The 57,671-nt window shown below is 67.3% G+C and carries 45 protein-coding genes and 1 pseudogene (1 of these 46 running past the window's edge); 25 read left to right on the top strand and 21 right to left on the bottom strand.

Annotation, left to right across the window (positions count from 1 at the left end):
* Positions 1-156, bottom strand: partial view of an Rv2240c family protein gene (locus tag AU197_RS17870; protein WP_064404478.1) — the start only. Its footprint begins 345 nt before the window's first position; only the first 156 of its 501 coding nucleotides appear in the window; its start codon is at positions 154-156; the stop codon falls past the left edge of the window.
* Between the two features lie 250 nt (positions 157-406).
* Between AU197_RS17870 and aceE the strand changes: the two genes are divergently transcribed.
* The 7 genes from aceE (at position 407) to AU197_RS17835 (ending at position 9,954) form a co-directional block, all read left to right on the top strand.
* On the top strand, positions 407-3,196 hold the full coding sequence (gene aceE / locus AU197_RS17865) for a pyruvate dehydrogenase (acetyl-transferring), homodimeric type (RefSeq protein WP_064404476.1): 2,790 nt from the start codon (positions 407-409) through the stop codon (positions 3,194-3,196).
* Positions 3,197-3,240: 44 nt separating this feature from the next.
* Complete coding sequence (locus tag AU197_RS17860) at positions 3,241-4,530, top strand: PucR family transcriptional regulator (RefSeq protein WP_064404028.1); 1,290 nt, start codon at positions 3,241-3,243, stop codon at positions 4,528-4,530.
* 139 nt (positions 4,531-4,669) lie between these two features.
* Complete coding sequence (locus AU197_RS17855) at positions 4,670-5,581, top strand: ACP S-malonyltransferase (protein ID WP_156434479.1); 912 nt, start codon at positions 4,670-4,672, stop codon at positions 5,579-5,581.
* 77 nt (positions 5,582-5,658) lie between these two features.
* Entirely contained in the window at positions 5,659-5,961 is a 303-nt protein-coding gene (gene acpM / locus AU197_RS17850; RefSeq protein WP_064394089.1) for a meromycolate extension acyl carrier protein AcpM, read from the top strand.
* Positions 5,958-7,208: a 3-oxoacyl-ACP synthase KasA gene (gene kasA / locus AU197_RS17845; protein WP_064404026.1), complete on the top strand. Its 1,251-nt coding sequence runs from the start codon at positions 5,958-5,960 to the stop codon at positions 7,206-7,208. The genes acpM and kasA overlap by 4 nt, the downstream gene beginning before the upstream one ends.
* 23 nt (positions 7,209-7,231) lie before the next feature.
* A complete protein-coding gene (gene kasB / locus AU197_RS17840; protein WP_064404025.1) occupies positions 7,232-8,494 on the top strand; it encodes a 3-oxoacyl-ACP synthase KasB in 1,263 nt (420 codons plus the stop codon).
* A 35-nt stretch (positions 8,495-8,529) separates the two neighbouring features.
* Positions 8,530-9,954 (top strand): acyl-CoA carboxylase subunit beta, encoded by a 1,425-nt coding sequence (locus AU197_RS17835; RefSeq protein WP_064404024.1) that lies wholly within the window; start codon positions 8,530-8,532, stop codon positions 9,952-9,954.
* 116 nt (positions 9,955-10,070) lie between these two features.
* Here AU197_RS17835 and AU197_RS17830 read toward each other — a convergent pair whose 3' ends face one another.
* The gene (locus tag AU197_RS17830; protein ID WP_064404023.1) at positions 10,071-11,615 is read right to left on the bottom strand and encodes a glycerol-3-phosphate dehydrogenase/oxidase; all 1,545 of its coding nucleotides are present in this window, start codon (positions 11,613-11,615) and stop codon (positions 10,071-10,073) included.
* On the bottom strand, positions 11,612-12,190 hold the full coding sequence (locus AU197_RS17825; RefSeq protein WP_064404022.1) for a TetR/AcrR family transcriptional regulator: 579 nt from the start codon (positions 12,188-12,190) through the stop codon (positions 11,612-11,614). The genes AU197_RS17830 and AU197_RS17825 overlap by 4 nt, the downstream gene beginning before the upstream one ends.
* Positions 12,191-12,249: 59 nt before the next feature.
* Between AU197_RS17825 and AU197_RS17820 the strand changes: the two genes are divergently transcribed.
* Entirely contained in the window at positions 12,250-13,830 is a 1,581-nt protein-coding gene (locus tag AU197_RS17820; RefSeq protein WP_197415595.1) for an FAD-binding oxidoreductase, read from the top strand.
* Positions 13,827-14,744, top strand: coding sequence for a diacylglycerol kinase (locus tag AU197_RS17815; RefSeq protein WP_064404020.1), 918 nt, complete (start codon positions 13,827-13,829; stop codon positions 14,742-14,744). Before AU197_RS17820 ends, AU197_RS17815 begins: the two co-directional genes overlap by 4 nt.
* Positions 14,745-14,842: 98 nt before the next feature.
* Here AU197_RS17815 and AU197_RS17810 read toward each other — a convergent pair whose 3' ends face one another.
* The 4 genes from AU197_RS17810 to AU197_RS17795 form a co-directional block, all read right to left on the bottom strand.
* Positions 14,843-15,355, bottom strand: coding sequence for a DUF3145 domain-containing protein (locus tag AU197_RS17810; RefSeq protein ID WP_064404474.1), 513 nt, complete (start codon positions 15,353-15,355; stop codon positions 14,843-14,845).
* 109 nt (positions 15,356-15,464) lie between these two features.
* Positions 15,465-16,289, bottom strand: coding sequence for a serine hydrolase domain-containing protein (locus AU197_RS17805; protein ID WP_064404019.1), 825 nt, complete (start codon positions 16,287-16,289; stop codon positions 15,465-15,467).
* Positions 16,290-16,299: 10 nt separating this feature from the next.
* Positions 16,300-17,376: a class I SAM-dependent methyltransferase gene (locus AU197_RS17800; RefSeq protein ID WP_064404018.1), complete on the bottom strand. Its 1,077-nt coding sequence runs from the start codon at positions 17,374-17,376 to the stop codon at positions 16,300-16,302.
* 72 nt (positions 17,377-17,448) lie between these two features.
* Positions 17,449-18,228: a dioxygenase family protein gene (locus AU197_RS17795; protein ID WP_064404017.1), complete on the bottom strand. Its 780-nt coding sequence runs from the start codon at positions 18,226-18,228 to the stop codon at positions 17,449-17,451.
* 36 nt (positions 18,229-18,264) lie between these two features.
* Here AU197_RS17795 and AU197_RS17790 point away from each other — a divergent pair, with 36 nt between their 5' ends.
* Together AU197_RS17790 and AU197_RS17785 are read left to right on the top strand one after the other, a co-directional pair.
* A complete protein-coding gene (locus AU197_RS17790) occupies positions 18,265-19,353 on the top strand; it encodes an S-(hydroxymethyl)mycothiol dehydrogenase (protein WP_064404016.1) in 1,089 nt (362 codons plus the stop codon).
* On the top strand, positions 19,350-19,979 hold the full coding sequence (locus tag AU197_RS17785) for an MBL fold metallo-hydrolase (RefSeq protein WP_064404015.1): 630 nt from the start codon (positions 19,350-19,352) through the stop codon (positions 19,977-19,979). The genes AU197_RS17790 and AU197_RS17785 overlap by 4 nt, the downstream gene beginning before the upstream one ends.
* Positions 19,980-20,001: 22 nt before the next feature.
* On the opposite strand, the gene AU197_RS17780 is transcribed toward AU197_RS17785, so the two are convergent.
* The gene (locus AU197_RS17780) at positions 20,002-20,745 is read right to left on the bottom strand and encodes an SHOCT domain-containing protein (RefSeq protein WP_064404014.1); all 744 of its coding nucleotides are present in this window, start codon (positions 20,743-20,745) and stop codon (positions 20,002-20,004) included.
* Positions 20,746-20,881: 136 nt separating this feature from the next.
* Here AU197_RS17780 and AU197_RS17775 point away from each other — a divergent pair, with 136 nt between their 5' ends.
* Positions 20,882-21,970 carry a class I SAM-dependent methyltransferase gene (locus AU197_RS17775; RefSeq protein WP_064404013.1) on the top strand — a complete coding sequence of 363 codons (1,089 nt, stop codon included), beginning with the start codon at positions 20,882-20,884 and terminating at the stop codon, positions 21,968-21,970.
* Positions 21,971-21,974: 4 nt separating this feature from the next.
* On the opposite strand, the gene AU197_RS17770 is transcribed toward AU197_RS17775, so the two are convergent.
* From AU197_RS17770 to AU197_RS17750, 5 genes are all read right to left on the bottom strand, one after another.
* Positions 21,975-22,937, bottom strand: a complete 963-nt coding sequence (locus AU197_RS17770; RefSeq protein WP_064404012.1) for a GlxA family transcriptional regulator — start codon at positions 22,935-22,937, stop codon at positions 21,975-21,977.
* A gap of 66 nt (positions 22,938-23,003) precedes the next feature.
* Positions 23,004-24,782, bottom strand: coding sequence for an Hsp70 family protein (locus AU197_RS17765; protein WP_064404011.1), 1,779 nt, complete (start codon positions 24,780-24,782; stop codon positions 23,004-23,006).
* On the bottom strand, positions 24,782-25,810 hold the full coding sequence (locus AU197_RS17760) for an NAD(P)H-dependent amine dehydrogenase family protein (protein ID WP_064404473.1): 1,029 nt from the start codon (positions 25,808-25,810) through the stop codon (positions 24,782-24,784). The genes AU197_RS17765 and AU197_RS17760 overlap by 1 nt, the downstream gene beginning before the upstream one ends.
* A gap of 134 nt (positions 25,811-25,944) precedes the next feature.
* Entirely contained in the window at positions 25,945-27,036 is a 1,092-nt protein-coding gene (locus AU197_RS17755; RefSeq protein ID WP_231745052.1) for a glycoside hydrolase family 183 protein, read from the bottom strand.
* 42 nt (positions 27,037-27,078) lie between these two features.
* A complete protein-coding gene (locus AU197_RS17750; protein WP_064404010.1) occupies positions 27,079-27,624 on the bottom strand; it encodes a hypothetical protein in 546 nt (181 codons plus the stop codon).
* A 151-nt stretch (positions 27,625-27,775) separates the two neighbouring features.
* Between AU197_RS17750 and AU197_RS17745 the strand changes: the two genes are divergently transcribed.
* The 5 genes from AU197_RS17745 to AU197_RS17725 are packed head-to-tail and all read left to right on the top strand — an operon-like array spanning position 27,776 to position 33,523.
* On the top strand, positions 27,776-29,296 hold the full coding sequence (locus AU197_RS17745) for an ABC transporter substrate-binding protein (RefSeq protein WP_064404009.1): 1,521 nt from the start codon (positions 27,776-27,778) through the stop codon (positions 29,294-29,296).
* Positions 29,293-30,261: an ABC transporter permease gene (locus AU197_RS17740; protein ID WP_064404008.1), complete on the top strand. Its 969-nt coding sequence runs from the start codon at positions 29,293-29,295 to the stop codon at positions 30,259-30,261. The genes AU197_RS17745 and AU197_RS17740 overlap by 4 nt, the downstream gene beginning before the upstream one ends.
* Positions 30,258-31,148, top strand: coding sequence for an ABC transporter permease (locus AU197_RS17735; RefSeq protein WP_064404007.1), 891 nt, complete (start codon positions 30,258-30,260; stop codon positions 31,146-31,148). The genes AU197_RS17740 and AU197_RS17735 overlap by 4 nt, the downstream gene beginning before the upstream one ends.
* Positions 31,145-32,758: a dipeptide ABC transporter ATP-binding protein gene (locus tag AU197_RS17730; protein ID WP_064404006.1), complete on the top strand. Its 1,614-nt coding sequence runs from the start codon at positions 31,145-31,147 to the stop codon at positions 32,756-32,758. Before AU197_RS17735 ends, AU197_RS17730 begins: the two co-directional genes overlap by 4 nt.
* A 24-nt stretch (positions 32,759-32,782) precedes the next feature.
* The gene (locus tag AU197_RS17725; RefSeq protein ID WP_064404470.1) at positions 32,783-33,523 is read left to right on the top strand and encodes an SDR family NAD(P)-dependent oxidoreductase; all 741 of its coding nucleotides are present in this window, start codon (positions 32,783-32,785) and stop codon (positions 33,521-33,523) included.
* A gap of 4 nt (positions 33,524-33,527) precedes the next feature.
* Here AU197_RS17725 and AU197_RS17720 read toward each other — a convergent pair whose 3' ends face one another.
* From AU197_RS17720 to AU197_RS17710, 3 genes are all read right to left on the bottom strand, one after another.
* Positions 33,528-35,171, bottom strand: a complete 1,644-nt coding sequence (locus AU197_RS17720) for a DUF7800 domain-containing protein (protein WP_064404005.1) — start codon at positions 35,169-35,171, stop codon at positions 33,528-33,530.
* Positions 35,172-35,242: 71 nt separating this feature from the next.
* Entirely contained in the window at positions 35,243-36,913 is a 1,671-nt protein-coding gene (locus AU197_RS17715; RefSeq protein ID WP_064404004.1) for a hypothetical protein, read from the bottom strand.
* A 227-nt stretch (positions 36,914-37,140) separates the two neighbouring features.
* Positions 37,141-38,463 carry a glycosyltransferase gene (locus tag AU197_RS17710; protein ID WP_064404003.1) on the bottom strand — a complete coding sequence of 441 codons (1,323 nt, stop codon included), beginning with the start codon at positions 38,461-38,463 and terminating at the stop codon, positions 37,141-37,143.
* A 137-nt stretch (positions 38,464-38,600) separates the two neighbouring features.
* On the opposite strand from AU197_RS17710, the gene AU197_RS17705 reads away from it, so the two are divergent.
* Positions 38,601-39,173 carry a TetR/AcrR family transcriptional regulator gene (locus AU197_RS17705; protein ID WP_064404002.1) on the top strand — a complete coding sequence of 191 codons (573 nt, stop codon included), beginning with the start codon at positions 38,601-38,603 and terminating at the stop codon, positions 39,171-39,173.
* A 3-nt stretch (positions 39,174-39,176) separates the two neighbouring features.
* Here the strand turns inward: AU197_RS17705 and AU197_RS17700 are convergent, their stop codons facing one another.
* Both AU197_RS17700 and AU197_RS17695 read right to left on the bottom strand, forming a co-directional pair.
* Complete coding sequence (locus tag AU197_RS17700; RefSeq protein ID WP_059163799.1) at positions 39,177-39,365, bottom strand: hypothetical protein; 189 nt, start codon at positions 39,363-39,365, stop codon at positions 39,177-39,179.
* 27 nt (positions 39,366-39,392) lie between these two features.
* Entirely contained in the window at positions 39,393-40,673 is a 1,281-nt protein-coding gene (locus AU197_RS17695) for an acyl-CoA dehydrogenase family protein (protein ID WP_064404001.1), read from the bottom strand.
* Between the two features lie 132 nt (positions 40,674-40,805).
* Here AU197_RS17695 and AU197_RS17690 point away from each other — a divergent pair, with 132 nt between their 5' ends.
* The 3 genes and pseudogenes from AU197_RS17690 (at position 40,806) to AU197_RS26670 (ending at position 42,802) form a co-directional block, all read left to right on the top strand.
* Positions 40,806-41,105: a DUF732 domain-containing protein gene (locus AU197_RS17690; RefSeq protein WP_064404000.1), complete on the top strand. Its 300-nt coding sequence runs from the start codon at positions 40,806-40,808 to the stop codon at positions 41,103-41,105.
* Between the two features lie 38 nt (positions 41,106-41,143).
* Positions 41,144-42,070, top strand: a pseudogene (locus AU197_RS26675) (lytic transglycosylase domain-containing protein); the annotation flags it as partial.
* A 27-nt stretch (positions 42,071-42,097) separates the two neighbouring features.
* On the top strand, positions 42,098-42,802 hold the full coding sequence (locus AU197_RS26670) for a DUF1460 domain-containing protein (RefSeq protein ID WP_502687890.1): 705 nt from the start codon (positions 42,098-42,100) through the stop codon (positions 42,800-42,802).
* 19 nt (positions 42,803-42,821) lie between these two features.
* On the opposite strand, the gene AU197_RS17680 is transcribed toward AU197_RS26670, so the two are convergent.
* The gene (locus AU197_RS17680) at positions 42,822-43,598 is read right to left on the bottom strand and encodes a class I SAM-dependent methyltransferase (protein ID WP_156434466.1); all 777 of its coding nucleotides are present in this window, start codon (positions 43,596-43,598) and stop codon (positions 42,822-42,824) included.
* 376 nt (positions 43,599-43,974) lie between these two features.
* On the opposite strand from AU197_RS17680, the gene AU197_RS17675 reads away from it, so the two are divergent.
* From AU197_RS17675 to AU197_RS17660, 4 genes are read left to right on the top strand one after another with little or no spacing between them, the layout of a single operon-like run.
* Positions 43,975-45,342 carry an argininosuccinate synthase-related protein gene (locus AU197_RS17675; protein ID WP_082696745.1) on the top strand — a complete coding sequence of 456 codons (1,368 nt, stop codon included), beginning with the start codon at positions 43,975-43,977 and terminating at the stop codon, positions 45,340-45,342.
* Positions 45,343-45,344: 2 nt separating this feature from the next.
* Complete coding sequence (nthA, locus tag AU197_RS17670) at positions 45,345-45,983, top strand: nitrile hydratase subunit alpha (RefSeq protein WP_064403997.1); 639 nt, start codon at positions 45,345-45,347, stop codon at positions 45,981-45,983.
* The gene (nthB, locus tag AU197_RS17665) at positions 45,976-46,638 is read left to right on the top strand and encodes a nitrile hydratase subunit beta (protein ID WP_064403996.1); all 663 of its coding nucleotides are present in this window, start codon (positions 45,976-45,978) and stop codon (positions 46,636-46,638) included. Before nthA ends, nthB begins: the two co-directional genes overlap by 8 nt.
* Complete coding sequence (locus AU197_RS17660; protein ID WP_082696729.1) at positions 46,635-47,048, top strand: nitrile hydratase accessory protein; 414 nt, start codon at positions 46,635-46,637, stop codon at positions 47,046-47,048. Before nthB ends, AU197_RS17660 begins: the two co-directional genes overlap by 4 nt.
* Here the strand turns inward: AU197_RS17660 and AU197_RS17655 are convergent.
* Both AU197_RS17655 and AU197_RS17650 read right to left on the bottom strand, forming a co-directional pair.
* Positions 47,012-47,923 (bottom strand): SAM-dependent methyltransferase, encoded by a 912-nt coding sequence (locus AU197_RS17655; RefSeq protein ID WP_064403995.1) that lies wholly within the window; start codon positions 47,921-47,923, stop codon positions 47,012-47,014. The two genes, AU197_RS17660 and AU197_RS17655, sit on opposite strands and share 37 nt — an antisense overlap.
* Before the next feature lie 15 nt (positions 47,924-47,938).
* Positions 47,939-57,671: non-ribosomal peptide synthetase (locus tag AU197_RS17650; protein WP_156434465.1), on the bottom strand; the 9,733-nt coding region annotated here is incomplete at its 5' end.

Raw genomic sequence — 57,671 nt, 5'->3', positions numbered from 1 at the left:
CTTGGTGATCGAGGCCTGACGTTCTGACTCCCTGGCGCTGGAACTGGCCGCCGACTCCGCCAGGGAGACCGACACCGACGCCCGGTACACCGGCGCCTCGGCCGCGTCCACCTGTGCCGAACCCTCGGTGACGCTGCTGCAACCGACGATGACCATGGCGGCGGCGGCCGCGAGGCCGACCACGAGTGCGCCGATCCGCAGCGGTTTCTGCACCAGCGCACCGATCACCACGGCTGCAGACGTTACCGGTTCGGTCCCGCGATCGCCGGTTCATTCCAGTCGGCGACCCCACCGGTGCGTGTGGGGCAGGATGGGAGAAGGATGGAACCCGTCGCTCACGGTTCGAGCGCAGAAAACATCTGCGCGACGGGCGTGGGCATCCGAACCGCCGACCAAGGAGCGGAAGTTGACCACCGAGTTCGCGCGCCAGGACCTGGCCCAAAACTCCACCACCGCAGCCGAACACGACCGGGTCAGGGTGATTCGGGAAGGCGTCGCGTCGTATCTGCCCGACATCGATCCCGAAGAGACCGGCGAATGGCTGGAATCGTTCGATCAGCTGCTCGAGCAGGCCGGCCCGGCGCGGGCGCGGTACCTGATGCTGCGTCTCCTCGAACGCGCCGGCGAACAGCGCGTGGCCATCCCGTCGTTGACGTCGACCGATTACGTCAACACGATCCCCACCGAGCTGGAGCCGTGGTTCCCCGGCGACGAGGACGTCGAGCGCCGCTACCGGACCTGGATCCGGTGGAACGCCGCGATCATGGTGCATCGCGCGCAACGCCCGGGAGTCGGTGTGGGCGGCCATATTTCGACGTACGCGTCGTCAGCCGCACTCTACGAGGTCGGTTTCAACCACTTCTTCCGCGGCAAGTCGCATCCGGGCGGCGGCGACCATGTGTTCATCCAGGGGCACGCGTCGCCGGGTATCTACGCCCGCGCGTACCTGGAAGGTCGCCTGTCGGCCGACCAACTCGACGGCTTCCGTCAGGAGCACAGCCACCCCGGTGGCGGGCTGCCGTCCTACCCGCATCCGCGGCTGATGCCCGACTTCTGGGAGTTCCCGACGGTCTCCATGGGCCTCGGCCCGATGAACGCCATCTACCAGGCCCGGTTCAACCACTACCTGCACGACCGCGAGATCAAGGACACCTCCGATCAACACGTGTGGGCGTTCCTCGGCGACGGCGAGATGGACGAACCCGAAAGCCGCGGCCTGGCGCACGTCGCCGCACTCGAAGGCCTGGACAACCTGACTTTCGTGGTCAACTGCAACTTGCAGCGCCTCGACGGGCCGGTGCGCGGCAACGGCAAGATCATCCAGGAACTCGAGTCGTTCTTCCGCGGAGCGGGCTGGAACGTCATCAAGGTGGTGTGGGGCCGCGAATGGGATGCGCTGTTGCACGCCGACCGCGACGGCGCGCTGGTCAACCTGATGAACAGCACGCCCGACGGGGACTACCAGACGTACAAGGCCAACGACGGCGCCTACGTGCGCGACCACTTCTTCGGCCGCGATCCCCGCACCAAGGCGCTCGTCGAGAAGATGTCGGACTCCGAGATCTGGAATCTCAAACGCGGCGGCCACGACTATCGCAAGGTCTACGCCGCCTACCGTGCCGCCATGGAGCACAAGGGCCAGCCGACGGTCATCCTGGCCAAGACCATCAAGGGTTACTCGTTGGGCGCGCACTTTCAGGGCCGCAACGCCACCCATCAGATGAAAAAGCTTGCGCTGGAAGACCTCAAGTACTTCCGCGATGCCCAGCGCATCCCGATCAGCGACGAGCAACTCGAAGAGAACCCCTACCTTCCGCCGTACTACCACCCCGGCCCGGAAGCGCCCGAGATCCGCTACATGATCGATCGCAGGCGCGCGCTCGGCGGGTTCCTGCCCGAACGTCGCACCAAGACCAAGGCGCTCACCTTGCCCGGCCGCGACACCTACAAGGCGCTCAAGAAGGGTTCCGGCAAGCAGGAGGTGGCCACGACTATGGCCACGGTCCGGACATTCAAGGAACTGTTGCGCGACAAGGAGATTGGTTGGCGCATCGTGCCGATCATCCCCGACGAGGCACGCACCTTCGGCATGGACTCGTGGTTCCCCAACCTCAAGATCTACAACCGCAACGGCCAGCTGTACACCTCGGTCGACGCCGAACTGATGTTGGCCTACAAGGAATCCGAGGTCGGCCAGATCCTGCACGAGGGCATCAACGAGGCCGGGTCCTCGGCCAGTTTCATCGCCGCGGGCACGTCCTATTCGACGCACAACGTGCCGATGATCCCCGTCTACATCTTCTATTCGATGTTCGGGTTCCAGCGCACCGGCGACAACCTGTGGGCCGCCGCCGACCAGATGACGCGCGGCTTCCTCCTCGGCGCCACGGCGGGGCGCACCACGCTGGTGGGCGAGGGCCTACAGCACGCCGACGGGCATTCGCTGTTGTTGGCCGCGTCCAACCCCGCGGTCGTCGCCTACGACCCGGCGTTCGCTTACGAAATCGCCTACATCGTCGAGAGCGGCCTGAGCCGGATGTACGGCGAGAATCCCGAGAACGTCTACTTCTACATGACGATCTACAACGAGCCTTACGTCCAGCCGCCCGAGCCGGAGGGCGTCGACGTCGAGGGCCTGTTGCGCGGCGTCTACCGCTACCGGCCCGCACCCCAGAAGCGGTCCAACGCGGCGCAGATCCTGGTGTCGGGTGTGGCCATGCCGTCGGCTCTCAAGGCCGCCGAGATGCTCGCCGAGGAATGGGATGTCGCGGCCGATGTGTGGTCGGTGACCAGCTGGGGTGAGCTCAACCGCGATGGCGTCGAGATCGAGAAGCAGCGACTGCGCCATCCGGACCAGCCGGCCGGCACCCCGTACGTCACCAAGGCGCTGGCCGATGCCGCAGGCCCGGTCATCGCGGTGTCGGACTGGATGCGCGCGGTTCCCGAGCAGATCCGGGCATGGGTCCCCGGTACGTACATCACGTTGGGCACCGACGGGTTCGGGTTCTCCGACACGCGTCCCGCCGCGCGGCGCTACTACAACACCGACGCCGAGTCGATCGCGGTCGCCGTGCTGGAGGGTCTGGCCCGCGACGGCAACATCGACCAGTCCGTCGCGGTCGAGGCGGCGAAGCGCTACGAGATCGACGATGTGCTGGCGGCGCCGGAGCAGACCTCGGACCCCGGAGTGGCGTAGCCCACTTGGAGGTTTCCTCCATAAGGGTGGCGTAGCCTTTAGAGGTGCCTGACAACCGGTTCGTGCCACCGAAGTCGACGGTCGAGGTTCTCGAAGCCGTTCCCGACTCGGTGCTGCGCCGGTTGCAGCAGTATTCGGGCCGGGTGGCCACCGAAGCGGTACGCGCATTGGAGGAACGCCTGCCGTTCTTCGCCGAACTCGAGGCATCGCAGCGTTCCAGCGTCCAGCTCGTCGTGCAGACCGCGGTGGTCAACTTCGTCGAGTGGATGCGCGACCCGCAGAGCAACGTCAGCTACACCGCGCAGGCCTTCGAGGTGGTGCCACAAGATCTGCGGCGGCGCATCGCGCTGCGCCAGTCGGTGGAGATGGTGCGTGTCACCATGGAGTTCTTCGAAGAAGTGGTGCCGCTACTGGCCCGCTCCGAGGAGCAGCTCGCGGCGTTGACCGCGGGCATCCTGCGCTACAGCCGCGACCTCGCGTTCGCCGCGGCCAGCGCCTACGCCGACCAGGCCGAGGCGCGCGGCGCGTGGGACACCCGGATGGAGGCCAATGTCGTCGACGCGGTGGTGCGCGGTGACGTCGGCCCGGAGCTGCAGTCCCAGGCCGCCGCCCTGAACTGGGACGCCACCGCCCCCGCCACCGTCATCGTCGGGCTGCCGCAGCCCGACCGGATCGATCTGGCCAGTGACGACGTCCACGACGTGGTGCGGCGCAACGGCCGGGCCGCGCTGACCGACGTGCACGGCACGTGGCTCGTTGCGATCGTGTCGGGTGCGCTCTCCCCGACCGACAGGTTCCTCGCCGACTTGATGTCGGTGTTCGCCGAGGGCCCCGTCGTCGTCGGACCCACGGCCACCACGCTGGCGAGCGCTCACCGCAGCGCGACCGAGGCCATCGCGGGCATGAACGCGGTTGCCGGCTGGTCGGGTGCGCCGCGACCGGTGGCGGCGCGCGAACTGCTCCCGGAGCGCGCCCTGCTGGGCGACGTATCGGCGATCGCGGCGTTGGAGACCGAGGTGATGAGGCCGCTGGCCGACGCGGGGCCGGCGCTGACGGAGACCCTCGATGCCTACCTGGACTCCGGTGGGGCCATCGAGGCCTGCGCCCGCAGATTGTTCGTTCATCCAAATACCGTCCGGTACCGCCTGAGACGAATCGCCGACTTCACCGGGCGCGATCCCACGCTTCCACGCGACGCGTACGTGCTGCGGGTGGCCGTCACCGTGGGCCGGCTGGGCCGTCAGCCATACCAGACGAGCACAGCAAACATGATCAACGTGGCGCGTCCGGCGCTGCGACCAGCAGCTGTTGCCCCGCGGCCGGACGGCACATAGATCGCGGGCAGATTTCGGTAGCGTCGCATCACAGGCGATTTTGTGGGGTCTCTACAAAAACATAAGACGAGGTTCATAATCTCTTACACCGCGCAAACCCGTCTTCACAGTGTTTTCTTAATTCGTGCCTCATAAAACTGTGCTCGCACTCCTGGCGCCCGGACAGGGCTCCCAGACGCCCGGCATGCTCGCCGCATGGCTGGAGCTGCCCGGCGCCGCCGAGCGGCTCGCCGGATGGTCCGAGATCAGCGGGCTGGACTTGGCTCAGCTGGGCACCACCGCGTCGGCAGAGGAGATCACCGACACCGCGGTGACCCAGCCGCTCGTCGTGGCGGCCACGCTGCTGGCTCATGAGGAACTGACCCGGCGCGGATTGATCGCCGACAAGAAGACCGTGGTGGCTGGCCACTCCGTGGGTGAGATCGCGGCCTACGCCATCGCCGGGGTCATCTCCGCCGACGATGCGATCAAGCTGGCGGCCACCCGCGGCGCCGAGATGGCCAAGGCATGCGCGGTCGAGCCCACGGGAATGGCCGCCGTGCTCGGCGGCGAGGAAGCCGACGTGCTGGCCCGCCTCGAGGCGCTCGACCTGATTCCGGCCAACCGCAACGCGGCGGGACAGATCGTCGCCGCCGGCGCGATCGCCGCACTGGACAAGCTGGTCGAGGACCCGCCGGAGAAGGCGCGGGTGCGCAAACTGGCCACCGCCGGCGCCTTCCACACCCACTACATGGCCTCGGCCCTCGACGGGTACGCCGCCGCCGCCGACGGTGTAACGAGCGCCGAACCGGACACGACGCTACTGTCGAACGCGGACGGCCAGCCGGTGGATTCGGCTGCCGATGCCATGAGCAAGCTGGTGGCGCAGATGACGCGCCCGGTCCGCTGGGACCTGTGCACCGAGACGATGCGCCGGTCGGATGTGACCGCGATCGTCGAGTTCCCGCCCGCCGGGACGCTCGCGGGTATCGCGAAAAGAGAACTTCGGGGGGTGCCGACGCACGCCGTCAAGTCCCCCGCTGACCTGGACGGGCTCGCCGAACTCCCATAGGCAGGCGCGCGCCAGACACAACCACATAACGATCGTCATTTCCCATCAAGTAACACCACCGAATAGAAGGAGCCACCGTGCCCGCCAGTCAGGATGAAATCATCACCGGTCTCGCCGAGATCATCGAAGAGGTCACCGGCATCGAGCCTTCCGAGGTCACCCCGGAGAAGAGCTTCGTCGACGACCTGGACATCGACTCGCTGTCGATGGTCGAGATCGCCGTGCAGACCGAGGACAAGTACGGCGTGAAGATCCCCGACGAGGACCTCGCCGGTCTTCGCACCGTCGGTGACGTCGTCACCTACATCCAGAAGCTCGAGGAAGAGAACCCCGAAGCGGCCGCGGCCATCCGCGCGCAGATCGAAGCCGATCGGGCATGAGTAGACCTTCCACTGCTAACGGCGGTTTCCCCAACGTCGTCGTGACCGCCGTCACGGCGACCACGTCGGTCGCGGCGGACATCGAGAGCACGTGGAAGGGGCTGCTCGCCGGCGAAAGCGGCATCCGCGTCCTCGAGGACGAGTTCGTCACCAAGTGGGACCTTCCGGTCCGCATCGGTGGACACCTCGTCGACGCGATCGACGACCACATGACGCGACTGGACATGCGACGGATGTCGTATGTCCAGCGCATGGCCAAGTACCTGTCTGGCCAGCTCTGGGAGACCGCGGGCACGCCCGAGGTCGATCCGGATCGCTTCACCGTGGTCGTCGGCACCGGTCTGGGTGGCGGCGAGAAGATCGTCGAGACCTATGACGCGATGAACGAGGGCGGCCCCCGCAAGGTGTCGCCGCTCGCGGTGCAGATGATCATGCCGAACGGTGCGGCCGCGGTGATCGGTCTGCAGCTGGGCGCGAGGGCCGGGGTCATCACCCCGGTCTCGGCCTGCTCATCGGGTTCGGAGGCCATCGCCCACGGCTGGCGTCAGATCGTCATGGGTGACGCCGACATCGCGGTCGTCGGCGGCGTCGAAGGCGGAATCGAAGCGCTGCCGATCGCGGCGTTCTCGATGATGCGCGCGATGTCGACCAACAACGAGGATCCCGAGGGCGCCTCGCGGCCGTTCGACAAGAACCGCGACGGGTTCGTCTTCGGTGAGGCCGGCGCGCTCATGGTCATCGAGACCGAGGAGCACGCCAAGGCCCGCGGCGCCAAGCCGCTGGCCCGCCTCATGGGTGCCGGCATCACCTCGGACGCCTTCCACATGGTGGCGCCTGCGTCCGATGGTCTTCGTGCCGGCCAGGCGATGAAGCGTGCGATGGAGACCGCGGGCCTCGAGCCCAAGGACATCCAGCACGTCAACGCCCACGCCACCGCCACATCCATCGGTGACGTCGCCGAGGCGAACGCGATCCGGTCGGCCGGGGTGGAGCATGCGGCGGTCTACGCGCCGAAGTCGGCGCTCGGCCACTCCATCGGAGCGGTCGGCGCGCTGGAATCGGCTCTGACCGTGCTCTCGCTGCGTGACGGCGTCATCCCGCCGACACTGAACTATGAGACGCCCGATCCTGAGATCGATCTCGATGTGGTTGCAGGCGAGCCTCGTTATGGCGACTACCAGTACGCCATCAACAACTCGTTCGGCTTCGGCGGACACAATGTCGCCTTGGCCTTCGGTCGCTACTGAGTAGAAGGAATATTCGGGCAGGAATGGCAGGGTCAGCCGCACTATCCACGGGGGACGGTTTCCCCAACGTCGTCGTCACGGGTATCGCCATGACGACTGCCCTGGCCACCAGCGCGGACGACACCTGGAAGAAACTGCTGGACGGCCAGAGTGGAATCCGCAGGCTCGAGGATCCCTTCGTCGAGGAGTATGACCTGCCGGTTCGCATCGGCGGTCATCTCCTCGAGGATTTCGACCACGAGTTGAACCGGGTGGAACTGCGTCGGCTGTCGTACCTGCAGAAGATGTCGACGGTTCTGAGCCGGCGGGTCTGGGAGAACGCGGGCACACCCGAGGTGGACCCCAAACGGCTGATGGTGTCGATCGGCACCGGCATGGGCTCCACCGAGGAGTTGGTGTTCAGCTACGACAACATGCGCGCCAAGGGTCTGAAGGCGGTTTCACCGCTGGCCGTGCAGATGTACATGCCCAATGCCGCTGCCGCCGCAGTGGGATTGGAGCGCAAGGCCCGCGCCGGGGTGGTCACTCCGGTGTCGGCCTGCGCATCGGGCTCGGAGGGCATCGCACACGCCTGGCGCAACATCGTGCTCGGCGAGGCCGACGTCGCGATCTGCGGCGGGGTGGAGACCAAGATCGAGGCGGTGCCGATCGCCGGCTTCGCCCAGATGCGAATCGTCTTGTCCACCACCAACGATGACCCTGCCGGCGCATGCCGCCCGTTCGACAAGGACCGTAACGGGTTCGTGTTCGGCGAGGGGGGTGCGCTGATGGTCATCGAGACCGAAGAGCACGCCAAGGCCCGCGGCGCCAACATCCTGGCCCGCATCATGGGGGCCAGCATCACCTCGGACGGCTACCACATCGTGGCGCCGGACCCGAACGGCGAGCAGGCCGGTCACGCGATGACGCGCGCCATCCAACTCGCCGGGCTGCAGCCCACAGACATCGATCACGTCAACGCGCATGCCACCGGCACCAGCGTCGGAGACGTGGCCGAGGGCAAGGCGATCAACAACGCGATGGGCGGCCACAAGCCTGCGGTGTACGCACCCAAGGCGGCGCTCGGCCACTCGGTCGGCGCGGTCGGTGCCGTGGAGTCCATCTTGACCGTTATGGCGTTGCGCGAGGGCATCATTCCGCCGACGTTGAACCTGCGAAACCTCGATCCGGAGATTGATCTGGACGTGGTCGCCGGTGAACCGCGGTCGGGCAATTACCAGTACGCGATCAACAACTCGTTCGGATTCGGTGGGCACAACGTCGCGCTCGCTTTCGGGAAGTACTGACACTCCCCGGAATCCAGCGCAATAGGAGGTATTGAATGACGACCATGGCGCCCGAGACAGTCGGCGAATCGCTCGACCCTCGCGACCCGCTGCTGCGTCTGAGCACCTTCTTCGACGACGGCAGTGTCGAACTGCTGCACGAGCGCGACCGTTCGGGTGTGCTCGCCGCCGCCGGAACCGTCAACGGAGTGCGCACCATCGCGTTCTGCACCGACGGCACCGTCATGGGTGGGGCCATGGGCGTTGAGGGTTGTGCCCATATCGTCGACGCCTACGACCAGGCCATCGAGGAGCAGAGCCCGATCGTGGGCATCTGGCACTCCGGTGGTGCCCGCCTCGCCGAGGGCGTCAAGGCGTTGCACGCGGTCGGGCTGGTCTTCGAGGCGATGATCCGGGCGTCCGGTTACGTCCCGCAGATCTCGGTTGTCGTCGGCTTCGCCGCGGGCGGTGCGGCCTACGGCCCCGCCCTGACCGACGTGATCGTGATGGCGCCGGAGAGCCGGGTGTTCGTCACCGGACCCGACGTGGTGCGCAGCGTCACCGGCGAGGACGTCGACATGGCGAGCCTCGGCGGCCCGGACACCCACCACAAGAAGTCCGGCGTGTGCCACATCGTCGCCGACGACGAACTCGATGCCTACGAGCGCGGCCGCCGGCTGGTCGGATTGTTCTGCCAGCAGGGCCATTTCGATCGCGCGAAGGCCGAAGCGGGCGACACCGACCTGCACGCGCTGCTGCCGGAGTCGGCGCGACGCGCATACGACGTGCACCCGCTCGTGGAGGCGTTGCTGGACGAGGGTGTGCCCTTCGAAGAATTCCAGGGCAAGTGGGCGCCGTCGATCGTCATCGGCCTGGGCCGGTTGTCGGGCCGCTCGGTCGGCGTGATCGCCAACAACCCCCTGCGCCTCGGCGGCTGCCTGAACTCCGAAAGCGCGGAGAAGGCAGCGCGATTCGTGCGCCTGTGTGACGCGTTCGGAATTCCGATCATCAACGTCGTCGACGTGCCCGGCTACCTGCCCGGCGTGGATCAGGAGTGGGGCGGCGTCGTGCGCCGCGGGGCCAAGCTGCTGCACGCGTTCGGCGAGTGCTCGGTGCCGCGGGTCACGCTGGTGACGCGAAAGATCTACGGCGGCGCCTACATCGCGATGAACTCGCGCTCGCTGGGTGCGACGAAGGTCTACGCGTGGCCGGACGCCGAGGTCGCGGTCATGGGCGCCAAGGCCGCGGTCGGCATCCTGCACAAGAAGAAGTTGGCTGCGGTGGAGGATCCCGCCGAGCGTGAGGCCCTGCACGAGGAATTGGCAGTGGAGCACGAGAAGATCGCGGGCGGAGTCGATTCCGCGATCGACATCGGGGTCGTCGACGAGAAGATCGACCCGGCGCACACCCGCAGCAAGTTGACGCAGGCGCTGGCGGAGGCACCGGCGCGTCGCGGCCGGCACAAGAACATCCCGCTGTAACCCCAGCGATACCCCTCGGCGCCGCTCCGACCCCTCGGCGCCGAGACGGACGCTTTGGCGGTCACGCGCGCGTGGAATTGACCATTTCGTCGGTCTCGGTGAAAGCGGTGCGGGCGCTACCGTTCGCGCGCTGACGCCACGAACTCGTCGGCCACCGCCACCACCCGCTCGCGGTCGGCCTCGACCAGCCCTATGCGGGTGCGGCGGTCGACGATGTCGTCGGCCGTCAGCGCGCCCTCATGGGTCACCGCGTACTCGAATTCGGCCCGGATGACGTCGATCCCCTCGGCGACCGGGTCGGTGGGCCGCTCGCACGCGGCGGTCGCGATGACGTTCGGCGCCTCGGTGCCGAAACGGGCCACCAGTGAACCCGGCATCTCCGTCGGATGACGCAGTGTGGCAACCGGATTCGACGGCGCACCGACAAGCGGCAGGTTGCGGGTGCAGCAGTCGGTCGCGCTCAGCCCACGCAACTGGATCGCCCGGTCGAGCACATCTTCGGCCATGAAGCGGTATTCGGTCAGCTTGCCGCCGATGACACTGATGACGCCCGAGGGCGACTCGACCACCGCGTGCTCGCGCGAGACGTCGGCGGTGCGGCCCGCACCGGTGTCGATCAACGGGCGCAGACCCGCGTAGGCACCGATCACATCCGACGGGCTCAACGCGACATCCAGGGCGGTGTTCACCGTGTCGAGCAGGAACGAGACCTCCTCGGGCGCGGGTTCGGGCACGTCGGGCACCGGGCCTGGAGCGTCCTCGTCGGTCAGCCCGAGATACACCCGGCCCAACTGCTCGGGCATCGCGAACACGAAGCGGTTGATCTCGCCGGGTATCGGGATGGTCAGAGCCGCAGTCGGATTGCCGAAGGCCGCCGCGTCGAACACCAGATGCGTTCCGCGGCTGGGCCGCAGCTTGATCGAGGAATCCACCTCACCCGCCCAGACCCCGGAGGCGTTGATCACCGCGCGCGGGGCGACGTCGAACGACTCGCCGGTGAGCTGGTCGGTCAACCGCACCGAGGTGCCGGTGGCGTGCGACGCCGCCACCTGCGTCAGCACCCGGGCACCGTGTTGGGCCGCCGTCCGCGCCACCGCGGTGACCAGGCGGGCATCGTCGATCAACTGCCCGTCGTACGCCAGAAATGCCCCGTCGAGACCGTCGCGCCGCACGGTGGGCGCCAGTTCGACGGCCCGGCGCGCGTCGACCCGCCGCGATCGGGGCAGCACCGATGCCGGCGTGCCCGCCAACTTGCGCAGCCCGTCACCGGCGGCGAAGCCGAAACGCACCAACGCCCGCGACGCCGAGCTCATCGACGGAAGCAGCGGCACCAGCTGCGGCATCGCCGTGACCAGGTGAGGGGCGTTGCGGGTCATCAGGATTCCGCGTTCGACAGCGCTGCGCCGGGCGATTCCGATGTTGCCCGTCGCGAGGTACCGCAGCCCGCCGTGAACCAGCTTGGAACTCCACCGACTGGTGCCGAACGCGAGATCGTGCTTCTCCACGAGTGCGACGCGCAGACCGCGGGTGGCCGCGTCCAGCGCGATGCCCGTTCCGGTGATGCCGCCGCCGATGACGACGACGTCGAGGCGCTCGCCGTCGGCCAGGGCCGCCAGTTCGGCGCTGCGGCGCGCGGAGTTCAGAGCCGTCGGGCCGGTCACGGTGCCAGGTACCCGTCGAGGGCGTGCGCCAACTCGGTGTCGAGCGCATCGGTGTCCAAGAGCTTCTCGACCATCTGCGCGGACTGGATCGCCGACTGCGTGATGAGCAGGCACATCGCGGCCAGCTGACGCGGATCACCGGCGCGTACGCTTCCGTCGTCCTGGGCGACCTTGATCGCGTGGGTCAACGCGTCGATGAGGATCATCTGGCTGGTGCCGAGCCGGTTGGCGATGTAGACCATCGCGAATTCGGGTGCGTCCTGCAGCACCGACATGATGATCTCGTCGTTCCGCAGGTGCCGGGCCACCTCCAGGACCCGCTGCACCAGCGCTTTGCGGTCGGAACCGGTGTCGGGCACTTTGTCCAGCACACCCGCGATGCGCTCGGTCATCAGCGCCGCGAGCACCCCGTTCGTGTCGGACCACCTGCGATAGATGGTGGGCCGGCTCATGCGCGCGCGCCGGGCGATGTCGGTCAGCGTGACCCGCTTGACCCCGACCGCGAGCACGCAGGCCGCCGCGGCGTCGATGATGCGGGCCTCGACTGTCGACTCATCGTTACGGATTGACGACATGTGTAATACTGTAACGCATGACGCGTCCGGATGCTCACTCGACCGCTCTCCTGCCCCCGATGAAGTGGAACGCCTGGGGTGACCCCGCCGAGGCCAAACCGCTCTCCGACGGCATCCGGACACTGCTCGAACAGGCCCTCGGCGTGGCCGCATCCAGCAGCGAAGAGCTCGAATCCCAACAGGTGCGACTGCGGCCGTCGGCGCTGACCGACGACGATCGCGCCGCCCTGATCGGCATCGTCGGCCGCGATTTCTGCCGCGTCGACGATCAGGGGCGCCTGCTGCGGGCCGGCGGCAAGTCGACGCTCGACCTGCTGCGCCGCCGCGATCCCGATGAGCAGGACGCACCGGATGCGGTGGTACTGCCCGGCACCGAAGAGGAGATCACCGCGATCATGCAGCTGTGCGGTGAGCGCCGCATCGCGGTCGTCCCGTTCGGCGGCGGCACCAGCGTCGTCGGCGGCCTGGACCCTATCCGCGGCGACTTCCGCGCGGTGATCTCGCTGGACCTGCGCCGCTTCGACCAACTGCACTTCCTCGACGAGGTCTCCGGCGAAGCCGAACTCGGCGCGGGAGTGACCGGACCCGACGCCGAACGCCTGCTGGGTGAGCGCGGTTTCTCGCTTGGCCACTTCCCGCAGAGCTTCCAGTTCGCCACGATCGGCGGCTTCGCCGCGACGCGGTCCTCGGGGCAGGGGTCGGCGGGCTACGGCCGGTTCAACGACATGGTGCGCGGCCTGCGGGCCGTCACGCCGGTCGGCGTGCTGGACCTCGGCCGCGCGCCGGAGTCGGCGGCGGGACCGGATCTGCGCCAGCTGCTGATCGGATCGGAGGGCGTGCTCGGCGTCATCACGCGCGTGCGGGTGCGAGTGCATCCCGTCCCGACGGCCACCCGCTATGAGGCGTGGTCGTTCCCCGACTTCGCCGCAGGCGCCGACGCCCTGCGCGCCGTCGTGCAGACCGGCACCGGCCCGACGGTGATCCGGCTGTCGGACGAGGCCGAAACCGGAGTGAACCTCGCGACCACCGAGAGCATCGGCGAAAAGCAGATCACCGGAGGTTGCCTGGCCATCACGGTGTTCGAAGGCACCGAAGCGCACGTCGCCAGCAGACATTCCGAGACGCGCGCGGTGCTCGAGGCCGCAGGCGGCACCTCCCTGGGTGAAGAACCCGCACGCGCATGGGAGCACGGCCGGTTCGGGGCGCCCTATCTGCGTGACTCACTGCTGTCCGCGGGGGCGCTGTGCGAAACGCTGGAGACGGCGACGAACTGGTCGAATGTACCTGCGCTCAAAGCGGCCGTCACCGAGGCGCTGACGAACGCGCTGACCGAAACCGGCACGCCATCGCTGGTGCTGTGCCACATTTCGCATGTGTATCCCACCGGCGCATCGCTGTACTTCACGGTCGTCGCCGGCCAGCGGGGCAACCCGATCGAGCAGTGGCGCAAGGCCAAAGCCGCGGCGTCGGAGGCGATGATGCGCACCGGGGCCACCATCACCCATCACCACGCCGTCGGCGCCGACCACCGGCCGTGGATGCGTGACGAGATCGGCGACCTCGGCGTCGCGATCCTGCGCGCCGTCAAGGACACGCTCGACCCGGCGGGAATCCTCAACCCGGGCAAGCTGATCCCATGACGATCGACGGCCGCGTCACGATGCTGACGAACCCCGCCTCGGGGCACGGCAGCGCTCCACATGCGGCCGAACGCGCTGTCGCACAATTTCATCGGCGCGGAATGGACGTCGTCGCGATCGCCGGTACCGACGCCGAGCACGCGCGCAAACTCGTCGAAGGCGCGCTCGAACGCGGGATGGACGCACTCGTCGTCGCGGGCGGCGACGGCATCATTTCCCTTGCGCTGCAGGTACTTGCGCAGACCGACATCCCCCTGGGCATCATCCCGGCCGGCACCGGCAACGACCACGCCCGCGAATTCAAGATCCCCACCCGCGATCCCGAAGCCGCCGCCGACATCGTCGTCGACGGACTGAGCGACGGAATCGCCCAGACCATCGACCTCGGACGGATCCGCGGCGCCGACGGCACCGACAAATGGTTCGGCACCGTGATGGCCGCGGGTTTCGACTCGCTGGTGACCGATCGGACCAACCGGATGCGCTGGCCCCACGGCCGCATGCGCTACAACCTCGCGATGGTCGCCGAGCTGTCGAAGTTGCGACTGCTGCCGTTCCGGTTGTCGTTCGACGGCGACGAGGTGACGACGGAGTTGACGCTGGCGGCGTTCGGTAACACCCGCAGCTACGGCGGCGGCATGCGGATCTGCCCCGACGCCGACCCGACCGACGGTCTGCTCGACGTGACGATGGTGGCCTCGGCGTCGCGCACCCGGCTGATCCGGTTGTTTCCCACCGTGTTCAAGGGCACCCACGTCGATCTCGACGAGGTCCGCACCGCACGAGCCACGACCATCACCGTCGACTCTCCCGGTATCAACGCCTACGCCGACGGCGAGTACATCTGCCCGCTCCCGGTCGAGGTGTCCGCGGTCCCCGGCGCGCTGCGAATCCTGACGCCGCGCCGAGCGTGAAACCAGTTCGGCTACCCGACTCCCGATTTAATGTCGTCGGCTACCCGACTCCCGACCTGATGTCGTCGGCTACCCGACTCCCGATTTAATGTCGTCGGCTACCCGACTCCGCGGCTCAGCCAGCTCACCTCCGCGCCCGCTCCGCCATCGCGGTACGGCTCCAGCGCTTCGTCCCAGGCCGTGCCCAGCACCGAGTCCAGTTCGGCGGCCAGCGTGTCCGCGCCGGCCGCCATCATCGCGCGCAACCGCATCTCACCGACGATCACATCGCCGTTGGCGCTCATCGATCCGCTCCACAACCCGAGTTGGGGCGTGTGGCACCAGCGGTGGCCGTCGACGCCGGGGCTGGGATCCTCGGTCACCTCGAAGCGCAGGACCGACCACGACCGCAGCGCACTGGCCAACGCCGCACCCGTCCCGACCGGACCGACCCAATTGGTGACCGCGCGCAGCTGTCCTGGCATGGCCGGCTGCGGGGTCCACTTGAGGTTCGCCCTCGCCTGAAGGGTCGACGACAACGCCCACTCGACATGCGGGCACACCGCAGCGGGTGACGCGTGGATGTAGACCACGCCCGTCGTCGCTTCGGCGAACTGGTTCGACGCACGCATTTGCCACTCCTTCGGCTCCACGAGGGACGTCTTCCCCAAGCGGCCTCTTGGAACCGAAATTACAGCTGTGTCGTGCGTGTCTATTGTGCCTTGTGAGGCGCCTGTTGCGCTAGTCTGCGCCGAATTCTCTCAGGACTTCGTCAGATAACGCCCGCCACGGCTTGTACGCCCACTCGCCGAAATTACGGTCGGTGAGCACGACGAGGGCCAGATCGGCGTCCGGATCGACCCACAAAAACGTCCCTGACTGGCCGAAATGCCCGAACGTGCGCTCGGAGTTCGTCTCACCCGTCCAGTGCGGCGACTTGCCGCCGCGGATCTCGAAACCCAACCCCCAGTCGTTGGGTCGCTGCACCCCGAACCCCGGCAGCACCCCGTCCAGGCCGGGAAACTGCACCGAGATGGCCTCGCCATGCAGCTGCTCGGACACCGTGGCCGGCCGCAGCAGGTCGGCGGCGAACGCCGCCAGGTCGGCCACCGTCGACGTCGCGCCGTACCCCGCAGCCGCGGCACCGCCGTCGAGCACGCTGTCTGCCATGCCCAGCGGTTCGAACACCGCCTCGGTCAGATAGCGATCGAACTCGATGCCCGTCGCCTTTTCGAGCGTCTCGGCCAGCACCCCGAACCCGTAGTTCGAGTAGACGCGCCGCTTCCCCGGCTCGGCCATCGTCTCCGACGAGCGCATCGAGTAACCCGACGCATGCGCCAGCAGGTGACGCACGGTCGCCCCGGGCGGGCCCGCTTCGGTGTCGAGCTCGACGGCGCCCTCCTCGACACCGACCTGCACCGCGCGTGCGGCCAGCGGCTTGGTCACCGACGCCAGTTCGAATCGTCGCCGCTGGTCGCCGTGGTCGGCCAGGACCCCGGAGGGCCCGACGACCGCGGCCGCGGCGTTGGGCACCGGCCAGTCGCCCATCTGATCCAGCGCGCTCATCGCGCCGAGCCTACTTGCGCGCGATGTAGTAGTTGTTGATCGGATCGGTCTCGACCTCGCGTACCTGGACGTCGCTGAAGCCGGCGTCGGCGAGCATCGAGGCGGCGAGCTGATGGCCCCAGCAGGTGCCCAGGCCCGCGCCGTTCAGGCCGAGCGACACCGTCATGCAGTGCATCGTCGAGACCGTGTAGAGATACGTGGCCAGCGGCGCGCCGACGTTGTCCTCCAGCCTGCTCGAGGCCTTGACGTCGACCATGAGCAGGCAGCCGCCCGGCCTGAGCGCGCGATAGATGTTCGCCAGCACGGCGGCCGGGTCGGCCTGATCGTGGATGGCGTCGAAAACCGTTATCACATCGTAACTTTCAGGCATGTCGAGCTTCGCAACATCGGCGGCGACGAAGGTGGCGTTGGTCAGTCCCAACCGGGCCGCCTCGGCGCGTCCCACGCCGAGACCTTCGTCGCTGAAGTCGATTCCGGTGAACCGGCTGGCCGGGAACGCCTGGGCCATCACGTTGATCGCGTGCCCGCTGCCGCAACCGATGTCGGCGACGTCGGCCCCTTCGCGCAACCGCTGCGGAACTCCGTCGGCCAACGGCAGGATGACGTCGACGAGCGCGGCGTCGAACACCTCCCCACTCTGCTCGGCCATCACGGTGTGGAACCGCGGGTACTCGCTGTAGGACAACCCTCCGCCGGATTTGAAGCAGCCGATGATCTTCTGCTCGACCTCGCCCAGCAGCGAGATGAACTGCGCCAACCGCGCCAGGTTGTCCGGGCCCGCAGCCCGGGTGAGCACCGCGGCCCGCTGCGGCGGAAGCACGTACGTGCCCACCGCGGGGTCGTACTCGACCACCCCCGCCGTGACCACACCGCCCAACCACTCCCGCACGTAGCGTTCGTTGAGTCCCGCGGCACTGGCGATCTGGGCGCTGGTGGCCGGCGCCGAATCGGCCATGGTGTCCCACAGCCCGGTCTGGTGGCCGATCGACGACAGCAGGGCCAGGCTGGCGTTGTCGATCGCGGACATCATTCGCGCGGCGAACTCCTCGGTGGTGTCCGCGGCTGGTCTGGGCTCGATATCGGTCATCGCGGGTTCCCTTCCGGCGTACTGAGCTCTTGTCCATTGCACAACGGAGTCCGCCGCCGGGCGGTTCAACGGCTAAATCAGTTCGATCGACCTCTTGGCCAGACCCATCCAGTAGCCGTCGATCACCTGCCGCGCCTGCTGCGCGGGATCGCGGGAGGCGCCGAGCGCGACGAACAGCGGCGACCAGTGCTCGATGGTGGGATGTGCATACGGCATGCCCGGCGCCCGATGACGGAAGTCGATTAGGGCGTCGACGTCGCCGGCGGCGAACATCTCGGCCGCCCACATGTCGAAGTCCGTCGACCAGTCCGGCGGCTCCGCGCCCGGTGACGGGTCGTCGAGGAACGGCAAACCGTGCGTCGTGAAGCCGGACCCGATGATCAACACGCCCTCATCGCGCAACGGTCGCAACCGCTCACCCAGGTGCAGCAGCGCGGGTGGATCGAGCGTCGGCATCGAGATCTGCAGCACCGGGATGTCCGCGGCGGGATACATCACCGTCAGCGGTACGTAGGCGCCGTGGTCGAGCCTGCGGTCGGGGTCGTGGCGCACCGGCTCATCGCGCGGCAGCATGGCCTCGACGCGCGCGGCGAGGTCGACGGCGCCGGGCGCGTCGTAGGTCGTCTCGTAATAGCGCTGCGGGAAACCCCAGAAGTCGTAGGTCAGCGGCGTCTCGGTCGACGTCGACCCGATCGTCAGCGGTGCGGACTCCCAGTGCGCCGACACGACGAGGACCGCCGTCGGACGTGGCAGCTCCTGCGCCCATGCCGCCAGTTGACGCACCCACACCTCGTCGTCCACCAGCGGCGGCGCACCGTGGGAGAGGAACAGCGCGGGAAGCGGATCAGCCATGTGCCCAGTGTTCCCCTAAGCCGATAGGTTGTATGCATGAGTCAAACGGTGCGCGGAGTGATCTCACGAAAGAAGGACGAACCGGTCGAGGTCGTGGACATCGTGATCCCCGACCCGGGTCCGGGCGAGGTGGTGGTCGAGGTCACCGCATGCGGGGTCTGCCACACCGACCTGACCTACCGGGAGGGCGGCATCAACGACGAATTCCCGTTCCTGCTGGGCCACGAGGCCGCGGGCATCGTCGAAGCCGTCGGCGAAGGCGTCGTCAACGTCGAGCCCGGCGACTTCGTGATCCTCAACTGGCGTGCGGTGTGTGGGCAGTGCCGGGCCTGTAAGCGCGGCCGTCCGCACCTGTGCTTCGACACCCACAACGCCGCGCAGAAGATGACCCTCACCGACGGCACGGAGCTGACCCCGGCCCTGGGCATCGGCGCGTTCGCCGACAAGACGCTTGTGCACGAAGGCCAGTGCACCAAGGTCGATCCCGCCGCCGACCCCGCGGTGGCCGGACTGCTCGGCTGCGGCGTGATGGCCGGGCTCGGCGCCGCAGTCAACACGGGCGCGGTGAGCCGTGACGACACCGTCGCCGTGATCGGCTGCGGCGGCGTCGGCGACGCCGCCATCGCCGGCGCCGCCCTGGTCGGCGCCAAGCGCATCATCGCCGTCGACACCGACAACAAGAAGCTCGACTGGGCCCGCGACTTCGGCGCCACCCACACCGTCAACGCCCGCGAACTCGACCCGGTGGAAACCATCGCCGACCTCACCGACGGATTCGGCGCCGACGTGGTGATCGACGCCGTCGGGCGGCCGGAGACCTGGAAGCAGGCGTTCTACGCCCGCGACCTCGCGGGAACCGTTGTGCTGGTGGGCGTTCCGACCCCGGATATGACGCTGGAGATGCCGCTGATCGACTTCTTCTCACGCGGCGGCTCACTGAAGTCGTCGTGGTACGGCGACTGCCTGCCCGAACGTGACTTCCCCACCCTGATCAGCCTGTACCTGCAGGGTCGGCTGCCGCTGGAGAAATTCGTCAGCGAACGCATCGGTATCGACGACGTCGAAGAGGCGTTCCACAAGATGCACAAAGGCGAGGTGCTGCGATCGGTGGTGGTGTTGAAGTGAACGGCGGACCGATCGGCCGGGTGGTCACCCATGGCACCTTCGAACTCGACGGCGGCAGTTGGGAAGTCGACAACAATATCTGGATCGTCGGCGACGACTCCGAGGTGGTGGTGTTCGACGCGGCGCACGACGCGGGACCGATCGTCAACGCCGTCGGGGGTCGGCATGTGGTCGCGGTGGTGTGCACACACGGGCACAACGACCATGTTACGGTCGCGCCCGAACTGGGCGCGGCGCTCGACGCCCCGGTGCTGATGCACCCGGCCGACGACATGTTGTGGCGAATGACGCACCCGGACAGTGACTTCCGCACCGTCAGCGACGGCGACACGCTGCGGGTCGCCGGGACCGAGCTCCGCGCCCTGCACACGCCTGGACATTCGCCGGGTTCGGTGTGCTGGCACGCGCCGGAGTTGAACGCGGTGTTCTCCGGCGACACCCTCTTCCAGGGTGGGCCGGGCGCGACAGGGCGGTCCTTCTCCGACTTCCCCACCATCCTCGAGTCGATCTCCGGCCGGTTGGGAAAGCTGCCCGACCACACCGTCGTCTACACCGGACACGGTGACTCCACCACCATCGGAGACGAGCTCGTCAACTACGACGAGTGGGTGGCCCGCGGCAGCTGAGCTGCCGATCGGAACAGGGCAGCTAGCGCTCGAGGATGCGGCGCTTCTCCGCCTCGAACTCAGCTTCGGTCAGCGCACCCGAATCGCGAAGTGCGGCCAGCTGCTTCAACTGCTCGAGGCGCACGCCCCGGTCGTCGGGTTGATACGCCGAGGCGGGCGTCGACACCGCTCGAAGCGTCGGCGGAGCGTCGGCGTTGACGATCTCGTGCGGCGCCAGCGGACGCGCCGCCTTGGCCGCTCGTGCCGACCAGATCAGAGCGGCGATGAGCGCGAGCACCCCCAGCGCGGCCAACCCACCGAACAACCACGCCAGCCAGCCGTACGAACTACCGTGGCCGAAAGAGAGCCGCGGGTTGATGTATCCGTCCACACTGCCGTCGGTCGAGACTCGATAGATGCCACGTTCGGCGATCTGGACCTCCCAGATTCGCACATGGGTGTCGCTGTTCACGGTGGTTGTGCCGCCGATGCTTTCGGTCACCACGGGATCTGCCGCACCGTCGGGCGCGTCGATGTTGATGCTGAGCGCGGGAATCGGGAAACCACTGGTCGGTTGCCCGGTGGTGACGGTGTGGAAGCTGACGGTCACCTCGCCCGCCGGCAACTCGATGCTGCCGGACCCCGGAATCGGCACTTCCCCGTAGGCGTCGAAGTCATCGAGGACGAACGCGTTGAACACCAGCGTGACGATGAAGCCGACGACGGCGATCACGAGGGTCGACGCGGAGACGACGACGGCGACGCGCGGGCCGACCCTTCCGCTCATGGGCAGAAGTTTGGCACGGCCGGGGGCGCGCGGCGCGGTGTTGCAACGGATACGTCGACCTCCGTCGGCGGCGACGGCCCGCGGGGACTACCGTCGGATACGACCAACCTGTTGTCCGCACGTCACGGAGGTCGCGATGCCCGAGTCGAGCATCGTCGTGCGGCCCGAGCCGATGGAGAGCGGGTCGTACACCGCCGGTTCACGTCTGCAGGCCGCCGGTCTAGCGGGGGCGATCAAGCTCTTCGAGGAGGCGGCCGCCGCCGTGCCGATCCCGAGGCCTCCGCAACCGTTCGTCATCGCCGACTACGGCGCGTCGACCGGCCACAACTCGCTCCTGCCGATATGCGCGGCAATCGCGTTGGTGCGCAAGCGGACCCGCACTGACCACCCCACTCTGGTCGTACACACCGATGTACCGGAAAACGACTTCACCGCGCTGTTCCGCACCCTGGCCGAGGATCCCGACACCTATCTCAGCAAGGATTCCGCGGCGTTCGCGTCCGCGATCGGCCGGTCGTTCTATTCGCAGATCATGCCGTCGAGCAGTGTGAACCTCGGTTGGAGTTCGTGGGCGATCCATTGGCTCAGCCGTGTTCCCGCGCCGATCCCCGACCACGTCCACGTGGCCTACAGCCGTGACGAGACCGTGCGCGCCGCGTACGCCAGGCAGGCCGCCACCGACTGGCACGAGTTCATCGCGTTCCGCGGTCGTGAACTGCGCCGGGGCGGTCGTCTCGTCGTGATGACGACGGCGGTGGATGACAACGGCGAGGTGGGATATCGCTCGGTGCTCGACGCACTGGTCGATGCCATCGATGACGTGGCCGCCGACGGCTTGCTGACGGCCGACGAGGTGCATCGGATGGGCATCCCGATCGTCGGGCGCCGGGAACAGGACTTTTTGGCGCCGTTCGCCCCGAAGGGCCGCTTCGAACAACTCGAGATCGAACATCTCGAGATCTTCGACGCTGGTGACCGGTTCTGGCAGCAGTATCAACTCGACGGCAACGCAACGACATTCGGGGCGCAATGGGCGTCATTCGCCAGGGCGGCGGTGTTCCCGACGCTGGCGACCACGCTCGACGGCGGTGCCGCCGACCCTCGATCGGACCAGTTGTTCGATCGCCTGGAGGCGGGTCTGGCGGACCGGCTTGCCGCGGCCCCCGAGAAGACTCAGATCCCGATGGCGCACCTGGTGTTGACCAAGAAACCGAGGAACCCCTGAGCCGTCAACCGGCGATGCGCTCGCGAAATGTGTTGCGGTAGCTTTGCGGCGGCACACCGGTCAGCCGCCGGAACTGGTCGCGGAAGTTGGCCGCGGAGGTGAAGCCCACCTCGCGGCCGATGCGTTCGACGCCGTGGTCGGTGCTCTCCAACAGCTGCTGCGCATGGCGAATGCGCACTCCCGTCAGCCATTGCATCGGCGTCTGCCCCGTCTCGGCCTGAAAGCGCCGGTTGAGGGTCCGCACGCTGAGCGCCGCGTGCGCCGCCAGGTCGGCAAGCGTGAGGTCGCGATGCGCGTTGTGCTCGATCCATGACAGCAGGCCGTCGAGCGTGGTCCGCTCGGCAATGCTGTTTGCGGCCGGGCGATTTCGCACGATGAACTGGGCTTGCCCCCCGCTGCGGTGCAACGGTGCGACCGCCATGCGCGCGGCGTCGGCGGCCACCGCGCTGCCGTGATCGAGCGCCACCATGTGCAGGCACAGGTCGAGCCCGGCCGACGCGCCCGCCGACGTGAGGATGTCGCCCTCGTCGACGTAGAGGACGTCGGGATCGAGGTGCACATCGGGATAACGCGCGCGGAACAGCTCGGCGGCCACCCAGTGGGTGGTCGCCCGCCTACCGTCGAGCATTCCGGTCTCCGCGAGCGTGAACGCACCCGTGCAGATGGATGCGATACGCGCCGCGCGGAGGTGGGCCGATCGCAGCGCGTCGACGAGCTCATCGGGCGGCGGCGTGTCCAGGTTGTCGCAACCGGGCACCACGATGGTATCGGCGCGCCGCAGATCTGCGATCCCGTGGTCGCTCGCGATGGCGAGCGGGCCGGCGGCGACGACCGGAGCCGTCGCGCACACGACGACGCGGTATCCCGGCTCGCCGGAGGGAAGTCGAGCGCGTCCGAACACCTCGACCGCGGTGCCCAGGTCGAACGCGATGGTGTTCGGAAGCGCGACGACCGCGACCGTATGCATGCCGACACCCTAACCCCAGATGGCAAAATTCAGCGCTACGCCGATATCTTGCCAGCGCGAGAAGTGCTACGGGGCGGGTTGACCGGGCAGTTGCGGGGCCGGCACCCACGGCAGACCCGGGATCGTCGGGTACGGCGCGGTCGGGCTCCACGGCGGCGGCTGCGTGGTCGCCGGCGGTGCCGTCGTGGTGGGTGGCGGCTCGGTTGTGGGGGGCGGCTCCGACGGCGGCGGCGGTTCCGGCGACGGGGGCGGCGGCTCGGGCGACGGGGGCGCCTCGGTGACGGTCTGGGTCACCGGCGGAGGCGGCCGGTAGACGGTCTGCGGCGCCTGGGTGGCCGGCGGTGGTGGCGGCTCGGCGGTGGTCGGTGTCGTGGGCCGCGGGGTCACCGTCATGGGCGGTGTGGTCGACGCGGGATCGGGTGCCGACTCGTCGCCGGACATCACCCACAGCACCGCGGCCACCAACACGGCCAGCAGGACGAGGACACCGCCGGCCATCGGGACCACCGGATTGCGATACCAGGGCACCGGTCGCGGCGGCAGGTCGTCCCACGACTCGTCCTCGAACTGCATTTGAGGGCGCACATCGGCGGCGCCCGCGGCGGGCGGGCCGTAGTCGTAGGGGTCGGTGGCCATGGCCTCGGGGACGTCGGGCAGCTCCTCGGCGTCCGACCAGGCCAAAGCGCCGAAGGACCCCGACTGTGGCGACCCTTCGTCGGCCAGGGAGTCGACCTCAGGGGCCATCGCGGTCGCCGCGGCCGCGGCGGCAGCAGCCCCGGGAGCCGCGGACATCGCGGTCATCCCCTCTTCGACGGTGCCTCGCACGGCGGCCAATCCGCCGCCCACCGCCGGGGCCAGTTCGGGGTGGGCCGAGGTGATGACCGGCGCCCGGAACCGTTCCGAGAGCGTGGTGGTGACGGCCGGGATCCGCGCCCCGCCGCCGACCGATGCCACGGCCGCGAGTTCACCAATCCGATTGCGCTCCAACGTTTCCTGCAGGGTGTCGGCGAAGGCCGCGAGGGGCCCGCTCAGCACTTCGTCGAGTTCGGTGCGGGTCAGCCGCACGTCGCTGCGGTGCCCGGGCAGTTCGGCCACCAGCGAGGTGAACGCCGCTGTGGACAGCCGCTCCTTGGCGCCGCGGCACTGCGCACGCAACCGCGACAATGAGCCGATCGCCGAGGTGCTGGACAGGTCGACGGCCCCGGCCGCCGACAGATCATCGAGGACATGGGTCAGCAGCGCCTGGTCGATCAGGTCACCGGACAGGTCGTGGTGGCGGACGGTGTCACCGATCTGCGTGTAGCCGTTACCCGCATCGAAGAGGCTGATGCTGGTGCCGGTCCCGCCGAAGTCACAGAGCGCGATGACGCCGCGGGTCGGTACCCCCGGTTCGTCCTGCAGAGAGGTCAGCGCTGCCACTGCATCGGAGACGACGGGCGCCGGCCGGGGCCGCTGGAACTCGGGAACGGCGGCCAGCGCCCCGCGCAGCGCGTCGACGGAGGCGGGCCGCCAGTGCGCCGGGTGCGTCACCGCGATGTTGCCGACGGGGCTCCGGCCGCCCCCGACCGCGTGAAGCAACGCTCGCAGGGCGTCGGCGAGCACGACTTCGGCATTGTGAGTGGAACCGTCGGCGGCGACGATGCCGACCGGGTCCCCCACCCGGTCGACGAAGTCGGTCAGGATCAGGCCGCGTTCGTCGAGGTTGCGGTTCTCGCTGGGCACGCCGACCTCGGGCGGCCGGTGCGGAAACCGCGTCAACACCGGCGACCGGGACAGGGCGGAGACGCCCACGACGACGGCCGCCAGGTTGGTGGCGCCAACCGACAGCCCTACTCCCTCGGCCATCAGCGGATGGTGCCTGCGCCCGGAATCAATGGCAAATCCAGGGCCGTCACCCAGCCCGGCGACAGAGCGTTGACCGCGGGCACCGCGTTGAGCGCGCGCAGGCCGGTCGCCAGGCAACCGGCCGCGGCGGCGTCGCGCCCGGAGCCGTCGGTGAACCGGAACGCGGTCTCCTGGTAGATGCTCGGGGTGCCTTCGATCTCGACGCGGTAGACGTCGTTCTCGTTGCCCGACGGCCAGTCGGGCGCCGCATCGTTGCCGATGCGGTTGACGTGTTCGAGCTGGATGCGGGTTTCGCCCTGGTACACGCCGTTGATGGTGAATCGCACGGCCGCGACGTTACCCGGGGCGATGATGCCCTTGGCAGTCTTACGTTCGGTCGGCGTGACCCATTTGTCCCATGTGGTGGTGATCTCGTCGAGGATGATGCCTGCGGCATGCGCGATCATCGGAACCGTTGCGCCCCAGGCGAATATCAGAATGTCGGGGTTCTCGAGAAGCGGACGGTACTCGGACGGCTTGCCGATGCCCATCTCGCGGTCATAGTCGCCTTCGTAGTTGGTGTAGTCCAGCAGTTCGCTGGCGCGCACCTTGCGCACCTGCGAGCACAGACCCATCAGCGTCATCGGGAACAGGTCGTTGGCGAACCCGGGGTCGATGCCGGTGGTCAGGCACGACGATTCGCCGAGTTCGCAGGCCTCGGTGATGGGTTCGATCCAGTTCGGCGGGTTGAGGTGCATGGTGGGCCAGATCCAGGGCGTCATCGCGGTCGAGCAGACGTCGATGCCGGCCCGCAGGAAGCGGGTGATCAGTGCGATGTTGTCGTCGGCGTGGTTGGCCGTCGGTCCGTAGTGCACCAGCGCGTCGGGTTTCAGCGCGATCAGCGCATCGACGTCGTCTGTCGCGGTAAGCCCCAGCTGTGTGCCCAGGCCGCAGATCTCACCGACGTCGCGGCCGACCTTGTCCGGGCTGTTGACGCCGACGCCGACCAGCTCGAACAGGGGATGTTCGACGATCTCGGGGATCACCATCTTGCCGACGAAACCGGTGCCCCAGACCACTACGCGTTTGGCGCCGGAATCCCTAGATCTCCCAGTCACTGCTCGCCTTTCACTTGGCCCCGCTCTAACACCATAGGGGCGTCACCGCCGTGACGGATCGGACGCTACAGATTGATCGGATCCGGTGGCGGCACCGTCTTGGTGCTGTCTTTGAGCGCGGCCTTGAACTGCATCGCGCGGTAGGGCCAGCCGGTGGCCGTATTCCACTGCGAGACAATCAGTCCGATGCCACCCTCGATGTCGAAACGCGACCCCGGCAGCAGGTATCCGCCGTAGAGCTGGGCGACCCGGCCCCCGACGTGGTCTTCGGCCTCCCACGCCGACCCGAGGACGGGCATCTGGACCGGCGTGGTGTGCATGTTCGCAACGGGTGAGGCCACGACCCGGTAGCCGAGCGCGTATTCCGATGCGAGGAATCCGCCGAGGACCCATTTCCCCGGCCCGATGCGGCGCAACGCGAGCTCGCCCCACCGCTCACCGGTGGGCGTGATGGGCGTGGCCGATGTCCCCCACGACCACCTCGTCCCGTCGAAATGCCAACCGAGATAACGGGTCCGGTCGCCGATGTGCTCGGGCCGCACCCGCATCAGCACGATGCCCTTGTCACGCTGGAAGCCCGTCGCCGCCACGTACACCCAGCCGTCGTCGGGCTCGTAATCCCACGCCCAGCACTGTGCGTGACCGCCGTGCAGGTCCGCGGGGAACTTGGCTTTCTCCCCCAGATGCGTCCAGCTCACACCGCTGTCGTCCGAGCGCCAGATCTCGGTCCAGACGACGTTGCCGAAGCCGCGGTTGACGATGGCGTGCAGATACATCGACCCGCCGACGGTCAACAGGTCCGACGGGATCACGGTGCTGATACCGCCGCGACGCCAGCCGGTGCCGGCGTCGTCGTGCTCGTAATGCCAGAGTTGGCGCGCGTAGTCGGGGTCGCTGCCGCCGGCGCGTTCGTAGACGACCGGGTGGTCGGCGTCGCCGGAACCGATCAGAACCACCGGCGATCGCCAGTCGCCCTGGCCGACCCTGGGTCCCGAGAAGGTGTCGCCGAACACCGACACCAGCTTCCCGTTCGGCGCGACCACCGACGCGCCGAGGTCGGTGCAGGTCACGCCCCATCGATCGGTCAGGCCGGGACCGGTCAGGTCGAGGGCCTTCCCGTTGAGGAGTGGCAGGCGGGCCCGACCGGCGGCGCGCAGTCCGCGTCCGGCCGCGCCTCCGATCGACGGCCCGTCAGGCACCTAGAAGCAGCGGCGCAGACCGCCGGGCTCGCAGATCAGCGGATACGGCGTGACGGGAATCGACAGCGGTTCCTTGAAGGTCAGCGTCAGCGGCAGCTCGACCATCCCGGGCTGTTCGCCGCACACCGCACCGTGAATGATCCTGGCGCGCCCGGTGAGCGTGGCCCCGTTGAACGAGTAGACCTCTTTCTGCAGCGCGGTGCTGCCGTCGGGGCAGTTGCGGATCGAGTCGAAGGTGTTGGCCTTGAAGGTCCACTCACCGCCGACCATGTCGGCCTCGGCGCCGCCACGACCGGCCGGCGTGACCTTGAGCCGGCATCCGACGGGGAGGATCAGCGGCTCGCGCAGATCGCCGACGGTCGGCACACAGATCGGGAAGATCTCCCAGGTGGTCTCGGCCTGGCCGGCGATCTTGACCGTGTAGACCCCTTCGGGGGTGTCGGGCGACTTCACATCACCCTGGCCCGCGGCCACCCCGGCGGCCCCGAACATCAGCCCGAGCGTGCACGCCGCGACGCCCAACGCCCGTGCGATCGTCTTGGTCACCTCGTGCCCCTTCAGCCGTCTACGGTGGTGTCGAGTATCTCAGTGTGCACGCAGCGTCGTCACCACTTTCCCCGGCTCCGGGTTTCGGTGGTCATCGTCGACGGGTAGAGCCGACGGATGGCGACGACGCGCACGACCGCGGGGTGAAGGCATGAAACGACTGGTGGCGGGTTTGGCCGTCGCGGTCGTGACAGCGCTCGCGGGCTGCTCCACCGGTCAAGGCGTGGATCTCGGGGGGTCGTCGAACAACCTGATCGCCGCCATCGCCGGTGAGCCCGACCAGCTGGACCCGCACAAGACCAGCGCGTACTTCTCCTTCGAGGTGCTCGAGAACGTGTTCGACACACTCGTCGAACCAGACGCCAACCTCGAGATGCGACCGGCCCTCGCCGAATCGTGGGAGGTCAGCCCCGACCAGTTGTCGTGGACGTTCCATCTGCGGCCGGGCGTGACCTTTCACGACGGCAGCCCCTTCACCGCCGACGACGTCGTGTTCTCGTATCGGCGCATCATCGACGAGCAGTTGGCCAACGTCGACAAGTTCAGCGCCGTCACCGACGTGCGGGCCGTCGACCCGATGACCGTGGTGATCCGGGTTAGACATCCGTCGCCGAACCTGCTGACCAACATCGGCGGGTTCAAGGGCATGGCGATCGTGCAGCGCCGCAACGTCGAAAGCGGTCAGATCGCGACTCATCCGGTGGGCACCGGACCGTTCGCGTTCCAGTCGCAGAAGAGCGGCGACTCCATCATCTTGACGGCGAACCAGGCGTACTGGGCCGGTGCGCCGAGGGTGGGCGGCGTGACGTTCCGATTCATCTCCGAACCGTCGACCGCGCTGTCGGCCCTGCAGGCCGGTGAGGTCGACTGGACCGACTCCGTCCCGACACAGCGGGTGGCGCAGCTTCGTGACGACGACTCGCTGCATCTTCAGGTGACCGCCGGCAACGACTACTGGTATCTCGCGCTCAACGAGGCGCACAAACCGTGGGACGACGTGCGGGCACGCCGAGCCGTCGCCTACGGCATCGACCGCGCCGCCATCGTGGCGGCCACCAGCTACGGCACCGCGGCCGCCAACCAGCTCGCCATCCCCGAGGGCAACCCGTGGTACACCGCCTACGACCGCTACCACTACGACACCGACACCGCCCAACGGCTTCTCGACGAGGCGGGAGTCGGCGACGTCGATCTGGACATGCTGGTCACCAGCGAATATCCCGAGACCGTTACCGCAGCGCAGGTGATCGCGGATAACCTTGCGCCGCTGGGCATCACGGTCAACATCCGCACCGTCGACTTCGCCACCTGGCTGGACGAACAGAACTCCGGCAACTTCGACATGCTGATGATGGGCTGGCTCGGCAACATCGACCCGGACGACTTCTACTACGCCCAGCACCATACGAACGGGACGAGCAACGCCCAGAAGTTCTCCAACCCCGAGGTCGACCGCCTGCTCGACGCGGGACGCGTCGAAACGGACCGGCAGGCACGTGTCGAGCTGTATCGGCGGGCCGCAACCATCATCGCCGACGAGGTGAGCTACATCTACCTGTACAACCCGTCAGTGATCCAGGCGTGGGTGACCGATCTGTCGGGCTACGAAGCCCGCCGCGACGGTGCCGTGCGCTTCCGCACGGCGAGCCTGGCCGGAAGCGAAACCTCATGACCGGCTTGCTCACTCACCCGATCGCGCGGTTCCTGGCGCGCCGGTTGGCGTATTCGGCGGTGGTGTTGCTCGGCGTGCTGGTCGTGAGTTTCGCGCTGGTGCATCTGGTGCCCGGCGATCCGGTGCGCATCGCGTTGGGAACCCGCTACACGCCGCAGGCCTACGAGGCGTTGAGGTCGGCCAGCGGCCTGGACAAACCGATCGTCGAGCAGTTCCTGTCCTACATCGGCAACGCGCTGACCGGCGATCTCGGGGTCAGCTTCCGCAACGGCGACCCGGTCACGGTGATCCTGCTCGAAAGACTTCCCGCCACAGTCTCATTGGCATCGGCCGGGATCGTCATCGCGCTGCTGATCGCCATCCCGGCAGGAATTTTCTCGGCGCTACGGGAGGGCCGGGTCAGCGACGCGCTCGTGCGGGTGGGCAGCCAGTTCGGGGTGTCGATCCCCGACTTCTGGATGGGCATCCTGCTTATCGCGCTGTTCGCCTCGACGCTGCACTGGCTGCCCACCTCGGGCTACCGGCCGCTGTTCGACGACCCCGTGGGGTGGTTGCGCCATCTGATCCTTCCGGCGCTCACCGTCGGCCTGGTGGCGGGCGCGATCTTGACGCGTTACGTGCGCTCGGCGGTGCTCGAGGTCACGGCGATGGGTTACGTCCGCACCGCGCGCTCCAAAGGGCTTGCGCCACGGGTGGTCACACTGCGTCACACCGTGCGTAACGCGTTGATCCCGATACTGACCATCACCGGTATCCAGCTGGCCACGATCATGTCGGGGGTGATCGTCGTGGAGGTGGTGTTCGCCTGGCCCGGCCTGGGCCGGCTCGTGTACAACGCCGTGGCCGGGCGTGACTACGCGGTCATCCAGGGCACCGTGCTGTTGATCGCGGCGCTGTTCCTGTTGATCAACCTGATCGTGGACGTGCTCTACGCGGTCGTCGACCCGAGGATCCGGTTGTCATGACAGCTCCGGCCGAGTCGAACAGCAGGGTGTCGTCGCTGCGGGTCCTCATGGGCAACCCGGTGACGGTGGTCAGCGCGGGCCTGCTCGTGCTGATCGCGTTCGTCGCGGTGACCGCCGATTTGATTGCGCCATACGGCATCAACGACGTCGACGTCCCGAATGCCCTGCAACCGCCCAGCGGATGGCACTGGTTCGGCACCGACGAACTGGGCCGTGACGTGTTGTCACGGGTGCTCGTGGCCACGCAGGCCTCGATGCGCGTGGCGGTCGTCAGCGTCGCGTTCGCGGTGGTCGTCGGCGTGACCGTCGGCGTGGTGGCGGGCTATCGCGGCGGTTGGCTCGACACCGTGGTCATGCGCGTGGTCGACGTGATGTTCGCGTTTCCGGTGCTGCTGCTCGCGCTCGCCGTGGTGGCGATCCTCGGACCCGGTGTGACGACGACGATTCTGGCGATCGGCATCGTGTACACGCCGATCTTCGCGAGGGTGGCGCGCGCCAGCACCATGAGCGTGCGCGTGGAACCGTTCGTGTCGGTCTCGCGCAGCATGGGCACCGGACATCTCTACATCCTGGGCCGCCACATCCTGCCCAACATCGCCGGACCGCTGGTGGTGCAGACGTCGCTGTCGTTGGCGTTCGCGATCCTGTCCGAGGCCGCATTGTCGTTCCTGGGGTTGGGCATTCAGCCGCCGCAGCCGTCGCTGGGGCGGATGATCTTCGATTCGCAGGGTTTCGTGACCATGGCGTGGTGGATGGCGGTGTTCCCCGGTGCCGCCATATTCGTCACCGTGCTCGCGTTCAACCTGCTGGGCGACGGTTTGCGTGATGTCCTCGATCCCCGGCAGCGCACACTCGCCGAAGCCCGTCGGAAAGGGCCGCGGCAGTGAGCGATCCGGTGTTGAGCGTGCGCGATCTGCGGGTGAGCATCGGCAGGCGAGAGATCGTGCACGGGGTGTCATTCGACGTGCACCGCGGCCAGACCCTCGGGATCGTGGGCGAATCCGGTTCTGGTAAGTCGATGACCGTGCTCGCCGCGACGGGCCTGCTCGACGCGCCGGGGGCGCGGGTGTGTGGAACAAGCACGCTGACAACCGAATCCGGTGACACCCAGCTGGTCGGCGCGTCGGACCGGGTGCTGCGCGGCGTGCACGGGGGCCAGATCGGGTTCGTGTTCCAGGATCCTGGCACGTCGCTGAACCCGCTGTTGACGCTGGAACGCCAGATCACCGAATCCCTTGAGGCGCACCGGCGGATGACCCGCCGGCAGGCACGCGGCCGGGCGCTCGAACTGCTCGAGGCGGTCGGGTTGCCGGACCCGGAGTCGCGGCTGCACGCCTACCCACACCAGTTGTCCGGTGGGCAGAAGCAGCGCGTGATGATCGCGATCGCGATGGCCTGCGATCCGGCTCTGCTGATCGCCGACGAACCGACGACCGCTCTCGATGTGACCGCACAGGCGCAGATCGTCGACCTGGTCGCCGAACTGCAGGCCGACTTCGGCACCGCGGTGGTGTGGATCAGCCACGACCTCGGCGTGATCGGCCAGGTGGCCGAGGACGTGACGGTGCTGCGCGGCGGTGAAGCGGTCGAACAGGCCTCGGTCACCGATGTTTTCGACCGGCCTCGCCACGAGTACACCCGAGAACTGCTGGCCGCGCGACCGCTCGTCGGGCGTCCGGGCCCGCCCTCGGTGCCCGATGCACCGGTGCTGTTGGACGTCGACGGTCTCGACGTGCGGTTCGAGGTCAGCACGCCGGTCGGCAAGTCGACCGTGCACGCCGTCAAGGATCTGTCGTTTCAAATCCGCCGGGGCACCACCCTGGGCCTGGTCGGCGAATCGGGTTCGGGCAAGTCGACGGTGGCCTCCGCTCTCACCGGCCTGGTGCGGCCCGACGCCGGCACCGCGACGCTGGGCGACGCCGACGTGTTCGGGGTGCGCGGGAAGGCGGAGAAGGCATTGCGCAGGCGGATCGGCCTGGTGTTCCAGGACCCGTTCTCGTCGGTGAACCCGCGCGCCCGCGTCGGCGCGACGATCGCCGAACCGCTGATCGTGCACCGGCTCGCCAACGGTCGGCGCGCCCGCGCGGCCCGGGTTGGCGAGCTGCTCGACCTCGTCGGCCTGCCCACGTCGTTCGCGTCGCGCTACCCGCACGAACTGTCGGGCGGTGAACGCCAACGCGTGAGCATCGCCCGCGCGCTGGCCGGTGAACCCGAGTTGCTGATCCTCGACGAAGCGACTGCGGCCCTGGATGTTTCGGTACAGGCCAAGGTGCTCGACCTGCTGGCCCGGCTACAAAACGACCTGGGACTGACCTACCTGTTCATCGCCCACGACCTCGCGATCGTCCAGCAGGTCAGCCATGACGTCCTGGTGATGCGCGACGGCACGGCGGTCGAATACCGGCCGGCGGCCGAGTTGTTCGCCTCACCGCGCGACGACTACACCCGCGCGCTGTTGGCCGCCGTACCCCCGGAACGCCCACGCGTCTCGACCTGACCACCGCATGAGATGGTCATCACCATGACTCAACTCGACGGCAAGGTCGCATTGGTGACGGGCGCATCGGCGGGGCTGGGCGCCGCCGTCGCGCAACTGTTCGCAGAACGCGGTGCGACGGTCTTCGGCATCGCGCGCGACGCCGAGCGGATGGCGCAGGTGTTCGAGGCCGTGCCCGGGGGCCGCTTCGCGTCGGTGGACGTGACGTCGTCGGCGGCGTGCGGTGAGGCCGTCGCCCGGTGTGTGGAGGAATTCGGACGACTCGACGTCCTCGTCAATGTGGCGGGCTTTCACCAGATGCGGCACACCACCGCGGTGACCGACGACGAGTGGGAGCGTGACCTGGCGGTGAACCTGCACGGACCGTTTTACCTCTGTCGCGCCGCGCTGCCGCACCTTCTAGAGAGCGGAGGCAACATCGTCAACGTCTCGTCGATCGCGGGGGTGGAAGGCGAGGTGTACTCGGCCGGATACTGCGCCGCCAAACACGGTCTCGTCGGGCTGACCCGCGCGCTGGCCGTCGAGTACACGAAGGAGAAGGTCCGGGTGAACGCGGTCTGCCCCGGCGGCATGCCGACCGCACAGACCACCGAGTTCTCCGCGCCCGAGAACGCCGACTGGGACCTCATCATGCGCATCGCGTCGCCGCGCGGGTTCATGGACACCGTCGACGTGGCCAAAACCATCGCGTTCCTCGCCAGCGACGACGCCGCGGCGATCCACGGTGCCGTCTATCGCGTCGACAACGGCAAGGGGGCGGGCTGAGCGATCAGAGCAGTTTGTGCTCGATGACGGTGGTCAGGTGCGGTTTGCGCCAGCCGCCGGTGACCTTCTCGATCCGTACGCCCATCTCGCCGCCCGCGATCTCCAGCGTCCCAACCTGATTGCGGAAGTGCGGCATGGTGACCGGTCGCCAGCGCAGCCGCGGCTCGGGCACCTTGGTGGATTTCACCAGCGCCTTGCCGACCGCTTCGACGAACCGGGTATGGCCAAGCCGCAGGATGACCCGTTCAACCGCGGATGGCTCTTTACGCAGTCCCGAACAGACGACCTGCCACACCTTGGTGCCCAGCCGCGTCGCCTCCTCGGGCACCTCGACCTCGGACACCCAGCAGTGGTGCACGTCGCCACCGAACAGCACCATCGAGTCGGGGGCGGGGCCTCGCCGTCCGCTCGCCACGTCGATGACCAGATCCTCGAAGCGTCGGAAGCTTTCCTGGAAACACGCCCAGTGGTCGAGGTTGGCGGCGATGCGGACCTTCTCCCCCAGCCCGGTCAGCCGTCGTCCCCATGCGCCGTCGCCGACGGCCTCCGACCATGCCTCGATGTGGTGCATTCCGTAGGGCAACAGGATCGGCAGCGAGCTGGCGAACAGCAGGTGCTGGTAGTTCCCGTCGGCGTTGGCGGTGATCCAGTCCCATTCCTCGTCGGTGGTGATACGGCGCCGTCCGGGTTTGAGCTGGCGGCCGGTGCGCGCGTCCACGACGATCAGCCGCGCCGCACCGAGGTCGCGACACATGCTGAAATGTGATGTGCCGTCGTCCTTCTCGGCCATCTCGGCGAGTTCGCGAATCGGTTCGGCGCCCTGTCTGGTCTCGATGACGCGCTGGAAAGTCTGGTCCTTGGCCAGTTCGTCGGGCGACATGTTGCCCAGGTGCTGGTAAATCCAGTAGGACATCAGCCCGCCGATGATCCGGGTCTGATACCAGTCGGTCTTGCGCTTCTCCTCGAGCCAGGCTTGCGAGGTGTTCCACTTGTCGTTGATCTCGTGATCGTCGAACATCATCGACGTCGGAACGGTCGAGAGCATCCACCGCACCACCGGATCGCACCAGGCGTCCCAGTAGCCGATGCAGTACTCCTCGAAGTCCTCGAGCACCTCGACCGGGCCGTTGGCGTGCACCTCGCGGTCGGCGACCAGATCCCTGATCGTGTCGTTGACCTGGTCGGCGTAGAGCTGGTCACCCATCATCAGCATGGCGTCGGGCCACAGCGCCGACGGCTGGCGCAACATCCGCATCCCGTAGGTGCGCAGCACGTCGATGCCCTTGCCCTTGGGGTGCCACCAGTGCTGATAGGTGTAGGGCGGCCGATGCGGGGCCGACGCACGGCAGGACCCGAACAGCAGCCGCAGCGAGCCGTCCCGGGGCATCAACCGGATTCGCGGTTGCGGATATTCGTATCCCTCGGGCGGCCAAGCCTTTTCCCCGTCGAGGCGCACTTCGTAAGGATGCTCGCTGTCGGGGTCGAGGTCGGTCACGCAGACGATCGCGAAGTGGTGACCTTCGACCTCGAAGGTGTCCGCGTGGCTGCCGAGGACCTCGACCCGGCACGGCTTGTCCGTCTCGACCCACACGGTCGCGTCGGTTTTGCCGACGTGACGAAGCAGCGGACCCACGCGAACTTCGGGCATCGCACCATCATGCACCCTTGTTGACGGCGGCGTAACCGCGGTGACGACTTTCCCGGTGCGGGGGCGGCCCGTCAGTGTTCGGGCCGCCGACGACCGAGGAAGAACGCCAGGCCGATGGCGCCGAAACCGAGCGTGCCGATCACACCCGCGGACACCATCAGGAAGATGTCCCTGCCGGTCAGACCGCCGGTCGAGGCCTCGTCCGCCGCCAACCGAAGCCGGTAGTCGCCGGGTAGCGGCGCCTCGGCGGGTTCGCTCAAGCCCGGGAACTGCTGGGTCTTGCGAACCTCGAATTGGCGTTCCCCGCTTGCGGTTTGGGTCCATTCACCCCACACCGGCGTCGCACCGTCGAGCAGCACCTTGCGCCCGCCGTACACGCGGTCCTCGCCGACGTCGACGATCTGCCGCACCCGGAACGGCTCGTAACGGGCGTTGGAGTAGTTCACCAGCACCGGCACGTTGTCGTATCGCAGCACCGGCGGCGGAGGCGCCGGCAACGGCAGGCCGGCGCCCGGGAAGTAGCCGCCGCCGAGGAAGGTGCCGACCGCGATGTTGGACACCGCCTGCGCGACGTTGGCGGCCGCCACCACCGGGCTGAGCACCGCCGCGGTGAAGCTGTAGGCGGCGAACTGGGCCGCCTCGAGCACCAGCCGCGACAGCGGCGGGATGTAGGCGATGCGCGGGCGCATGTCGTAGACGTAGACGATGCGCACCGGCGCCCGGAACGGGTTCATCAGGACGGGGCGGTAGAACTCGTCGTACTCGATCCACTCCGGTCGCCACTGACGCACGTTGCTGACCAACTCGAAGTCGCGGTCACGCTTGGCCTCGAGCTCGACCTTCGCGCTCGCGCTGGCCTCGGCGCCGTTCAGTCCGAGGGTCATGTCGACCGACTGCTTGAACGCGGCCACGTCCTGCTCGGGCGCGGGCGCAGGCTCCGGTTCGAAGACGGGCTTCGCGTTGCGTGCGAGTTCGACGTCTTCGGCCGGCGCTTCGAGCGTCTCGGGCGCCAGCGTCTCGATCTCCTTGGCGGCGTTCTCGATCGACACGGTCGGGGTGTCGGACTCCGAGCCGCTCTGCTCGTTGGCGGTGGTCTCCGCCGCGGTCTTCTCGCCCGATGACGGCGCTTCGGTATCCGACGCCGGCGCGACCGCTGCTGACGACGCGGTGGACTTGCCCGGTTCGGCCGGCTCGCTGGTCTCGGGCTTGGTCGCCGGAGCGGCTCCGCTGGTACTCGGCGCAGCCGATGTCGCGGGTGCCCGCTCAGCGGCCGTGGACGGCTCGGCGGTCGGGGTCGACGGCTCTTCGGACTCGACGGCGGTGCTGGTCTTCGGCGGGGCCACGGTCTGCGGCTCGGGCTTCGGCTGCGGGGCGGGAGCCGGCTCCGGCTCGATGACGGGCTCCGGCTCGACGGCCGGTGCCTGGGTTTGAGGTGCCTGGGTCTGCGGGGCCCGCGTCTGCGGGGCCTGCGTTTGCGGGGCTTGCGTCTGCGGGGCGACCTGGGTCACCGGCACTTGCGGCTCCGGGGCCGAGGTCGGCTGCTCGACAGTCACCTCCGGTTCAGGAGCGCTGACCCTGGGTTCTGGCGCGACCGTCGTCACAACGTCGTCGGAATCCGGCTGCGCGACGGCAGGGGCGAGTCCGGCGGTCAGCGCGGTCAGGGAGATCACGGCTCCCGACGCGACTACGGCGATACCCCGTTTCCGGACGTCCCTGCGGAAATCATTCAGCGGAGCACCCATCGTGCCTCCACTCCCTTCTCTGCCTGGTTGGCGGCTCGGCGCCGTGCGACACCATTCGTCGCTGAGACGGAAGCGAGCACTTTCAGACGCTCCCCCGACGCTGCCGGCCTCACAGGATTCATCGTCGGGCCTAGTCGAGCGTTACAGAGCGGCGGCCCCCGCTCGTGCGCTTTCAGCGAACACCGTCCGCGCGCCTGACCAACTGGCCCTGACGCGCTCGGCGAAAGTCACGGTGTCGGCGCGACAGGAGGGTGTACGTGCCCGGAATCCGCGGTCGGGCCGGGCACCAGAGCATCGACGACCGCGGCCACTTGGGCAAAGCCCGGGGAGGCGGCCATATCGGCCGCGACGCGTGCGCTGGCGTCCCGGTATCGCGGCTCGGCGAGTACGCGAAGGATTTCGCGGCGCAACGCGCGCGGGGTCGGATGCTCGCTTCTGATCCGCCGGCCGACGCCTGACCACTGAACGCGAGCGCCGACCTCCGGTTTGTCCTCCTTGCCACCGGTCGCCACGATCGGTACGCCGTAGCGCAGCGCGTACTGCACGCCGCCGTAACCGCCGTTGGTGACGTAAACGGCGGTGCGCGGGAGCAGTTCGTCGTACGGCAGGTACTCGGCAGCACGCGCGTTGGCCGGCAGTGGCGGCAGGGTGTCGACCGGGCGCCCGCCAGTCGCCACCACGACAAGGACGTCCTCATCGGCGAGCGCCCGTAACGTCGGACCTATCACCTGGTCGTAATCCGTATTGGCGACCGTGCCCTGCGTGACGTGCACGACGGGCCGGGTCCCGTCCAGGTCGGACCACCAAGGCGGCAGCGCCGCCTGTGAACCCGTCGCCGAGAGCGGCCCCGCGAAGCACAGCATCGGTGGCGCATCGGTCAGCGGATATTCAAAGGACGGCACCGTGAAGTGAATGAGCGCATCGGCTCTACGGCCCCAGTCCGGGAAGGTTCCCGGCATATCGTATCCATGCAGTTCGCGATGCAGGTTGTCGATGATTCCATTGGCACCTCTGAGGATGCGGTGATGGAGACCTCGTAGCGCAGCGTTGCGCGCCCCGTTCAGGACACGCGCAGGCCGCAGCCCCAGCCCGAAAGGCGCCATGTCGCGGCTCTCGATGCAGAGCGGGATCACACAGCACATCACCACCGCGGGTCGCGCCGAGCGCGGAAGACCAAGTAGAAGCGCGGCACCGACGAAGGCGGGATCTGCGAACACGACGTCGGCGGCTTGGTCGGCCAGCGTCGCGGTCAGCGACTGGTATTGCGCTTTGGCCGGCCGGGCGAAAACATGCTCGACGTCGAAGGCGATGGCGCGAACGCCCTTGAGTCGCGCGCGCTCCGGGAACTGCTCCGAAAGCGGCCGCTCGTCGAAGTCGGCGTCGGGAGCCAGTGCGACGAACTCCGCACCGGTGGCGGCGACCTTGTCTGCGAACTGCGAGCCGGTGAGGAACCGGACACGGTCGCCGCGATCGACGAAGTTTCTCGCAACGGTCAGAAGCGGTGCCACATGACCCTGCGCCGGAATGCCGGCGATGACGATTGATGCCATTGCGGTCCCCGCCCATCGGAATAATTCGATCCAATGGGCTAGTATTCATTACTGTGTCACCCAAGTCAATATCCCCTAATCGCTCGTATCGTTCCGATTTGCGCAGGCAGCAGGCGCAGGCAACCAGGGAGCGAGTCGTGGCGGCCGCTGCGAAGCTGTTCGCCGCGCAGGGGTATGCGCGCACGACATTGGCCAAGATTGCCTCGGACGCCGGGGTCTCCACGGAGACCGTGCAGTCGCAGGGACCCAAAGCTGCATTGCTGATCGCCGCCATCGAGTACGCGGCGTTCGGCGTAGCCGGCGAGGACAACATCCTCAATCTCGACGTCGGCCGCAAGATCGTCGAGACCGAGGATTTCGACGAGGCGGTCGACGCCGTCATCGCCGCACAGATGGATGTGCATGAACGAGCGGCCGAACTCGCGACCGCGCTCATCGGCGGCGCGAACGCCGATCCCGAGTTGGACCGTTATCTCGGCGACCTCATCGCCAGTGTCACCAGGCAGATCGGACGGATCCTCGAGCACTTCGGGGACCGCGGCTGGCTCCGCACCGATGTCGCGTTCGACGAACTACTCGAGACGGCGGCAGTGCTGGGCAGCGTCGAGACGTTTCGGCGGGTCACCCACCACGACGGCTGGAGTGTGGAGGCTTACCGGCTGTGGTGTCGGCGACTGCTCATCGAAACGGTGTTCCGCAGACCCGGGTGAACGTCAGGGCTTGCGGCGGCGAAGGCCGCCGACGGCCAGTGCGATGCCGATCAGCGCGATGATCGGACCGAGGATCGACCAGGTGGTGGTGTTGCTCATCGGGCTGCCGCCGACCACGCCGAAACCCTGGAGGGTGAACAGCAGGCCGAACAACGCGACGATCACTCCGAGCAGGGCGATGGCGAACCGCATGCCTTCACCCTAGGTGAGCACCCGGCCTCAGCGGCGCCGCGACAGATATTTCTGATACGCCTCGGCGGCGGCGGCCAGTTCGGGGCGCGCGTCGAGGACGGGCTGCATCTTCTGACGAGCCTGCTCCCGCTTGTAGGGCAGGAACTCGGTCGGGAAATCGCCCTCGTGCGGCTGATAGTCGCGCAGCACGCGACGCGCGACGGTGGCCTTGTGTACTTCGTCGACGCCGTCGGCGATGCCCATCGTCGGGGCGGAGGCGTACATCGCCTGAATCGGAGTGAGGTCGGTGGTTCCCAGCGACCCGAGGATGTGCAGGGCGTTGAACGAAACCTCGCGCAGGACTTTCGCCATCGTGAACTTCACGGCGGCGATCTCGGTGCGGGCCTCCTGCGTCGAGGTGTTGTCGATCTTCCACGCCGTCTCGAGGACGAACAGGCGCAGCATCTTGATCATCGCGTAGGACTCGGCGATCTTCTCCTGCACCATCTGGTGCTCGGAGATGACCTTGCCGTGCGACTCGCGGCTGAGCGCCCGCTCGCACATCATGTCGAAGGCGAGCTTGCACTGCGCGATCGTGCGCATGGCGTGGTGGATGCGTCCGCCGCCGAGTCGCCTCTGCGCCAACACCTTTGCGCCGTTCTCCGGGCCCAGCAGGTGGTCGAGCGGCACGCGCACATCGCGGTAGACGATGTGGTTGTGGTTGCGCGGCTCGGGCATGATCTCGACGCCGGGCGTCTTGCGCGGGACGACGAACATCCCGTTGGTACACATCACGAACAGGATGTCGGCGACCCGGCCTGCCGAGGTGAACCACTTCTCGCCATTGATCACCCATTCGTCGCCGTCGCGCACCGCGTGGGTCTTGAACAGGTTGGGGTCGCTGCCGCCTTGCGGTTCGGTCATCGAGTAGGCAGAAAACATGTCCTGGTTGAGCAGCGGTTTGAGCCACCGTTCTTTTTGTTCCTCCGTGCCGTAGGCGGCGAGCATCTCCATGTTCCCGGTGTCCGGAGCCGACGCGCCGAACATGTGGGGGGCGCCGGAGTAGCGGCCGATGATCTCGTTGAGCAGGCCGAGCTTGAGCTGTCCGAAACCGGGACCGCCGAGCTCCCTGTCGAGGAAGATCGCCCACAGGCCCTGGTCCTTGACCTCCTGCTGAAGCTCGCGGACGTATGCCTTGACCGCCGGATCGGGTGAGCGCACCGCATACGGGAAGATGTGGTCGAGAGGCTCGACCTTCTCTTCGCAGAACTGCCTGACCCAGTCGAGCTTGGATTGAAACTCCGGTTCGGTGCTGAAATCCCACGCCATGTTCGCAGTCTGTCACCACGCCGCTGGCGACAAGCGGCTATCTCGGCCTCGGTAACGCCGCAGTCTCGATCTGCGACCGATCCTGCATGCCGCAAGCCAAAGCGGGTAGCCGAGCGCTAGGAAGGACGTGACATGACTACGCGTGCGCTCACAGCGCTTCTGGTGACGGTGGCCGGCCTGCTGATGGCCGCACCACACGCTGCCGCATCGCCCGAGGACGACCTCTGCCGCAGCATGGCCTCGGTGGGGTTCACGGGCGACTGCGCGACCCTGACCACCCTCGCCCGGGACGTGTGCGCACAATTCGCACGCGGCGCCGACTCGACCGCCGTCGCCGAGAAACTGGACATCACCACCAAAGACGAGACCCTGTCGAACTTCATCGTGGCCGGGGCTCGGTTGTACCTCTGCCCGGAGCCCAAGCACGCGTGATCCGCCGGCGCGGTCGACGGCGCTAGACTCCGACGGCAATGAAAGCCGTTGCACGGCGTCGCGACGCCGCCCGGATCGCTGCCGCCGCAACCGTCGGGTTGATCTTGTTCGCCCTGGTGGGCTGTTCGGACTCGGAGAAGCCGCAAGCACCCCCCGCGACCTCCGCCGCGCCGGCCCCGGCCGCCGGACCACCCGCCGCCGAGCCACCACGCCGAGAGTTGGCATCCGATCCGGTGCACATCGCCGACGACCTGGTCGCCGACGAACGAGCGCTGCGGGACCCCTCGTCGACCGAAGCGGTGAAGAACGCGGCGGCACAGCGCCAGCAGTTGGCGTATCGGGCCATCGGGCGGCACCCCGACTGGGACCCGATCGTGCGGCCGCGGATTCCGCCGGAGTTGGTGAAGGTCTACGACCACAACGTCCACGCGCGGCGTGAACTCGGTGTGATGAGCCGGCCGAAGGACACGCTGCCCGCGTGGCGGATCGTTCCGCCCACACCGGTGGACGAACTGATGACCCACTACCGCGAGGCGGAAGCCGAGTTCGGCGTGCCATGGCACTATCTGGCGGCGATCAATCTCGTCGAGACCGCCTTCGGGCGCGTCGCCGGGGTGAGTACGGCGGGTGCCCAGGGGCCGATGCAGTTCATGCCGTCGACGTTCGCCGCGTTCGGGGCGGGCGGGGACATTCACTCGCCCCGTGACAGCATCATGGCGGCGGGACGCTACCTGTCTGCCAACGGTTTCACGCGGGACCGCGACTACGCGCTGTACCGCTACAACAACTCCAACAACTACGTGCGGGCGATCCACGACTACGCCGCGGTCATGGCGGCCGATCCTGCCGGCTTCGACACCTATCACCGCTGGGAGGTCTACTACCTGTCCACCGCCGGTGACGTGTTGCTACCGGTCGGCTACGCCGAGGCCACTCCCGTCCTCGCTGTCAATTACCTTGCCGCAACGGAGAAGCCGGCTCCCGACGTACAAATCTCGCAGCAGAGCGCGCAGATCCTCGAGCGGATGCTGGCGGTCAGGAACGGCGCGGCGCCACCGCAGCGGGCCGAGGTCATCTCTGGCGCGTTTCTCGGCACTCCGTATGGCGCAGACACTCTCGTCGGTTCGGCCGGCGAGCCGGAGCAGCTGGTGGTCGAACTGTCGAAGGTCGATTGCTTCACCTATGCCGATTACGTCGAGGCACTGAAGCGCGCGGGTAACCGCGACGAGTTCGTCGCCGCGCTGATCGATGTTCGCTACAAGGACGGCGCGGTGAGCTTTGCCAACCGCAAGCACTTCTTCACCGACTGGGCGGCCGCGACACCGGCGGTCGCGACCGACATCACAACCCGCTTGAGCGCCAAAGCGATTCAGGTCCAGAAGAACCTGAACCAGAAGGACTCCGGCGGCGTGTACCTGCCCGGTTTACCGGTCCTTCCCAGGACGGTGGCCTACATTCCGAGCGCGCAGTTCGACGACGCCGTGGTGAGCGGACTGCGAACCGGCGACTACATCGGAGCGTATGCCAAGGACGGCGGCCTCGACGTCACGCATGTCGGCATTTACGTCGAAACGCCGCGCGGTCCGGTGTTTCGGAACGCCTCATCACTTCCGGGCGACGCCGAGGTCGTCGACACCCCGCTGTTCGACTACGTGCGGACCGTTCCTGGGGTGGTGGTTATGCGGCCGGCGCAATAGGGCTCGGAAGTGGGGCTGCTCAGCCGGCCCGGCGGGCCCGACTGGCCACGACGGTCGTCGTGCCGAAGGGACCGCTGCGGAACTCGAGGGTGATTGCGGGGTCGGCATAGCGGGCGATCGCACGCAGCGCCGACCGGCTGTAAGAACGGAGCGAGCTGATCACCCCATCGTGTGCCAACGGGTTCAGCGCGGTGAGGGGTAGCGCCGGCGACAGCACCGCGACATGGATCGGGGATCGCCACCTGCGGAGGTCGATGATCAACATCTTCGTGGCGGCCCGGGTGCCTTCTGCGAACACCCGGGCGGCCTGTTCGGGCGGCAGGTGATGCAACGACAAAGCAAACACGGCAAGGTCGTAGGACCCGTCCGGGGCGTCGATCGCGGTCGCATCCATCTCGCGCACCGTGGCACGCGGATGGCTGCCGAGGTCGCCGGCGGCGATCGCCACGAACGCAGGGTCGATGTCGGTGACAGTCACGTGAGCGCCGGGGTGATCCCGGAGCAATTGTCGCGACAGCCCGCCGAGGCCGCATCCGAGTTCGAGGATCTTGGGTGCCGGGATGTCGGCAACTTCTCGAAGCGCCGATCGAGCGCACATCTTGTACGTACCGATGTACCGTCGCCGCCCTCTGCGGTCCAGTGCTTCGATGACCTTCCGCTTGAGATCATCGACGTCGTTGCGGTCCAGATACTCCAACCGGTCGGTCTGCAGTCGCCGGTCCAGCCAAGAAGCGTCCGGCCCGCCCCTGGGCATGTTCTGGATTTCGGCGGTTGGCGCGCCCATGTCGATCATCATGAATGACTTGCCCGTCGTTCAACGTCGAATGGCCCAACATCGGAGGGCAAATCCCCTGCCCGGTGCGGATACGCTTGCAGTCGTCGGCACGGGCATCCTCCCGAATAATTTGCGTTCGAAATATCTTGTGCGCGAGCCGCGATGCCGAAACACCGCCTTCCCATTCGATCGGCTTCATCCAGCCACCGACGGTGTCCGTTTCCGGGCATGTTCCCTGCTGGCGGTGTTAGCCTGACCCGGTTGGGAGGACGCGAAAGCTGCGCCGGATTCGCGCCTGCTGACTTGCCGGGTGCGCCGTTGAGTATGCCTCGGCCGAACGATCGGCAATGCGGTTCCAGCAGTGGATCCCATCGCCCGCGTGATCGGGGTTCGAATCATGGGATCTGACGGCACACAGACGAGGAAGATCCGGTCCTTCTCAGATATCGAGGCGGTGTGCCACCGCAATGACACCATCGTGACATTGTGCGGTGGTGGACTGGACAGCGCTTACCTGTTGGCCCAACTGGCCAAACTCGACACGCGCGTCTTCGCACTGTCGGTCGATCTGGGGGACGACTTCGACATCGGACGCTTTTCGCGCATCGCCGACAGGTTCGATGTGCGAATCACCCGTCTCGATTGCAGACACGAATTCGTCGAAGAGTTCGTGCAGCCAGCGATTCTCGCCGGCGGCAGATATCTCGGTCAACATCCGGTCAGTGCATCTCTGTCGCGACCGTTGATCGCCAGAGTCGGCGTGGAGTTCGCGCGATCGGTCGGCGCCAGGTGCCTGCTGCACACAGCCAACCAGTCGCAGAACAGCCTACGAAGGCTCAACGGCGCGATCTCAGATCTGGGTTTTGAAGGTCACTTCGGATCGCCCTACGAACTCGACGCGTTGTCGCGTGACTTCAAGCGCGTGGAACTTCAGGAGACGTTCGGTGTCGGCGGGTTTGCCGACCGGTTCTTGAGCACTGACACCAACCTGTGGTGCCGGGAGTTCGAAAGCGGAACCCTCGACGACCCCGAGGAATTCGAAGTCGATCGACATGTGTACCAATGGTCTATTGCTACGGACGCGCCGAGCCGCGTGATATCGCTGGGCTTTGAGCGCGGGCGCCTCGTGGCAGTGGATGGCCAACCGGTCACCAACGCCGTCGAATCGATTTCGAACCTCAACACCAGCGTCGGCCAGTACGGTATCGGGCGGTTCTGCAGTCTGGAGCATCTGGAAAGCGGCGAGAAGGTACTCGAGGTCCGCGAGGCCCCTGCGGCGGCGCTCGTCCTCGAGGGATTCGCACAACTGGCCTCGGCGACAGTCGAAGTGGACACTCTGCGCTGGATGCGCTCCGCCGGCGAGGCCCTGATCGTGGAGGCCGTCGAGGGTCGATGGTTCCGCGGCCTCCGTCAGGCCTTGCAGTCCTTCCTCGAAGTGAGCGCTCGAGCCGTCAGCGGGGAGGTGCGGTTCACCCTTCGCACAGGAGGGTTCGACCTCGAGGGCTTCAAAGCCGTATCACCCCTTTATATTCGAGATCGCGAGCAGTGGGAGTACCGCAAAGCCGCTGCGGCGAGGTCGGTCGCGGCGGTCCCGGGCGACGGCCTACCCCGTGCTGATTCGGAGATTCGCCTCGACGGCGAGAAGGGCCTGCACGTCCGCGAATACCTACCGCACGATGCTTCTGCGCAGCGCTCGTCACCGCGAGACCGTGGCACCGAGCGGGCCGAGGCTTCGATCTCGACTACGCCCCGGCTGATCGACTGAGCATGCCGTTGCGCGCCGACGACACGGGTGCCGACGCCGGTCACAGCGAGATCGGTGACATGGACCTTCGGGTGCGGGCACTGGAGAGCGTCCTTGTGGAGAAAGGGTACGTCGAACCTGCCGCACTCGACGAACTCATCGAAACCTACGAAACACGCATCGGCCCTCGCAACGGTGCTCGCGTGGTGGCCCGTGCCTGGATCGATCCGACCTATCGCGACTGGCTGCTGAGCGACGCCACAGCCGCGATCGCGTGGCTGGGTTACATGGGACGGCAGAGCGAACACATGGTCGCCGTGGAGAACACGCCTGCACGCCACAACCTGGTCGTCTGCACGCTGTGCAGTTGCTACCCGTGGGCGGTGTTGGGGCTTCCCCCCACCTGGTACAAGAGCGCGCCGTATCGGTCACGTGCGGTGCGCGACCCCCGCGGGGTTCTTGCCGAGTTCGGGGTGACCCTTCCGCTGCAGACGCAGATCCGGGTATGGGATTCAACGGCCGAAGTGCGTTATCTCGTGCTGCCGATGCGACCGGCCGGAAGTGAGGACCTGGACGAAGAACGTCTCGCCGCCTTGGTGACTCGCGATTCGATGATCGGCACGGGTCTGCCCCGCCAATCGGGAACGGTGCCGCATGACTGAGGCGTACGTCAACCGTGCCGATATCGGTGGCCGACTTCGGCAGGGTCGCATCGAGGTCGAGTCGGGACGCGAGATGTGGCGGGCGGCCTGGGAGCCACGGGTGTTCGCACTACAACTGTCGATGGGTGCCGCCGGAGTGTGGAACCTCGACATGACCCGCGCCGCGAGGGAGACACTGCCGGACTACGCGCAACGCAGCTATTACGAGGTGTGGTTCGCAGCGTTGGTCAATCAGCTCGGGGAACGCGACCTGATCTCACCCGACGAATTGGCCAGCGGCCGATCCTTGAATGCGCCACCTGCGTTGCCCCGCATCCTGCGTGCGGGCGACGTGCGAACGGTGCAGGCGCGTGGGGCGCCCACCGCGCGGTTCGCAACCAGCGCTCCGCGGTTCGCAGTCGGCCAGCGCGTGCGCACGACGGCTGCGCCGGCCCCCCATCACACCAGGCTCCCCGGGTATGCGCGGGGCAAGAGTGGCGTGATCGAGCAGGTGCACGGGGTGCACGTGTTCGCCGACACGAACGCGAGTGGTCGGGGCGAACAGCCGCGGTGGCTCTACGGCGTGGTGTTTTGCGGTACAGAGTTGTGGCCGGACGCCGAGCCCACATTGACGGTGTCCATCGACGCGTGGGAACCGTATCTGGAGGCAGGGTGACCACCAACGAATGGTCGTCGGAGACCACAGGCATCGACCAGCGGGTATTCGCTGAGCCCTGGCAGGCGAGGGCTTTCGCGATCGTGGTCCTACTGCATGAGCGCGGTCTGTACAGCTGGACCGAGTGGAGCGAGGCACTGGCCGCCCGCATCGAAAGTGGTTGCTGCGATGACGTTTCCAGCCTCGACGGCTCCTACTACCACCATTGGTTGGATGCGCTCGAAGACCTGCTGACGCGCAGGGGAATCGACCCGAGTGAGACCGAACGCTGGCGTGATGCGTGGCGACACGCGGCAAGGCGCACACCGCACGGCGATCCGATCGAGGTGCATGCCGCCGATTTCGGCGCCTCGCCTCCCGCGCGTGACGGCGCCTACCCCGGCGGCTTGCGGGCCGAAACGACAACGTAGTCGGCGATCCCGCTTCCCCGCTCCCACATCTGCACGCCTCGGCACTGCGCGCGGTCGTCCTCTGACACTTCGACGACCACCTCACGCATGCCCTTCTTCTCCTCGATTCGCTGGCGCGCGTACTCCGCCATCGCGGGGTACACGTCTTCCCTGATCGACTCCACGAGCACATCGTCGAAGCCCGCGGCCGCCAGCCGCCGCGGATACTCCTCTCGGTCATAGAAATTGGCCTCGGGATAATGTCCGCACTTTCGGCCGAATCTGGTCGATCGGCTGGATTTCTGGCCCGGCATCGGGAGCATGTCGGTGAGCGCGATGGCGCCTCCCGGTTTGAGGACTCGCAACGCCTCACGCAGGAACTCATCGCGGGTGTCGAAGTGGAAAGCGGATTCCAGGGCCACCACCTTGTCGAACGACTCGTCGGCGAATTCCATTGCGGTAGCGGAGCCGAGGCGAATGTCGATCCGGTCCTCGAGTCCACGCTTGGCGACGGTTTCTCTGCCTTTGTCGACGTGGACAGGTGTGATGTCGATGCTGGTGATATGAGAGACGCCGAAACGATCGAGCAGAACGAAGTCCTGCTCACCGAACCCCGCGCCGACGTCGAGGACGCTGTCGCCAGGCTGCAGTCCCGCGCGCGCGCCCAATAGTTCGACCATCGCGACACAGGCGTCGGGATAGGTGCGTGCGGATTTCCAGTAGCCGAGGTTGAGCCACAACGGCTTGGAGCTGTCGGCGTATCCCCCACTCATGAAGTCGATGACGTCGTCGCCGAGCATCGTGTAGTAGGCCGCGGCATCCTTCTGCCGGACCAGGGTGACGGAGTGGACGGCGGTCAAGAACCCCCAGTAGATCGAAAGGGCGAGTCGACGCATGTGGTCCTCCTGGGGCTAAAGCAATCCGAGCCGCTGCAAGTCGGTGACGTATTTGGTGATGATCGGCGCCGAGATGTGCGGAATGTCGGCGATGCCCTCGTGGAGCGAGAACTCCGCCGCCTGTACCGCGGCACGGAACCGATCAGTGGGTGCGAAAGCCCCGCGGGTCGGTTCGGGCAGCTCGAACTGATCCGACGGACGCGACCGCAACATGTGCAGTACCGAGTGCTCCCGCTGCCGATCCGGCAGCTCACTGAGTGCGGTTTCGAATCGCCTCACCCACTCCGTGAAGTCACCGATGCGCTGGATCGGGTAACCGGCCTCGATCAGCCAGTCGACGTACTCGTCGGGTCCGATGCCGTCATCGTGCGGGTTCATAACGTGATAGGTCTCGAATCCGTCGATGAGCGGGGCACCCAGCGACGCGATCGCCTTGGCGACGAAATCCACGGGCAACGCGTCGAAGTGGGCACGTTGACGCTTGCCCTCCGCGTCGAGCGGGAAGAACGAGCCGGGCGCGATGCCGGTGGCGACCAGGCTCAGCACCATCCGGGTGACCGTGTCCGACACGTTGACCTGACCCCCGTATGTGGGTTCGGCCAGGATGACGTCACACCGGAACACCCCGACCGGCAGCCCGCACAGATCGTGGGCTTCGCGCAGCAGCACCTCACCCGCCCATTTGCTTGTGGCGTAGCCGTTTCCGTAGCTGCCATCGATGGCGCGGGTCGGGCTGATGAGGCGGATGTCGGCATCCTCGGTGAAGACTGAGGGATCGATCTGCGTTCTCACATCGGCGGTCGAGACGAAACTGTAGGACTTGAGTCTGGTGGTGAGGGCGAATCGAATCAGCTCGGCGGTACCCACCACGTTGGGCCCGAACAGCTCGCTGTAGGGCAGAACACCGTTGACCAGAGCCGCGGGATCGACGATCCGGTCGACGGTCTCGGCGAGACACTCCCAGAGCTCGTCGTCCAGTCCGAGGCGGGCCTCGCTCTTGTCGCCGGCGATGACCTCCAGGTGATCGGTGGCCAACGCCTGGAAGTGTTGCAGCAGAACGGGATCCCCGCTGTCGAAAGTCTTCTCCAGACGGGCCCGCGCGTCGGCGTCGGATTCGCCTCGCACAAGACAGATGAGCGTGCCGTCGATCGCCGCCATCCGCTCCAGCCACTGCAAGGTCAGGTAACGCCCGAGGAATCCGGTGGCGCCGGTGAGCAGCACTGTCCTGGCGTCGGCGCGGGGGCCCGGCAGCGTCGGCGCCGCGGTCAGGGTTGCGGTATCGATGAACCTGGCGAGCTTGAGATCCGCGGCGCGGACCTCGGTGCAATCACGGCCGTGTACGGCTGCATACAGCGCTCTGACACCGGTCTTCTGGTCGGTCTTGTGCCTGTCGAGTTGGGCGCACAAGCCGCTTACAGAGGGAGCGTCGAAGAGGACGGGCACCGGAAGGTCGGCATCGAATGCCGTGTTCACACTGGCGATCAGGCGCATCGCGGACAGCGAGTCACCCCCGAGGTCGAAGAACGAGTCGTCGACGCCGACCCGGTCCAGCCCCAGAATGCCGGCGTAGATACCGGCCAACGTCTCCTCCATCGGACCGGTCGGCGCGCGATACCCGCCGGCGGTGTACTGCGGTGCAGGCAACGCGCGTTGGTCGAGTTTGCCGTTGACCGTCAGAGGCAGCGTCGTCACCGCGACGACCGCGGCTGGCACCATGTAGGGCGGTAGCCGTTTCGCGAGCGCGCTGCGCGCCCCGGGCAGGTCCACTGAGCCCGTCGCAGTCTCGATGACGTAGCCGACGAGGCGTCGGTCACCGGGGCGGTCTTCCCGGACGGTCACGACCGCCTGCTCGACACCCTCCAGCGCGGCCAACGCGGCCCGCACCTCACCGAGTTCGATGCGGTAACCGCGGATCTTGACCTGCTCGTCGATACGTCCCACGAACTGAAGTTGCCCGTCCGTGCGCCATCGCACGAGATCTCCTGTGCGATACATCCGTTGACCGACTGCCCCGTCGCCGACGAACGGGCATGCCACGAACCGTGAGGCGGTCAAACCGGCCCGGCGCCAATACCCGCAGCCCACTCCGGCACCGGCCACATACAGTTCCCCGACGGACCCGACGGGCACCGGCCGCAGCCACCCGTCCAGGACGAAGAACGCCGATCCGCCCACCGGCGAGCCGATCGGCGGCACTCCCGACCCCACCGCCAGCGGCGCGCTCATGGACGTATACACGGTCGTTTCGGTGGGACCGTACGAGTGGACCATCACCCGCCCGGATGCCCACCGATCCACCACCTCGGCGGGGCAGACCTCGCTGGCGGCCACCAACGTCACCCCGTCGAGCCCCTGCGGCGACATCATCGCGACCGCCGACGGCGTCAGGAGCAGCACGCTGACGTCTTCGGCCATCAGTAGGGCGCGCAGATCCTCGGGTGAGCGGCCCACCGACTCGGGCACCACGACGAGCCGCCCACCACGTAGCAGAGCACCCCACATCTCCCACGCCGATACATCGAAGGCCAGCGAATGCCATTGTGACCACACCTGTTCGGGCGCAAGCCACTGGTCCAGCGACCTCAGCAACTGGGTCAGATTGTGATGGGTGATGGCCACCCCCTTGGGTGCACCGGTCGTCCCGGAGGTGTACATCAGGTAGGCGACATCGTCGGCGTTCGGTATCGGCAGATTCGTTGCCGGATAGGTTTCGAGGTGAGGAGCGTCGACATCGATGACCGTGATGTCGTACTCGCCCAGCCGATCGGCGAGCCCGGCGCTGGTGATCGCGGCGACCGGCCGCGCATCGGCGAGCATGAAACCGATGCGGGCCGCCGGCAGCGCCGGATCGATCGGGAGATAGGCGGCCCCCGTTTTGAGCACCGCCGCAATCGCGGTGACCGCTTGCAGGGAACGAGAGAGCAGCAGCGCCACACATTCGCCTGGGCCGGCACCGTGATCGACCAGCAGGTGCGCGAGCCGGTTGGCGGCTTCATCGAGTTCGCGATAAGTCAGTGAGCGGCCCTCGAAAGTGACCGCCACCTCCTCGGGCGTTTTCGCCACCTGCACAGCGAATGCCGCCGGGATCGACACGTGCGTCGCAGGCGGCTGGGTCAACACCGCGCGATGGCCGATCTGATCCAATCGGGTGTGCTCGACATCGTCGAGTACGTCCACCGACGAAACACGCTGGCGCGGACCGGTCGTCATCGCGACCATCACCCGCTGGAAACGCTGGATCAACGCCTGGATACGTTCGCGATCGAAGACGTCTGTGTCGAATTCGAAGCGAAGGCCCAGTCGAGGACCGGGACTGGCTTGCACCGTCATTGGGTAGTGGTTGTATTCGCGGCTGGCGAACTCGGTGACGGCCAAACCGTCGGCATCGGAGAGGGCTGCGGTGTCGATGGGGTAGTTCTCGTACACGAACACCGTGTCGAAAAGCTGGTCGTGGCCGGTGATCCGGTGGATCTCGGGTAGCGCCAAGTGCTGATGTTCGAGTGTGTCCTTGTGGGCGCCGTGCATGTGCTCGATCAGGTCGGTGATGGAGGCCTGTGCGGTGACATTCGCCCGCACCGGAACGGTGTTGATCAGCAGGCCCACCATCGACTCCGCACCTGGCAGTTCGGCGGGGCGACCCGAGACCACCGTGCCGAAGGCGACATCGTTCTGGCCGGTGAGCCACATCAGTAGTTGGGCCCATGCGGCTTGCAGCACGATGTTGGTGGTGGTGTGGTGGGATCGTGCCAATTCGCTGATGTCGCGGGTGATTTCGGCCGGTATCTGGAAGGTTTCCACGGCGCGGGGCCCGAGCCTGGAGCGGTCGGGCAAGCCGACCAATGTGGGGGTGTCAAACCCGGCGAACACCTCGAGCCACGCCGCGCGCGCAGCGTCGCGATCCCGCTCGGCCAACCAGGTGGCGTACCTGCGATACGACCCCGGTGCGCCGAGCCACTGCCCGTGATAGGCGGCGAACACTTCGCCGAGGAGGATCGGCAGCGACCAGCCGTCCATCACGATGTGGTGATACGTCAGCACCAAACGGTGCCGATCGTGTGCGGTGCGGATCAAAGCGGCACGAACGGCGGGCGGATGCGCCAGGTCGCTGACCGCGGCGCGTTCCTCGGCGCTGATCTGCTCGATCTGCTCCGTATGCTCATGAGAAGCGGTTTGCGCTGCCGCCAAATCGACGTGGCGCCAGGCCATGACGGGATCGGCGGGGATGATCTGCACCGGCTCCCCGGACTGCGCCCAGAAGCGGGCCGCCAGATGAGGGTGGCGTTTGACCACGGTGCGCATCGCCTCGCGTAACCGATGGTCGTCCAGCCGACCACTCAGCGTGATGTCCAGCTGCATCGCGTAAACATCGTCGCCGCCACCATGTGTGGCGACGGCGTGGAAGAACAATCCCTGCTGCAACGGCGTCAGTGGCAGGATGTCGGCGATGTCGTAGCGCTGGGCGAGGTCGTCGATCTGGTGTTGGGTCAACCGGGCCGGTGCGATGTCGGAGGGGGTGAGGCCGCCGCCGCCTGCGTGGACGTGGGTGCAGATGCCGGTGAGGGCTTGGAACCAGAGTTGGTTGAGTCGGTGGATGTGTTCGGGGGTCAGGGTTGAGGGTGCCCATGTCCAGTGGGCGTGTAGTTGTGGTCCGGTGCCGGTGTCGGTGGTGGCGGCGTTGATTTCGATGGTGTGGGTCAACGGGATTGCGGTGGCGGCCGCGGTGGCGGCCACTGTGCCGCTGTGTTCGGCGATGCGCCACACCTGATCCGACAATTGTGGTGCGGTGGTGCTGAGTCGGCCCAGGTAGTTGAAACCGATCGGGGGATCGTGCTCGGGTAGCTCGATGTCGGGGTTCAGGTAGCGCAGCAGACCGTAGGTCAGTGGGTCGGGCAGAGCACGAAGTTGTTCTTTGGCGTCTTTGACCAGCGCACCCAGGCCGGCATCACCTGCGGTGACCTGCGCCCACGACAATCGACAGATATCCAGGGCCACAGGGTATTTGGTGGTGAACCAGCCCACCGTACGAGTCAGATCCACCCCGGCAGCGATACCCTCATCACGGCCATGGCCCTCCACATCGATACCCACCGGCCCACCGGCACCAACAAACTCACCCACCGCTATCGCCAAAGCGATCAACAAAATCTCGTGGACCCCGGTGTGAAACGCCGCAGCCACCTGCCCCACCAACACCGCAGTGGTCTCGGTATCCAACGACACCGACCACTGCCCAGCACCGGCATATGTATCCACCGGCTGGGGCGGCGGCAGTGCAGCCCCAGCCGCCGATACCTGCCGCCAGGCCGCCGCGTGGCTGAGCACTTCCGGGCTGCGGGCATGCTCGGCCAGCAGTGCCGACCAGCGGGCAAACGAGGTCCCCACCACCGCCAGATCGACCGGCTGCCCACTACGGCGCTGAGCCCAGGCGATATTGAGATCCTCGACCAGGATCTGCCACGACACCGCATCAACAGCCAAATGATGAACAATCAACACCAACTGCCGTGTCACACTCACCCACAGGGCACTCACCATCACGCCAGCGGCCGGATCCAATCGTGACCGCGCCGCCACCAACGCCTCATCGGAGAACACCTGCACCGACTGCACACACCGACCGGCATCCACCGACCCGGGTTCAGCCACGACGAATGACCATCCGCCCTCGCCGTCACGCTGGGCGCGTAGCCGCAACATCGCATGCCGGTCCACCAACGCCTGCAACACCGCGGCCACATCGGACTCGCCCACCCCATCGGGGGCCTGCACCACCACCGTCTGGTTGAACTCGTCTATCGGGCCGCCCCGGTGGGTCAACCACCTCATGATCGGAGTAGCGGCCACCGGCCCGGTGCCCTCATCGACCGGCCCGGCGCCCTGAACCGACTCGATCACCCGCGCCAGCCGGGCCACCGTCTGCTCGACGAAGATGTCACGCGGACGACACACCAACCCCGCCGCACGCGCCCGGGCCACCACCTGCATCGAGGAGATGCTGTCCCCACCCAGATCGAAGAACGAATCATCAACCCCCACCCGATCCAGGCCCAACACCTCGGCATAGATCCCGGCCAACACCTCCTCAACGGCATCAGTGGGCGCGCGGTGTCCCGCCGCGGCGTATTCGGGTGCCGGTAACGCACGGGTGTCGAGTTTGCCGTTAACGTTCATCGGTAGCGCGTCGATGACCACCACTGCGGCGGGCACCATATACGCCGGCAGCCGCTCGGCCAGCGCGCTGCGCGCTTGGCTCACATCGACCGTGCAGCCCGGTGTTTGGGTGACATAACCCACCAGGCGCTTATCACCGGGACGGTCCTCCCGCGCGATCACCGCCGCCTGCTCCACCCCGTCGAGTCCGAGCAGTGCGGACTGGATCTCGCCGAGTTCGATGCGATACCCACGAACCTTGACCTGCTCATCAACCCGACCCAAATAATCAAGCTGCCCATCAGCACGCCACCGCACCACATCCCCGGTGCGATACATCCGCGACCCCGGCAACCCGAACGGACACGCCACGAACCGCGCGGCAGTCAGCTCCGGTCTGCGCACGTAACCCAGGCCGACCCCGCGCCCGGCTATATACAACTCGCCCACCACGCCCGTCGGCACGTGTCGTAGCGCGCCGTCGAGTACGAAGAACGCCGCCCACGCCGTCGGGGAGCCGATCGGCGGCGCCCCTGAACCGGGTGTCAACGGAGCGCTCTTCGCTGCCCACATCGTGGTCTCCGTCGGGCCGTAGACGTTGACCATCACCCGACCCGGAGCCCACCGGTCCACCAGCTCGGCTGGGCAGGGCTCGGCACCGATGACGAGCGCGGCCGAGCCCAGTCCATCGGGTGACAGCATCCCCACGGCGGAGGGAGTCTGGGTCAACACGGTGACCTGTTGTCTGACCAGTAGCGCGTGGAAGTCTTGCGGGGAGCGCGCGACCGAGTCAGATACCACGACCAAGCGGCCACCGAAAAGCAAGGCGCCCCATATCTCCCATACCGAGAAATCGAAGGCGTAGGAATGGAATTGCGTCCACACCTGCCCCGGCGCCAGCTCCACTCCGATTTCCAGAGAGTCGAACAGCTGGACGACGTTGTAGTGGGTGACGGTGACTCCTTTGGGCGCACCGGTCGTGCCCGAGGTGTAGATGATGTGCGCCAGATCGTCCGGCGCGGGATGGGGCAGATCGGTACCAGCTTGGTCGGCAATGCGTGGATCGCCGATGTCGATGATCTCGACGGTGCACCCGCCGAGCAGTGCGCGGAGGTCGGCCGTGGTGACCGCGGCGATCGGGGCGGCATCTGTGATCATGAAGTCGATCCGCGACGCCGGCAGGGCCGGATCGATGGGCAAGTACGCGGCCCCGACCTTCAGCACTGCCAGGATTGCGACGACCGCCTCTGCTGAGCGCGGAAGAAGCAGTGCCACAGTCTGTCCCGGTCCTGCTCCACACGCGGCCAGGAAGTGCGCCAAGCGGTTGGCCGCCAGATTCAACTCGCGGTATGTCATCGACCGGTCTTCGAAGGTGACTGCCAGCGCGTCGGGGAACCGGGCGACCTGGTCGGCGAACCGTGCCGGAACGGACACCGGTGTGGGGGGCTCGGTCAGCATCGCGCGGTTGCCGAACCCATCCAGCCGGGAGTGCTCGGCGTCATCGAGTAGGTCGATCGACGAGATTCGTTGTGCCGGGTCGGCGCAAATCGCCGTCAACACGCGCTCAAAGCGTCGGATCAGCTTTTCGATGCTCGCCGCATCGAACACGTCGGTGCGAAACTCGACCGTGCCGCCGACTCCCGCGGGCTCGCCCTTGTCGTTCCAACGTTCCGCCAGCGAGATCGCCAGATCCATACGGGCGGTGTGGGTCTCGACCGGCACCGACGCGATCTGAAGACCTTCCAACGCCAATCCGGAGGTCAGATCGGTATCTCCGGCGAACTGCCAGCCCAACATCACTTGGATCACGGGATGATGCGCCAACGACCTGGACGGGTTGAGCCGCTCGACGAGCACTTCGAAAGGCACGTCTTGGTTCTCGAAGGCCTCGAGGCTGCGCTGGCGCACCTGAGCCAACAGGTCAGCTACGTCGGGATCACCGCTCAGGTCGACGCGAAGCACCAACGTGTTGACGAAGAAGCCGACCAGTTCCGCGAGTGCGGGGTCGCGCCGCCCGGCGATCGGGAAACCGACGGCCACCTCGGGACAGCCGCTGATCTTCGAGAGCAGCACCGCCAGCGCGGCCTGCAGCAGCATGAAGCTGGTCACGTTGTGCTCGCGCGCCACTCGTCCGACGGTCTGCTGCAACTCGGCTGACCAATCCACCACCAAGCTCGCGCCACGCTGATCGGCCACCGGCGGATAGGGGCGGTCGGTGGGCAGTGGCAGGTGCTCGGGCAGGCCGGCCAGCGTCCGCTCCCAGTAGGCCAGCTGCGCGCAGATGGGGCTTTGGTCGTCGTCGAGATCGCCCAGGAGTTGGCGCTGCCACAGGGTGTAATCGACGTACTGCACCGGCAGTGGATCCCAGTCGGGGCACAGTCCAGCCGATCGACTGGTGTAAGCGACGGTGAGATCCCTGATCAACGGCAGGATCGACAGACCGTCGGCGGCGATGTGGTGTGCGACGGCCACCAGCACATGCTCATGGTCATCAACTCGGAAAAGCTTGGCCCGCAATGGGATCTCGGATGTCAGGTCGAAGCCCTGCTGCGCCAACGCGCTGAGGGCCTCGTCGAGGCGTGGCGGCGACCACCCGACGGCATCGACGACCTCCCACCCGAAGTCGGCCCGCTCGGGCGGCAGCACCAGCTGCCGGGGCGATCCGTCGGTGGCGGGAAGCAGCGTGCGAAGGCTTTCGTGGCGGGCCACCACATCGGCCAGGGCTGCGCCGAACGCCTCACGATCGAGGTCGCCGCTCAACCGCAACGCCGCCGCCATGTTGTACACCGGTGAGGGACCCTGCAATTGGTCGACGAACCACAACCGCTGCTGGGCGTAGGACAGCGGCACCACCGCCGGTCGCTTCATGGGGGCCAAGGGGTGTAGCCCGCGTGATCCCACGCCGACCCGGAGCGCCAGCTGGGCGACCGTGGGTGCCTCGAAGACGGTGGGCACCGAAAGATCGGCGCTCAAAGTGGAATTGACGGTGGCCGACAGCCGCATCGCGAGCAACGAATCGCCACCCAGATCGAAGAAGGAGTCGTCCACTCCGACACGTTCCAGGCCCAGCACCTCGGCGTAGATCCCGGCCAGGATCTCCTCGACGGCGTTGGCGGGGGGTCGATACCCGTCACCGCCCTGGGATTCGGGTGGAGGTAGGGCGTGGGTGTCGAGTTTGCCGTTGGGTGTCAACGGCAGCGCTTCGATCACGACGATCGCCGCCGGCACCATATAGGAAGGTAGCCGCTCGGCCAGCTGCGCACGCACTGCAGACGGCTCGGCTGTTCCGGTGATGTAGCCGACCAGCCGCTTCTCGCCGGGGCGGTCCTCACGGGCGATCACCGCCGCCTGTCCCACCCCGTCCAGTTGTGCCAGCACGGAGTGGATCTCGCCGAGTTCGATGCGGTAGCCGCGGATCTTGACCTGCTCATCGACCCGACCCAGGTAGTCGAGCTGCCCGTCGGCCCGCCACCGCACCACATCGCCCGTGCGATACATCCGCGTCCCCGGTGATCCGAACGGACACGCCACAAACCGTGCTGCCGTCAACCCAGGGCGGCCCACATAGCCCGCCCCCACCCCCGCACCGGCGACGTAC

Origin of the sequence: Mycobacterium sp. IS-1590 (assembly GCF_001500025.1) — a bacterium.
GTDB lineage: Bacteria > Actinomycetota > Actinomycetes > Mycobacteriales > Mycobacteriaceae > Mycobacterium.
This window is presented reverse-complemented; position numbering and strand designations above follow the sequence as displayed.

Excerpts from the sequence above, each read along its gene's own strand:
- kasA (WP_064404026.1), top strand. The coding sequence starts at position 5,958 with ATGAGTAGACCTTCCACTGCTAACGGCGGTTTCCCCAACGTCGTCGTG.
- kasB (WP_064404025.1), top strand. The coding sequence starts at position 7,232 with ATGGCAGGGTCAGCCGCACTATCCACGGGGGACGGTTTCCCCAACGTC.
- AU197_RS17835 (WP_064404024.1), top strand. The coding sequence starts at position 8,530 with ATGACGACCATGGCGCCCGAGACAGTCGGCGAATCGCTCGACCCTCGC.
- AU197_RS17825 (WP_064404022.1), bottom strand. The coding sequence starts at position 12,190 with ATGTCGTCAATCCGTAACGATGAGTCGACAGTCGAGGCCCGCATCATC.
- AU197_RS17820 (WP_197415595.1), top strand. The coding sequence starts at position 12,250 with ATGAAGTGGAACGCCTGGGGTGACCCCGCCGAGGCCAAACCGCTCTCC.
- AU197_RS17815 (WP_064404020.1), top strand. The coding sequence starts at position 13,827 with ATGACGATCGACGGCCGCGTCACGATGCTGACGAACCCCGCCTCGGGG.
- AU197_RS17810 (WP_064404474.1), bottom strand. The coding sequence starts at position 15,355 with ATGCGTGCGTCGAACCAGTTCGCCGAAGCGACGACGGGCGTGGTCTAC.
- AU197_RS17805 (WP_064404019.1), bottom strand. The coding sequence starts at position 16,289 with ATGAGCGCGCTGGATCAGATGGGCGACTGGCCGGTGCCCAACGCCGCG.
- AU197_RS17800 (WP_064404018.1), bottom strand. The coding sequence starts at position 17,376 with ATGACCGATATCGAGCCCAGACCAGCCGCGGACACCACCGAGGAGTTC.
- AU197_RS17795 (WP_064404017.1), bottom strand. The coding sequence starts at position 18,228 with ATGGCTGATCCGCTTCCCGCGCTGTTCCTCTCCCACGGTGCGCCGCCG.
- AU197_RS17790 (WP_064404016.1), top strand. The coding sequence starts at position 18,265 with ATGAGTCAAACGGTGCGCGGAGTGATCTCACGAAAGAAGGACGAACCG.
- AU197_RS17780 (WP_064404014.1), bottom strand. The coding sequence starts at position 20,745 with ATGAGCGGAAGGGTCGGCCCGCGCGTCGCCGTCGTCGTCTCCGCGTCG.
- AU197_RS17775 (WP_064404013.1), top strand. The coding sequence starts at position 20,882 with ATGCCCGAGTCGAGCATCGTCGTGCGGCCCGAGCCGATGGAGAGCGGG.
- AU197_RS17770 (WP_064404012.1), bottom strand. The coding sequence starts at position 22,937 with ATGCATACGGTCGCGGTCGTCGCGCTTCCGAACACCATCGCGTTCGAC.
- AU197_RS17765 (WP_064404011.1), bottom strand. The coding sequence starts at position 24,782 with ATGGCCGAGGGAGTAGGGCTGTCGGTTGGCGCCACCAACCTGGCGGCC.
- AU197_RS17760 (WP_064404473.1), bottom strand. The coding sequence starts at position 25,810 with ATGGTGATCCCCGAGATCGTCGAACATCCCCTGTTCGAGCTGGTCGGC.
- AU197_RS17745 (WP_064404009.1), top strand. The coding sequence starts at position 27,776 with ATGAAACGACTGGTGGCGGGTTTGGCCGTCGCGGTCGTGACAGCGCTC.
- AU197_RS17740 (WP_064404008.1), top strand. The coding sequence starts at position 29,293 with ATGACCGGCTTGCTCACTCACCCGATCGCGCGGTTCCTGGCGCGCCGG.
- AU197_RS17735 (WP_064404007.1), top strand. The coding sequence starts at position 30,258 with ATGACAGCTCCGGCCGAGTCGAACAGCAGGGTGTCGTCGCTGCGGGTC.
- AU197_RS17725 (WP_064404470.1), top strand. The coding sequence starts at position 32,783 with ATGACTCAACTCGACGGCAAGGTCGCATTGGTGACGGGCGCATCGGCG.
- AU197_RS17720 (WP_064404005.1), bottom strand. The coding sequence starts at position 35,171 with ATGCCCGAAGTTCGCGTGGGTCCGCTGCTTCGTCACGTCGGCAAAACC.
- AU197_RS17715 (WP_064404004.1), bottom strand. The coding sequence starts at position 36,913 with ATGGGTGCTCCGCTGAATGATTTCCGCAGGGACGTCCGGAAACGGGGT.
- AU197_RS17710 (WP_064404003.1), bottom strand. The coding sequence starts at position 38,463 with ATGGCATCAATCGTCATCGCCGGCATTCCGGCGCAGGGTCATGTGGCA.
- AU197_RS17700 (WP_059163799.1), bottom strand. The coding sequence starts at position 39,365 with ATGCGGTTCGCCATCGCCCTGCTCGGAGTGATCGTCGCGTTGTTCGGC.
- AU197_RS17695 (WP_064404001.1), bottom strand. The coding sequence starts at position 40,673 with ATGGCGTGGGATTTCAGCACCGAACCGGAGTTTCAATCCAAGCTCGAC.
- AU197_RS17690 (WP_064404000.1), top strand. The coding sequence starts at position 40,806 with ATGACTACGCGTGCGCTCACAGCGCTTCTGGTGACGGTGGCCGGCCTG.
- AU197_RS17680 (WP_156434466.1), bottom strand. The coding sequence starts at position 43,598 with ATGATGATCGACATGGGCGCGCCAACCGCCGAAATCCAGAACATGCCC.
- AU197_RS17675 (WP_082696745.1), top strand. The coding sequence starts at position 43,975 with ATGGGATCTGACGGCACACAGACGAGGAAGATCCGGTCCTTCTCAGAT.
- nthA (WP_064403997.1), top strand. The coding sequence starts at position 45,345 with ATGCCGTTGCGCGCCGACGACACGGGTGCCGACGCCGGTCACAGCGAG.
- nthB (WP_064403996.1), top strand. The coding sequence starts at position 45,976 with ATGACTGAGGCGTACGTCAACCGTGCCGATATCGGTGGCCGACTTCGG.
- AU197_RS17655 (WP_064403995.1), bottom strand. The coding sequence starts at position 47,923 with ATGCGTCGACTCGCCCTTTCGATCTACTGGGGGTTCTTGACCGCCGTC.